General features: G+C 51.5%; 34 protein-coding genes. 14 read left to right on the top strand and 20 right to left on the bottom strand.

Going from position 1 to position 40,730, the window contains the following annotated elements:
• From ACO0K9_RS14310 to ACO0K9_RS14290, 5 genes are all read right to left on the bottom strand, one after another.
• Positions 1 to 211 (bottom strand): DUF4372 domain-containing protein (locus tag ACO0K9_RS14310; RefSeq protein WP_422985260.1); only part of this gene is annotated, 211 nt, incomplete at its 3' end.
• Positions 212 to 304: 93 nt separating this feature from the next.
• Positions 305 to 757 carry a hypothetical protein gene (locus ACO0K9_RS14305; RefSeq protein ID WP_422986005.1) on the bottom strand — a complete coding sequence of 151 codons (453 nt, stop codon included), beginning with the start codon at positions 755 to 757 and terminating at the stop codon, positions 305 to 307.
• A 51-nt stretch (positions 758 to 808) separates the two neighbouring features.
• Positions 809 to 2,458 carry a hypothetical protein gene (locus tag ACO0K9_RS14300; RefSeq protein ID WP_422986003.1) on the bottom strand — a complete coding sequence of 550 codons (1,650 nt, stop codon included), beginning with the start codon at positions 2,456 to 2,458 and terminating at the stop codon, positions 809 to 811.
• A gap of 203 nt (positions 2,459 to 2,661) precedes the next feature.
• Positions 2,662 to 2,784, bottom strand: a complete 123-nt coding sequence (locus tag ACO0K9_RS14295) for a hypothetical protein (RefSeq protein WP_422986001.1) — start codon at positions 2,782 to 2,784, stop codon at positions 2,662 to 2,664.
• A gap of 266 nt (positions 2,785 to 3,050) precedes the next feature.
• Complete coding sequence (locus ACO0K9_RS14290; RefSeq protein WP_422985999.1) at positions 3,051 to 4,037, bottom strand: LysR family transcriptional regulator; 987 nt, start codon at positions 4,035 to 4,037, stop codon at positions 3,051 to 3,053.
• Between the two features lie 106 nt (positions 4,038 to 4,143).
• Here ACO0K9_RS14290 and ACO0K9_RS14285 point away from each other — a divergent pair, with 106 nt between their 5' ends.
• A complete protein-coding gene (locus tag ACO0K9_RS14285) occupies positions 4,144 to 5,436 on the top strand; it encodes an MFS transporter (RefSeq protein WP_422985997.1) in 1,293 nt (430 codons plus the stop codon).
• Positions 5,437 to 5,534: 98 nt separating this feature from the next.
• Here the strand turns inward: ACO0K9_RS14285 and ACO0K9_RS14280 are convergent, their stop codons facing one another.
• Positions 5,535 to 8,027 (bottom strand): glycoside hydrolase family 95 protein, encoded by a 2,493-nt coding sequence (locus ACO0K9_RS14280; RefSeq protein ID WP_422985995.1) that lies wholly within the window; start codon positions 8,025 to 8,027, stop codon positions 5,535 to 5,537.
• Between the two features lie 328 nt (positions 8,028 to 8,355).
• Positions 8,356 to 9,963 carry a GH39 family glycosyl hydrolase gene (locus tag ACO0K9_RS14275; RefSeq protein ID WP_422985993.1) on the bottom strand — a complete coding sequence of 536 codons (1,608 nt, stop codon included), beginning with the start codon at positions 9,961 to 9,963 and terminating at the stop codon, positions 8,356 to 8,358.
• 736 nt (positions 9,964 to 10,699) lie between these two features.
• Between ACO0K9_RS14275 and ACO0K9_RS14270 the strand changes: the two genes are divergently transcribed.
• The 5 genes from ACO0K9_RS14270 to ACO0K9_RS14250 all read left to right on the top strand — a co-directional run bounded on the left by ACO0K9_RS14270 (position 10,700) and on the right by ACO0K9_RS14250 (position 20,103).
• Positions 10,700 to 13,459, top strand: coding sequence for a TonB-dependent receptor (locus ACO0K9_RS14270; RefSeq protein ID WP_422985991.1), 2,760 nt, complete (start codon positions 10,700 to 10,702; stop codon positions 13,457 to 13,459).
• Positions 13,460 to 13,766: 307 nt separating this feature from the next.
• On the top strand, positions 13,767 to 15,275 hold the full coding sequence (locus tag ACO0K9_RS14265) for a tryptophan halogenase family protein (protein WP_422985989.1): 1,509 nt from the start codon (positions 13,767 to 13,769) through the stop codon (positions 15,273 to 15,275).
• Between the two features lie 430 nt (positions 15,276 to 15,705).
• Positions 15,706 to 16,443, top strand: a complete 738-nt coding sequence (locus ACO0K9_RS14260) for a YoaK family protein (protein WP_422985987.1) — start codon at positions 15,706 to 15,708, stop codon at positions 16,441 to 16,443.
• A gap of 85 nt (positions 16,444 to 16,528) precedes the next feature.
• The gene (locus ACO0K9_RS14255; RefSeq protein WP_422985985.1) at positions 16,529 to 18,637 is read left to right on the top strand and encodes a hypothetical protein; all 2,109 of its coding nucleotides are present in this window, start codon (positions 16,529 to 16,531) and stop codon (positions 18,635 to 18,637) included.
• An 8-nt stretch (positions 18,638 to 18,645) separates the two neighbouring features.
• Entirely contained in the window at positions 18,646 to 20,103 is a 1,458-nt protein-coding gene (locus ACO0K9_RS14250) for a M48 family metallopeptidase (protein WP_422985983.1), read from the top strand.
• 6 nt (positions 20,104 to 20,109) lie between these two features.
• Here ACO0K9_RS14250 and ACO0K9_RS14245 read toward each other — a convergent pair whose 3' ends face one another.
• The 4 genes from ACO0K9_RS14245 to ACO0K9_RS14230 form a co-directional block, all read right to left on the bottom strand.
• Complete coding sequence (locus ACO0K9_RS14245) at positions 20,110 to 20,769, bottom strand: amino acid ABC transporter permease (RefSeq protein ID WP_422985981.1); 660 nt, start codon at positions 20,767 to 20,769, stop codon at positions 20,110 to 20,112.
• Between the two features lie 131 nt (positions 20,770 to 20,900).
• Entirely contained in the window at positions 20,901 to 21,707 is an 807-nt protein-coding gene (locus ACO0K9_RS14240) for a cystine ABC transporter substrate-binding protein (RefSeq protein WP_422985979.1), read from the bottom strand.
• Between the two features lie 381 nt (positions 21,708 to 22,088).
• Positions 22,089 to 22,403, bottom strand: coding sequence for a hypothetical protein (locus ACO0K9_RS14235; RefSeq protein WP_422985977.1), 315 nt, complete (start codon positions 22,401 to 22,403; stop codon positions 22,089 to 22,091).
• Between the two features lie 502 nt (positions 22,404 to 22,905).
• A complete protein-coding gene (locus ACO0K9_RS14230) occupies positions 22,906 to 24,588 on the bottom strand; it encodes a peptide chain release factor 3 (RefSeq protein ID WP_422985976.1) in 1,683 nt (560 codons plus the stop codon).
• Positions 24,589 to 24,809: 221 nt separating this feature from the next.
• Between ACO0K9_RS14230 and ACO0K9_RS14225 the strand changes: the two genes are divergently transcribed.
• From ACO0K9_RS14225 to ACO0K9_RS14195, 7 genes are all read left to right on the top strand, one after another.
• Positions 24,810 to 25,520, top strand: a complete 711-nt coding sequence (locus tag ACO0K9_RS14225) for a hypothetical protein (RefSeq protein ID WP_422985974.1) — start codon at positions 24,810 to 24,812, stop codon at positions 25,518 to 25,520.
• Positions 25,521 to 25,620: 100 nt separating this feature from the next.
• Positions 25,621 to 26,376: a hypothetical protein gene (locus ACO0K9_RS14220; RefSeq protein ID WP_422985972.1), complete on the top strand. Its 756-nt coding sequence runs from the start codon at positions 25,621 to 25,623 to the stop codon at positions 26,374 to 26,376.
• 97 nt (positions 26,377 to 26,473) lie between these two features.
• On the top strand, positions 26,474 to 27,487 hold the full coding sequence (locus ACO0K9_RS14215; protein WP_422985970.1) for a S1/P1 nuclease: 1,014 nt from the start codon (positions 26,474 to 26,476) through the stop codon (positions 27,485 to 27,487).
• A gap of 65 nt (positions 27,488 to 27,552) precedes the next feature.
• On the top strand, positions 27,553 to 29,409 hold the full coding sequence (gene sppA, locus ACO0K9_RS14210; RefSeq protein WP_422985968.1) for a signal peptide peptidase SppA: 1,857 nt from the start codon (positions 27,553 to 27,555) through the stop codon (positions 29,407 to 29,409).
• Between the two features lie 201 nt (positions 29,410 to 29,610).
• Positions 29,611 to 31,437 (top strand): CIA30 family protein, encoded by a 1,827-nt coding sequence (locus ACO0K9_RS14205; protein ID WP_422985966.1) that lies wholly within the window; start codon positions 29,611 to 29,613, stop codon positions 31,435 to 31,437.
• A gap of 231 nt (positions 31,438 to 31,668) precedes the next feature.
• Positions 31,669 to 32,799: a sensor histidine kinase gene (locus ACO0K9_RS14200; RefSeq protein WP_422985964.1), complete on the top strand. Its 1,131-nt coding sequence runs from the start codon at positions 31,669 to 31,671 to the stop codon at positions 32,797 to 32,799.
• Positions 32,796 to 33,401 carry a response regulator transcription factor gene (locus ACO0K9_RS14195; RefSeq protein ID WP_422985962.1) on the top strand — a complete coding sequence of 202 codons (606 nt, stop codon included), beginning with the start codon at positions 32,796 to 32,798 and terminating at the stop codon, positions 33,399 to 33,401. The genes ACO0K9_RS14200 and ACO0K9_RS14195 overlap by 4 nt, the downstream gene beginning before the upstream one ends.
• A 105-nt stretch (positions 33,402 to 33,506) precedes the next feature.
• Here the strand turns inward: ACO0K9_RS14195 and ACO0K9_RS14190 are convergent, their stop codons facing one another.
• Together ACO0K9_RS14190 and ACO0K9_RS14185 are read right to left on the bottom strand one after the other, a co-directional pair.
• Entirely contained in the window at positions 33,507 to 34,364 is an 858-nt protein-coding gene (locus ACO0K9_RS14190) for an SDR family oxidoreductase (RefSeq protein WP_422985960.1), read from the bottom strand.
• 64 nt (positions 34,365 to 34,428) lie between these two features.
• Complete coding sequence (locus ACO0K9_RS14185) at positions 34,429 to 34,956, bottom strand: nuclear transport factor 2 family protein (protein WP_422985958.1); 528 nt, start codon at positions 34,954 to 34,956, stop codon at positions 34,429 to 34,431.
• A gap of 86 nt (positions 34,957 to 35,042) precedes the next feature.
• On the opposite strand from ACO0K9_RS14185, the gene ACO0K9_RS14180 reads away from it, so the two are divergent.
• Positions 35,043 to 35,447, top strand: coding sequence for a winged helix-turn-helix transcriptional regulator (locus ACO0K9_RS14180; protein WP_422985956.1), 405 nt, complete (start codon positions 35,043 to 35,045; stop codon positions 35,445 to 35,447).
• Between the two features lie 126 nt (positions 35,448 to 35,573).
• Here the strand turns inward: ACO0K9_RS14180 and ACO0K9_RS14175 are convergent, their stop codons facing one another.
• From ACO0K9_RS14175 to ACO0K9_RS14145, 7 genes are all read right to left on the bottom strand, one after another.
• On the bottom strand, positions 35,574 to 36,131 hold the full coding sequence (locus ACO0K9_RS14175) for a GNAT family N-acetyltransferase (RefSeq protein ID WP_422985954.1): 558 nt from the start codon (positions 36,129 to 36,131) through the stop codon (positions 35,574 to 35,576).
• 106 nt (positions 36,132 to 36,237) lie between these two features.
• Positions 36,238 to 36,609 carry a hypothetical protein gene (locus tag ACO0K9_RS14170; RefSeq protein WP_422985952.1) on the bottom strand — a complete coding sequence of 124 codons (372 nt, stop codon included), beginning with the start codon at positions 36,607 to 36,609 and terminating at the stop codon, positions 36,238 to 36,240.
• Positions 36,610 to 36,783: 174 nt separating this feature from the next.
• Entirely contained in the window at positions 36,784 to 37,383 is a 600-nt protein-coding gene (locus ACO0K9_RS14165; protein WP_422985950.1) for a hypothetical protein, read from the bottom strand.
• The gene (locus tag ACO0K9_RS14160) at positions 37,380 to 37,841 is read right to left on the bottom strand and encodes a hypothetical protein (protein WP_422985948.1); all 462 of its coding nucleotides are present in this window, start codon (positions 37,839 to 37,841) and stop codon (positions 37,380 to 37,382) included. Before ACO0K9_RS14160 ends, ACO0K9_RS14165 begins: the two co-directional genes overlap by 4 nt.
• Positions 37,842 to 37,911: 70 nt before the next feature.
• A complete protein-coding gene (arr, locus tag ACO0K9_RS14155; RefSeq protein ID WP_422985946.1) occupies positions 37,912 to 38,346 on the bottom strand; it encodes an NAD(+)--rifampin ADP-ribosyltransferase in 435 nt (144 codons plus the stop codon).
• A 34-nt stretch (positions 38,347 to 38,380) separates the two neighbouring features.
• Positions 38,381 to 39,481 carry a DUF6765 family protein gene (locus ACO0K9_RS14150; protein WP_422985944.1) on the bottom strand — a complete coding sequence of 367 codons (1,101 nt, stop codon included), beginning with the start codon at positions 39,479 to 39,481 and terminating at the stop codon, positions 38,381 to 38,383.
• A gap of 367 nt (positions 39,482 to 39,848) precedes the next feature.
• Complete coding sequence (locus ACO0K9_RS14145) at positions 39,849 to 40,679, bottom strand: serine hydrolase (protein WP_422985942.1); 831 nt, start codon at positions 40,677 to 40,679, stop codon at positions 39,849 to 39,851.
• Between the last annotated feature and the right edge of the window lie 51 nt (positions 40,680 to 40,730).

The following is a 40,730-nucleotide window of genomic DNA, read 5'->3' as shown; positions in this document are numbered from 1 at the left end:
ACAGCCGATGGGCCTGGGCACGCAAATTGACCTCGATATCGCGCAGCGATTCCCGATAGGTCAATTGCGCAAACGCCATGGCAAAGAACTGATCCAGACAAGAAAAATCCTTGACCTTGTGCTCGCCTCTGTGGGCTGCTACGCATCGTCGAAAGGTGGTCAGCGGCAAATACGTCATGACCTGCGAGAAAACGAGTTTGCCCTGATGCATAGGAGCCTTCGGCGGATATCCGCAAAAAGCTCCAATTCTGCACCTCGACGTTCAAATCGAGACCAGATGAAAACATCATTTTATGCAAACAAATCATTGACTTACGATCCTCTGACATGAAAACGTTGGGACACTAGTGATACCATTTATATATGAAGCTTTCGCGCCAAGCGATTTAAAAAACAATTCATAACCGTCCTCATAATTTCGCGTTTGGCGAAATATGACAGTCTTAGTCCCATAAAGGTCTCTAATTTTCTTTGCGAAATACCTAGCGATGTAGGTGCCATCACCTTTACGCTTATTTTCAGTCTCCGTTGCAATATGTCCGATCACTACAGTTTTTTTATCTAAGCTAAAAACAATCCCTTCTATATAACCGATATTCCTTCCATCCGTTCTCACCCAGACCTTGTCCATAGTGAAGCAATTAAGACTTTTCTCTATCTCCCAATTATGCTTAATTCCAGATAAAAATTGTTCAAAATTTTTTTCTGGTGTCTTACGCCTAGCTATGAATTTTTTCAGACATGAAAATATATGCACATGATTCCTTTACGTTTTGTTGTGGCCTTTAGTTACCTAAAATACTTTAGTCTAATCCCATCGGTCGATCTTATACTCTGTTACCTGCCCTGCACTCGTAACTCGTAGCAGAGGCGAAATCGTGGCTTCCTTGCCGATCAGGAAACCGCAAGCTGTCGCCTCATCTCGCCCCCCAAGCTCAGCGTCTTTTGAGAATGCCTCAATGACTGATCGCACAGCATGGTATTCAGATTTGAGGGTCGATGGGAAAAGTGCATTCCCCGCACCAGGCTTACTATCCTTGGCCCCATTGATGAGTAAAATAGCTCCTGCACCTTGGTGGCTAAATTTGTCTCCAAACCACATACTAGGGCGTAGCGTAATCGCGTTGACTTTGTGAAATTTTCCAGATGACAGACCAAAAGATTCCGCCGTTGATCCACCGTCCCACAAGTACAGCGCGACCGGATTGCGCCGCTCGACGCTGTCCCATTGCAGAATTGGAATTGCGTCTGGATCGCTCGCAGTAGTCAACGCAACATATGGACTCTTCCCCTTCGGGGCATAAAATTCTACAGCGTCGGCTGTTGGCAATACCGTACGGTTAAATTTATCCCAAGTCATCGTAATGGCCGGTCCGCGCATGAACGCAGAAATTGACTGCTGCTCCTTTGGCCTGATGCTCGAAAATATGCCTTTAGATTGCTCTGGCTTCGTCGTCGCTCGCGGCTCCCATAGTTTTTCTAGAATATCATCGAGTCGAGCATAACGCCGCTTGAGTGCGGATGCAGCACCGAGCTTTGCAATGGATTCTTCCGCCGCCTTGATCGCGCCTGTAGTGGGGGCAGCCTTCGGGCGCATATAGGCTAATGGGTGCATTTTTGCATTCCATGCTGCCTGCGCCTGTTCAAATGATTTGCCCGCTGCAATGTCATCAAGTAGAGTTGAAATCATACTGCTGCGTGGGTGACAGAAACCGGACGGCGCAACTGCTACAGCACGATACACAAGGTTGTTACGCAGCGCTGCACTGGCTGCAGTTATGGCGTGTAAGTCAGCCAAAAATTGCGCTTGCCCGACAGCAGCCACGCTGTTTCCAAGTTGATCGTTGTTCAGCAGATTTAAGGCAATGGCTACTGTATCTTTGTTATATTCAGAAAGCGCTTGGCACACGGAGCCATATTCCTCACGCTTCTCGCTGGCTGATTGAAAAGCATTCTTTAGTCCGGTGCCCTTGAAAATTCGCGACTTAACTGGGCGTACGGAAAAATGATGCCATTCAAGTCCAGTATCTTTAACGCGGCTGATGGCAGTTCCATATTGCGCACTGCTCGACAGAAATGGCATTACTATCTTAGAGCGACGAACAAGGCGACTCATGTCCTCCACAGCTCGCTTGTAACGCTCGGGCGCTTCCTCGACATTCCACATGACAGGTACAAGCTCCCCGTCATCGCTAATGGTTGCTAGTTTGCCGAAGCGTTCAATGAACCGCTTGCAGCAGGAACAGGTGTGGCACTGACGATCTTCCGCGTCAGTGAATGCGTTAAGATACGCGTCGTACAGTCCCGTCGAGTCAGTTTCAAAAATCGGCTCGGTAAGTGTATTGAACCGGTCGTTGATACGCTGAATATAGGTTTCGTATTCATCAGAATCCTGGAGTTCTGCTACTTCGATTTCATTTACAATCATATTTTCCTTTGTGTTCCCATGCTTTATCATAAGCCAGGTTTTTCTGACTCGGTCTAGGTAGATATCACATGGGCGACCAGATAATCAGAAATCATATGACTGACTATCCGGCAGAAGTTTGTCGGTTAGTATAATGCACGGTTTTCCCACCACACTTGAATAAACTGCTACCTAAGGATTGCAATAGGTCACCAGTCCCGTGATACTGTTTATAGTCCAGAATCCAGGCCCGCCTAGTCGTGGACATCGACACGGTTGAGGATCTCGCGCAAATCTTCCTTTGTCAGGACAAGCTGACAAATCTTCTTTTCCTGCTCGTCACCATTCAAAGTCATCACGTCTATAGGTTCATCCATACACTATTTGCCGATTATTCAAGGCAAAAGATGTTAATTAAATAATATTACTCAATAATAAACTAATTTGGCACATTTGGATACATTTGCATTAGCCTTGAGGCGTCAACATCAAGCTATGGCAAAACATGGTCTAGCCCGGCATAAAATAAAAAACAACTCTGCGGCGTCTAAGCTGACTCTCTTTTTTAATAATTTGCGGGCAAAGCTTTGCTGTTCAATATGACTGCCACCCGTGCAGATACCAGCCGATATCCGACTACCACTCACCCATGCAACGTAGTCGGCACCGCCGCCCGTATCATTTCGATAAACCGCCGCAAACGTACTGGATAGAAGCGGGCATAGGGGTAGACCAGGTTCACCGGCAGGGCTGAGGCTTGCCATTGCGGGGCCAGTTGTACCAGGCGGCCTGCGGCCAGGTCGTCGGTCAGTATCCAGGTGGAACCTATTCCTACCCCCAGGCCTTCCAGTGTTGCGGTGCGCAAGGCGTAGAGGTTGTCGGTGCTCAGGCGGGGGGTGAAGGACAGGCGCTGGATTTCGCCGGTGTGTACGTGGTGCAGGAATACTTCGTTGCGGTAAAACGTGCGCAAAGATAACCATGGCAAGCCTGCCAGATCAATCGCCTGCTGCGGCACCGGTCTGCCGGCCAGCACGGACGGTGCGGCAACAACGATGCGTGGCACTTCAGCCAGCTTGATGGCCACCAGCGAAGAATCAGTGACTTCGCCGACCTGAATGGCGCAGTCTATGCCGGCAGAGATGAAGTCTTGCAGCGAGATGTCGTCATGCAGCAGCCATTCGACAGATACACGCGGATAGCGCTTGAGGTAATCGGCCAGCGGTTTGATCAGGCGTTCCTGCCCGAAGGCGTGCGGTGCAACTACCCGCAACACGCCTTCTGGTTCTTCATTGGTGCCGCGTATATCCGATTCCAGCGTGGCCCAACTGACCAGCAGGTTTCTGGCATGTTCGTAGCAACGCTCGCCATCCACGGTTAGGCGCATGCTGTGGGTAGAGCGATGTAGCAGGCGCACGCCCAGCAATTGTTCCAGCGACTGCAAGCGGCGGCTGACCGTCGGCTGGGTCGTGCCCAACTGGACGGCAGCAGCAGAAAGATTGCCCGCCTCGACGATGCGGACGAAGGTCTGCATCAGTTCTATGCGGTCACCTGCCCCTGTCATCAGGGCCGCTGTGGCCACATTGGCGGCATTGTCAGCATTATCAGGGCGAGGAATAAGTGGTTTGGTCATACGTAAAATGTATAACAAATCTGCAAGCCATGCTACTACCGTTTTATTTTGCGGCGCAATACACTGGTTTCAATCGTTAAATCCTCAAGAAACCAAGGAGCAAGCCATGTCTTCCGTTCATAATCCGCATGATCAGAGCGTATCAGGCCGGCCTGCCCCTGCTCTGGTTCTGCATACCACTCAGGCAGCGCAATCAGGCAACAATAGCAGTGAAGCACACCAGCAGCCGTCTTCATCGCTGGTGCTGTTGCTGGCCAGTGGCGCCAGTCTGTCGGTGGCATCGCTGTATTACAGCCAGCCCATGCTGGGCATACTAGCTACGGAGATTGGTGTCAGCGACCTGGATATCGGCTTTGTGCCTACCCTGACGCAATTGGGTTATGCATTGGGTATCTTGCTGCTGGCACCGCTAGGTGACAAACATGATCGCCGCAATATCATTCTTACCAAGGCCGGTTTACTGGTGGTGTCGCTGATTGCGGCGGCTTTTGCGCAGTCACTCAGCGTACTGTTAATCGCCAGTCTGGCTATCGGGCTGACCGCCACCATGGCGCAGGATATTGTGCCCGCCGCTGCCACGCTGGCGCATGAATCCCGGCGCGGCAAGGTGGTGGGCACGGTCATGACCGGTCTGTTGATGGGCATCTTGCTGTCACGTGTTATCAGTGGTTTTGTGGCAGAACATTTTGGCTGGCGCACGATGTTTGTGCTGGCTGCTGCTGGTGTCTCATTGATTGCTGCCGCCATCTGGCGCGGGTTGCCGCATTTTGTGCCGACCACCACCTTGAGCTATCGCGCCTTGCTGGGTTCGCTGCTGGGTCTGTTGCGCCGTCACGGCACGCTGCGCCGTGCTGCATTGGCACAGGGTTTTCTGGCAATGGGCTTCGGCGCTTTCTGGTCCACATTGGCAGTGATGCTGCATGCAGAGCCGTTTCATATGGGTAGTGCAGTCGCGGGTGCCTTTGGTCTGGCTGGCGCAGTTGGCGCACTGGCGGCCCCCATGGCTGGCCACCTGGCCGACAAACATGGGCCAGGTGTGGTGACCAAACTTGGTGCGGGTCTGACAGCAGTATCTTTTGCGGCAATGAACCTCAGCCCTTTGCTGTCGCCCGCTGCGCAACTGTGGTTGCTGGGCATAGGCACCGTCGGCTTTGACCTGGGCGTACAAACCACACTGATCGCCCATCAAACCATTGTGTATGGCATAGACCCTGGTGCACGTAGCCGCCTGAATGCGGTGCTGTTTGTCGGTATGTTCATTGGCATGGCGGCAGGTGCCACACTGGGCAGTGCCCTGCTGGCACAATGGGGCTGGACAGGCGTAACCGGCCTGGCGACTGTGACAGCGCTGGCCGCGTTGGCGGTGCGTTTTTGGAAGGTACCTGCAAACCGAGCCTGATTGGTCAGGAGCGAATTTAAGCTCGAATGTCTGCTCGAACATCGGCTCGAATCTCAGCTTAAATATCAGCTCTGCAGTTTTCTTGCAGGGCTGATTTTTTATGCGGCCGCCACCGGTACTTGCAGGCGATGTATACCTTTTGCGTCCAGGCTGACATCCATCCTGGTGCCGCGATAACTGAGGCGCAGCGCTGCGCCTGGTGGCCCCTGCAGGATTGCCGACACCAGCTTGCCAGCATGCCATTGCATATCCACACTCAGCCCGCCGCGTGCGCGCATGCCTTTGACTTCACCTGATGGCCAGGCGGAAGGCAAGGCTGGCAGCAGGAAAACTTCCCCACCCCAGGACTGCAGCAGCATTTCCATGACACCGGCTGCGCCACCAAAATTGCCATCGATTTGAAATGGTGGATGGGCGTCAAACATATTGGGGTAGGTACGTTTGGGGCCGGTCAATGCCTTTAATATGCTGTGTGCGTGGTCACCATCACCCATGCGTGCCCACAGGCAGATACGCCATGCCGTGCCCCAGCCTGTGGCCAGGTCGCCGCGCTGGCGCAGGCTGTTTTTTGCGGCTTGCAACAAATCCGGTGTATCGCGCAGATTGATCTGGCTGCTAGGATAAATGGCATACAGATGGGAAACGTGACGATGATGTTGTTCGGGAGCCTGCGTATCCCAGTCATCCAGCCATTCTTGCAATTGTCCGGCTTTTCCGATCCGGTCGATTGCAATTTGCGGCAAAGCCTTGGCGATGCGCTCAATCACAGCCGGTTGTTGTTTCAGCAGATGTGCCGCTTCCAGTGTGTTTTTAAACAAGTCGTGCACGATCTGCCGATCCATGGCCGGGCCAGCGCACAACGAGGTTCCAAATGGATGCGAATTTTCTGGCGAGAGTGAAGGCGAAGTGACCAAACCACGGCCTTTGGGGTCTTCAATCAAGGTGTCCAGGAAAAACGCTGACGCCCCCAGCATGACCGGAAACAGCCGCGTCAGTACGTCCGCATCACGACTGTAATCGTAATGATCCCATACCGAGTTGCATAACCATGCGCCGCCACAAGGCCACAGGCCCCAGCGCGGGCCATCGTTGGGCGAAGCCGCACGCCACAGGTCCGTATTGTGATGTGTCACCCAGCCGCTGGCGTTATACATAGTCCTGGCAGTTTTGGCCCCCGTCACTGCCAGGTCTTCGACCAGGCGCAGCAATGGTTCAACGCAAGCCCCCAAGCCTGCGGGGTCTGCCGGCCAGTAGTTCATTTGCGTATTGATGTTGATGGTGTATTTGCTGCCCCAAGGCGGGTTGGTGCCTTCGTTCCAGATACCCTGAAGATTCGCTGGTTGTGTACCGGGACGAGATGAAGAAATCATCAGGTAACGTGCATACTGAACATACAGGGCAGACAAGGCAGGGTCTTCTGTGGTTTCGGCAGCAGCAATGCGGATGTCCGTAGGGTGCGCTGCCTGCGCCGTGCTACCCAGGGCTATGGACATGTTGTTGAACAGCGCCTGATGATCGCGAATGTGATTACTCTTGAGCAGCGCATAAGGCTTTGCCGCAGCCTGCTCGGTTTGCTGCCTGACCAACGCCACCGGGTCACCACTGACATCGTGGTAATTGACATAGCTGGTAGCAGCGGCGATCAACAGTGTCACCGTCCGCGCTTCGCTGACTTTCAACACACTGTTTGCCAGACTGGACTTGCCATCGGCCAGCACCTTGATACGCAGGGCATAGCGCAAACCAGGCAAGCCCGGTTTGCCCGATTTGCCATCCGCGCCAGGTTCGTTGCTACCCGTGATCAGGACAGCGTCATTGCCATCAGCGACCATTGTGGTGCCGGTGCTTAACACCCCTGCCGCTTCCGTCTTCAACCATTCAACCGTTGCCGGTTTGCTTAAACCATCTGCACCTTGATAATCAGAAGATGGATATTTCACCTTGCGTGGGCTGCGGTAAGCCAGTTCAATATCCAGCCTGGCTTGTTCTGCCGTCATATGCATGACAATGACCTGGTCTTGCGCCGACACAAACGCTTCGCGCACGAATGCGCCATCCGCTGTTTGGTATGAAGTCGTGTTGATCGCCGTTGCAAGATCAAGCTGGCGTTCATATTGCCTGGGCTGCGTCGCGCCCGTCAACGTCAGCAACACATCACCCAGGCTGCCATAGGGCATCAGCTTCAGAGGGTTGCCCATCATATAGTTACCGGCAAGGTCGGCTGCTTCTTTGTATTTGCCATCGGCGATCAGTTGCCTAACTTCTGGCAAGGCTGCGCGCGCATCCGGGTTGTCTGGCGTATATGGTGCGCCAGCCCATAAGGTATCTTCATTAAGTTGCAGGCGCTCTTGCGCCACGCGGCCAAAGACCATCGCACCCAGGCGGCCATTGCCCAGCGGCAGCGCCTCTTCCCAACAAGATGCTGCTTGCTTGTACCAAAGCGTATTCGTGTTTTTTAATGACTGGGTGTTTTGCGCCATGAGCAGCGCTGGTGTGCCATACAAACCAGCCATGCCCAGCATCAAATTGCGCCGGGTCTGGTTAAAGCTTACCGCCCTGGTGATTTTTTTGACAGTCAGTTTTTTGCGCATGATGAAATCAGCTCCAACGATAAGGGAAGGCAGGTATGTTTGAAATGCGTAGGACATAAAACCGGAATTGCTCTTGATTTTCCATGGGCATTACAACAATAGCGAGTAGTGAAGTCTTTTTTTGAAGTCAATTCTTTGCTGCGCGTCCAAAATAAAGTAATCAGAACAATGACTGGAAAAACTATCGACAGCAGCGCGACGACATAAAGAAGCTGTGCGATAGAGACTTGTGCTGGCTTGTGATCTTGGTGATCCTACATTGGGCTATCGTGCTACCGAAGGTAACTGGCTGCAAAGCCCGAAAAAACAGCTAGCCGACATGCTGACCTCATCGCCTTGGAAAATTAAATTTGTGATGTGCCTGGCAACATTTGGCAGGCAATTTTTTTCCGCTCGGCAGCAGCTTGACCAGGATCACATCATTCTCACGCATGTCAATTTTGATGCTGGCCCTGGTCGATTGGTGAACCTTGACCTGGCGAAGCTCGGGCTTGTCTGTCGTCAAATCCTGCAATGCTTGCAGTTGCGTCGTACTCAGCTTAGCAGGCGAACCCATTTCCAGATATGCGGTGTGGGCATCATTCGATCTGAAACCAGTGCGGTAAATGTAGGCGGTGTAATTTCCTGGTTCCAGGCCACTGACATCCAGCTCCAATGGCGTTACACTTTTGGATGGCAGCACGGTGGTGTAGAAACCGCGGTTGCTCTTGTTCTGCACAGGTTGATGAAAATCCCATGCCAGCACCTGCACAGCCCTGTCTGTGCGGGTGACATAGCTTTGCGGGTCCTGGGTGGCAATTGCGGCTTCGCCCAGTTGATGCAGGTATTTGTAAGCAAAGTAGGCAGGCTTACGTATACCTTCAGGGTTGAGCAAACCAAAACCACCTTGAAACGATGCCGTTGGTGGGCCTGGTTCTTCAAACAGATCGGTGTAAGTCCAATAACTCATGCCCTGCACCGCGCCCTCGGTGGCTCTCAATTTGCTGAGGATATAAGCGGCACTGATGTAAGAATCATGCACCGGATCGCGCGGTGTATAGCTGGTGCTCCACTCAGTAAAAAAGAGTGGCAACTCTGGATACGAAGACGCTTTGATTTGTGCACGTACCTTGTGTATATCCCCTGTTATAGCGTTTGGTGAAACGGATAATTTGGTGTCGCTTGCACCATTCTCATCAAGGAATCCACCATCGACACCGTAGGTATGGGTGGTGACAAAATCAACTGGTGCGCCAGTCTTATGGGTGAACGCCAAAAATTCAGGCACCCAGGCCGCACCGGCGGTGGCTGGTCCGCCTACCCGCAGTTGCGGGTCTATGGCCTTGAGGGCGCGGGCGCTTCTTTCATATAAATCGAAATAGGCTGCCTGATCTGCCTTTTCCCAGAAACCGTCAAGATTCGGTTCATTCCAGACTTCAAAATACCAGCTTCTGACTTCTTCTACGCCATAACGGACTTGCACATGACGTACAAACGCATCCACCAGTGCCATCCACTTTAGCGGGTCGGGATGCGAGGTATTCCCCTTCCAGTAAAAGATCGTCTGCTCAGAGCTTCGCATTGCATGTGGCGTGAAACCCAGCTCTACAAAGGGTTTGATACCCATACCCAATATGCGGTCAAACAGATAATCAATTTTGGTCCAGTTATAGACCGGTTTGCCGTCAGCTTCAGTATATGTGCCCAGGACATCATGAAAAATGCCATGGAAGCGCAAATAGCGAAAACCCAGTTCATCCTTCACAGTCCGCAATTGCGCCAGACTGTCTTCCCTGATCAGCGTACCCGGATAGTCAGAACCAACGGATAAATCAGCAAAGTGATCACGTTGCACAACCGGCGCGTTGACATCAACACTGATGCGACGCACCTCGGCAGCGTGTGAAAAACTGAGCAAAAGCGGCGTCGCCAAAGCGAACAGCAGGGGTTTTAACATGGCGGGAGTCTCGTTTTATTAGAATAAACAGCTTTATTTGAGCTTGCATTCTGCTGCGCCCTGCCGTCTGGCGCAATTACGAAAACCGCCAGTCCGGGGAATGATAACGATGAATACCAGCAAGATTCCACCAACGATCTAACTTGCCGCAGTGCGGCATTTTGAGGCCCCACATTAAGCCGCATTCAGCTTGGTTCTATATTCAACCGGTGTGAAGGTGTCTTGCTTTTAGAAATTCCCTCCCCAAAAAACCAGCTTCAGGCAGGCTCACCAAAGCCATAAGCTGCTGAAAATTGTCGCACAGAAATTCCATCAAAAAAACCAGAATCAATTCCACTTTAAATCCACTTTCCTTATCGAAAATTTGCCGTTCAAGTTCAGGCTGTGGGTTTAAAACATCAGTCCACTTCTATAATTGGCAAATTTAAAAAAATAATTTATTCAATAAAATCATATGCATACACGATATAACCATGACAAAGTAGAAACCAATCAAACATCGCATAGATACCACTTAGATACCGATTGACAACCTGTTTAGCCATCACTAAAGTTCGTCACATCCGGTGTAGTTGTTTCGAGTGGTAGTTAACTCAGAATGAAATTTTATGATGCAGCGGGTGGTACCGAAAATAGTCACTGTCGTCTATGTCAAGTGCGTAAGGTATTTGGGGGAGTAAGCAATTTTTTGTAATGGCCTGAAGTGGTCGGCAGGTCTTAACCGAAGGAGAACTAAATGCAAAATAAATTGAGTCCGATGAGAAGTAATCTAACGCCGATGGCATCCGCAGTTGCACTTCTGGTCATGAGCGTCGCCATGCAAGCGCAGGCACAAGAAACAGCAGCAAAACCAAAAGAACCACAAGAAGTGGTCGTTACTGGTATTCGCGCATCGCTGCAACAGTCCATGAATCAAAAACGTAATGCAGATACTTTCGTTGAAGTCATTACTGCTGAAGACATCGGCAAGATGCCGGATAAAAACGTTGCCGACTCACTGCAACGCGTACCTGGCGTCAGCGTGGCTGCCGCCGGCGGTGGCGAAGGCAGCTTTGGTGAAAATGACCGTGTTGCCCTGCGCGGCACGCCGTTTGGCCTGACCTTGACGACCTTGAACGGCCATTCTGTTTCCAGCGGTGACTGGTTTGCCGATAATATTGTTGGCGGTGGCCGCAGCGTGAGCTTCTCGCTGTTCCCATCTGAACTGATCGGGCGTGTGACAGTACACAAAGGTTCACAAGCCAATCTGCTGGAAGGCGGCGCTGAAGGCGTAGTGGATATTGAAACACGCAAACCGCTGGATTTCAAAAAACAATTCAATGCCCAGGCCAGTATCGGCATGGTCAATTCTGAAAATTCCAGCAAATCCGATCCACAGCTGAGTGGCATGGTCGCATGGAAAAATGATGCGTCCACCATGGGTATCCTGGTGCAGGGTTTCCATCAAAAACGTACGCTCAGCCGTGCCGGGCAAGAGAATCAGATCTGGTGGGACAAGGTTGATGTTGGCAGCCCTATCGACAGCGCCATCAAAGGTGCGGGTACAGCCAATACAGCGACTTCACCAGCATCTGGTGCCATCACCAACTTCCTCGGTGGTACTGCCTGGTTTGAACAACAGCGTACACGTCAGGGCGGTTTGATCGACTTCCAGTTCAAGCCATCGAACGATGTGAACATTGATGTGACCGCCTTCCAGTCACACCTGGATGCACCAAACATCAACCACAACTTCATGCAGTCACTGGGCCGTTTTGTTGGTCCATCCTGGGCGACTACAGGCTTCCCTTCCAGCGCCATCACCGGCACCTTGAGCCAGGGCGTCATCAGCCAGTTAAACGTGGGTAATCCGGCAGGTTGCATCCCTTGCAGCGGCATGTCCAGCGCAGTGCAGGAAATTTTCTCCCGCCCTATCGCAGAAAGCCAGTCACAGTTCTTTAACATCGACGGTTCCGTCCGTGTGAATGACCGCTTCACTTTGAGCGGCAAACTGGGTACCACAAAAGGCCTGGGCAATACCGTCAGCGGCGCCATGGGTATCTGGATGCCATGGACAGGTGGAAGCTACACCATCAATGGTACCGACAAGGCAGTGACGTATGTCACGCCGGGTGCAGACAAGTTCTCTATCGGTGGTTTCAACAATGGCGCGCCTGGTACACCTGGCGCACCGTACACCTACGGTTCCCACGTCACCGCCAACGATAAAGAAGATTATGCACAAATCGACGGCGTGTATAAAACCGACCTCGCCAGCATTCCTACCGTCCGTTTTGGTTTCCGCGCAGCAGAACACAAGCGTGAACTGAGCTCTATCGGTGTCAATGCATTGCCAGGTTTGTCGAATGCAGCCAACCTGCCAATGTCCGGCCTGACGGCTTTCCCTGGCATCTTTAATGACCTGGGTGCAAATGGTGCCGGTTACTGGACTTTCTCTCAGTCTGCAGTGAATGCCTGGCTGTCTCAGTACACCAACTACAGTGGTCACCTGCTGCAAAATGAGTTCACCATCAAGGAACCAACCCAGTCGGCGTATGTGATGGCTGATTTTGGTAGTGAAGGCTTCAGTGGCAATTTTGGTGTCCGTGTTGCCCGTACCAGCGAAGAAGTTACCCGTAACGAAATCGGCCCATCTGGCAACTTTGAGCCGAAAACCTATAAGAACAGCTATGTCGATTTCCTGCCAAGTGCTAACTTCCGTCTGGATGTGACCAAGGATATCGTCGCCCGCTTTGGTGTTTCCCGCACCATGGCACGCCCTGAACTGGGCCAAATGGCTGGTCTGGATTTGCGTGACGTACAAGGTACAGGCAACGGTGGTAACCCTAACCTGAAACCTATCCGTGCCAACACGGTTGATCTGGGCGTGGAATGGTATTTCGCACCGAAATCCATGGTGTCTGCTGATCTTTTCTATTCGGCTCTGGATGGTTACGTGACCTATGGTGCAAGCACAGGCACGTTCTACAACCAGATCCAAAAGAAAAACACTGTGTATGCGATGAGCACGCCGATCAATACACAAGCTGAAGTAAAGGGTCTGGAATTGTCATACATCCAGGCATTGCCAGCCGGCTTTGGTATCAACGCCAACTACACCTACACACTGGGCAAGGAAACCGGTCAGGCTCCTGGTTCCAAGTGTGGCGATGTACTGGCCCCGGATTGTACTTTGATCGGTACTTCTAAAAATGCATATAACCTGGGTGTATTCTATGAAGACAGCAAGTTCAGTGCACGTCTGACATACAGCTATCGTTCCGGCTTCCTGAACGGTACCAGCCGTAACAGCGCTGCCTACCAGAACGATATCGGTACTTTGTCTGCCACCCTGGCTTACCAGATCAGCGACAATTTCTCGATCTCTCTGGATGGCAAGGACTTGAACAATCCCCTGGTCAGCTCAGTCACCAAAACCCCAGGCGCAGCAGATTTGCCGGCATCCCTGTATAAAAATGGCCGTCAAATCTTCCTGACTTTGCACGCCAAGATGTAATTTTTTCCGATCAGGCGGAGGGCCCGGATAGTTTTTGCCCTCTTCCCGATTTTTTAAAGTGATGGTGCGTTTTGCCCCATCACTTTTTTTCATTGACATGCTGAGTTGTCAGAACCTGTTCACGATCTGTAGCGAGCATGCGTCAGCGGGAGTGAAGAGCAGCGTAAAAAGCGGAATGTACTTAAGTACATGAGCATTTTGAGCAGCGCATGAGCCCCGCGTGGTCTCTGATTGCACCCACGCAGTAAGATCGTGAGCAGGTTCTCAGATATGCTTACCATTGTATTTACAGTCTAGGACCATGACCATGCAAGAACCCATCAAAAAAATCATGATCGTCGGGGGTGGCTCTGCCGGATGGATGGCAGCCCTGATTATTGCCAACTCGGTCAAGGACAAGGGTGTGGAAATCACCGTTGTCGAATCACCGACGGTAGGTGTCATAGGTGTCGGCGAAGGTTCCACACCGGTGTTGAAAAAGTTTTTCGATAACCTCGGCATACAGGAAAGCGAATGGATGCCAGAGTGTAATGCCACCTACAAGTCCGGTATCACCTTTGATGGCTGGTCCACCAAACCTGGTCATGAAAGTTATTTCCACCAGTTTGCCACCATGGTGGATAACCTGACGCTGCCGGTCTTTGTGAATAACGTCAAGGCGCGCCTGCAAGGTGCAGACGTGTGCGCCCTGCCAAACAAGTTTTTCCTGTCTTCTGAACTGGCAGACCAACACCTGGCCCCTATCGCTGCCCACCACTTTCCTTTCTTTACCACCTACGGCTATCATTTTGATGCCATGCTGCTGGGCAAATACCTGCACAAGAAAGCCTTGCAAATGGGTGTGCGCCACGTCAGTGCCCACATCACGGATGCGCGACAGGATGCCAGCGGCAATATCGCCGCAGTGCTGCTGGAAGACGGCAGCAGCATGGAAGCAGATTTCTTCGTTGACTGTTCCGGCTTTGCGGCGCTGCTGATAGGCAAAACCCTGAAAACACCTTTTGTCAGCTATGCCGACAATTTATTCAATGACGCCGCGATTGCCATGCCATCGGATATCGGCGAAGCGATCCCCACGCAAACCGTCTCCATCGCCATGAAACATGGCTGGTCGTGGCGCATCCCGCTGCAAAACCGCTTTGGTAATGGCTATGTGTACAGCTCTTCCTTCACCACCGCAGACCAGGCAGAGCATGAGCTACGCAGCAAGCTGGGCTTGCTGGAATCAGACACCCAGGCGCGCCACCTGAAGATGAAACTGGGACGTGTCGAAAAACACTGGAACAAGAATTGTCTTGCGGTTGGCTTGTCTCAGGGTTTTCTGGAACCGCTGGAAGCAACCGCGCTCTACCTGACGCAAATGACTGCCGCCATCTTTTGCCTGTTCCTGGAAAAAGGTGATCTCAGCGAGCAGGCCCAACAAGTCTACAACCAGGAAATCAATGACTATTTTGATGGCCATCGCAATTACATCATTGCCCATTACAAAACCAATACCAGGACCGATACGGACTACTGGAAGGCCAATGCAGCCAACCTGAATGGTATCCCCGACTCGCTCAAACACATCTTTGCCGCCTGGCTGGAAGGGTGTGATCTGGGGGATGAAATCCGCCGGCAGAATATAGAAAAATATTACCCCATAGGTTCCTGGTATGCATTAATGGCAGGCATGGGCCTGTTCCCGGAAGCCGATACAAGCGCGCCGGATACCGGCCAGGACAAAGCAAACCCACTGGGTGATTTCATACAGCGCTGTGCCCTGAATTTCCAGGATCACCGCAGGTTTTTGTCTACGCACAGACCAGCCATGTAAGCTATTAGAACTCATTTCATCAATAGGGTTGAGATGCGTTTGCCTCATAACGCGGGCTGGCAAGGCGGACGAGGCAGTCAATAGCGGGTCTATTGACAACGAGTCCAACGCAGTCCAGCACGCGTTATGAGGCAAACCCTTCGGGAGCTGGCTGCATTTACTCTTTGCGGGCGCATTGCAGCATGAGGTTGTTGCAACGCGCTTGCTAAGGCACCAGCCTTAGCTGCGCGACGACGCCTTGCACTGCATCCCGAATCGCCTTGCTCGCACTCATCCCTATTGATGAAATGAGTTCTAATCACTTAAGGATGGAAGTAACAATGAGATAAAACAACATGCACAAAGGTAGCAAATGCAAACAGACGTGCATTTCTGCCAGTTTTTCGGCTAAACTCAAGTCAAACTGGCAAAAAAACAAACCTTTTCGTGCATGCCCATCAATTACCTTGCAAACCTGACGTCACCCAAGCGCACTCCCCGGTCTAATCTGCACCTGGGAGTGAGTCTTGCATGTGTAGCCGGGGCCTTGAATGCAGGTGGTTTTTTGGCCGTCGGACAATACACTTCCCACATGACCGGCATGCTTTCTTCTGCCGCGGACGACCTGATACTGGGTAAGCTACTACCCGCTTTTGCTGCATTGTTCATGCTGATTGCTTTTGCCTGGGGTGCGGCCTGCACGTCCCTGATCGTCAACTATGCCAGGCGCAACCAGTTTCGCTATATCTATACACCAGTCTTGCTGCTGGAGGCCAGCTTGTTACTGGTCTTCGGCCTGGTTGGTACTGAATTGCAGGAACATGCGGTGATCACCGTCTCTTTCACCACTGTCTTGCTCTGTTATGTGATGGGCTTGCAAAATGCCCTGATCACAAAAATCTCCCATTCTGAGATACGCACTACCCATGTCACGGGCCTGCTCACTGACATCGGCATAGAACTGGGCAAGATGATTTATTGGAACAGGAATAAAGACGAAGTTCACCATGAAAATGAAGTGAGTGCTAATTTACAAAAACTGCATTTGCATGGCTTGCTGGTGTTCTCTTTTTTTTCTGGTGCAGTAACTGGCGCTTATGGCTTCAAGCATTTTGGTTTCATTTCCACATTACCGATCGCCACTGCACTGGTTGTTTTGTCGCTGGCACCACGATTCAGGAAAAACTGATGATCGGTTTTCAATAGACAATAGCAAGAGCACATCCACCACATCGATTCAGCCTATTTTTTAGTAATTTAATCAATTAACCCGTATGTCCATATCTGATCCAGCCAATTTATTTCAGCGTGTGCCAGAGTTGCGCACCTTCAGCGATGATCCGAAAATCAGCCGGGCCATAGAATCTGGTGACCCATTCAAGGTCTATCGTTCTTTAGTGCTGGCTCGCCTGTTCCGCCGCCTGCCACAGCACAAGAATCTGCTCAAGGAATTGACCAGCGAACGACGCCTGTTTGCCAAACCGTTGAAAGGCACACCATCACTGGGGACGATCAACTCAGTCGGCTTCAGTTTTGTTGGTGAATCAGAGCGGGACACCGATGGTAGCCATATTGCCTTGCATGCTTTCGTCATCCTGTTTGGAATACCACTCATCCCTATGGGTTCTTATGTGGTGCTCAGCACAGGCGACAGGCAATGGCAAATCTACGCCCGCGCACCTTTGGGCATCATGGGCTGGCTATATACACGCGGCCTGGCACTGGCTTTGGTCATCATGGTCTTGTCGGGTGCAGCACATAGCTATCATGAAGCCAGCAACCAGGATTTGACGGTACTCAATGGCTTTGATGTACCGGTAAAAGTAAAGATTGGTGATCAGACGCTGACGGTGGCAGCAATGGACCGTGCCACTTTGACTTTGCCAGTAGGTCATTTACTGGGTGAAGCCAGCGCCGACAAGGCTGGCGTCATAGATACGTATGACCAGTCTCTGGAAAGTAACGACCGCCATAACATATGGAATATCGCAGGTGCTGCACCACTGGTAGCAAATACTATCATCTACCGTAAAGTAAAACCCGCCACTCCTGATGAGGGAGGGAGTCAGATTGTGTATTGCGGTAAGCGGCTGCTGGAGTTTTCCGACATCCAGTACCTGTTCACAGAACCGCCGCAAACCTTAAGCATGAGCAAGCACCAGGACACACTCAGCGTGAAGCAATTGACCGTCATCACACAGGCAGGTACGCCAGGCGTGATGTCTTGCCTGAACTATGCATTCTCACATGGTCAGGAAAAAGACATGCTGCCTGCACTGGAAGCCAATGCTGCTCTCAAGGGTTGGGAATCACGCTCCACTGACATTGCCCTGTATGTCGCGAACAGTATCTCTCATGCAGAAGCATTGCGCCTGAACCGTAAAATCTTGAAGCTACACCCGGAAGACGTCATGCTGGAGCGTAGCATCCAGGATTTGCGTGATGACATCGGTGAACATGAAACTATGCTGAAGGAATATGCACAACGTGCCAGCCAGCATGCTGACTCTTCATCTGAACAATATTTGTATGCATCCTTACTCAGCGGTGTCGAAGGTTTACAGGCCATGCAGGACTTGGCACAAAAATTCCCGAAAGATGCCAATATCTTGCGCAGTCTGATCTGGCGAAAGTATGTCCATGGTGACAGCCGTGGCGCTGCGCAGGATTTGCTACAACTGCATACGCTCTCGCCAGAAAATGCCAGCCGCTTATTTGATACAGAGATCAGGCTATTGCTGGCACAACAACGTGCTGGCGAAGCGCTTACATTGCTGGATGCCGCAATCAATAACAGCAAGGGTGTGGAAAGAGCTGCGCGTGCGCTGGAATTCAGTGAAGTTGCCCGGCAAATGGGTAGTGGCGATGCTGACAAATATTTGCGCAGCATGCCTGAAGATGACGATGATAAACTGCTGGACATTTACCGCGCCAGAGCCGGCCTGTCGCCGAATAATGTAGCAAATCGTGAGCTTCCTGCGGTTAAACTTTCAGAAAGCCTGCGCAGCTCGCCACAGCAGACACTGGATTTGATGAAGCGTTTCAGCACGATACAGGTACGCGCACATCTGGGTACAGATCAACTGGCACTGCTCTATGGCGAGGCCAGCCGTATTAACGATCAAGCCACAAAAGATAAACTGCAAGCATTGATGCCTATGCACAAAGCAGATTTGTCGGTTTTTGAGCAATTTGTACGGGGTGAAAAAGTCAATCTGAATGAGGTAGACTTTGAAACCGATGTGCTGGCTGCGGCCTATTTTATCCGTTCACGCAATCCGCAACTGTCATCACAAGAACGGCAAAATCTAAGGCAGTTGGCGGCAAAAACAGATGTGCTGCAAGGTATAGTCAGCACGGCAATCAGGCAATGGCAAAGCTGAGCTTAATTATGAAAACTGATCATCAACGCAAACCACAACAAACCAATTTGACCCGCCGCGCTGGCTTGGTCGTTGCCCTATGGCTGGGTTTCTGGATACTCGCTCTTGGCCTGGTTATTGGTCTGGCCTGGGTACCGCTTACCCAGATCAATCACCGTTCCACGCTACAGTTTTCTGGTATCGTCGCAGGCATCGCCGCCTTGACGCTGGCTTATTCACTGCGTCCACGCAGCAAAGAAAAAAAGAGTACCGCGACCGTCAAGCCTTTGTCACGCCAGACCGCCGCCCCACTGTATGCTTTGGTGGAACGCATCGCCAGGGAACTCAAGGTGGATGCACCCGTCCATATCCATTTGATCGGTGTAGAATCTGCCTTTATCAGCGGCAAAAAAAACTGGCGCGGCAAAATAAAAGAACTTGAAGTCGGCTTGGGCCTGCCCTTGCTGGGCACGTTGTCAGAAGCAGAACTGGGCTCAGTCATCGCCCACGAATTTGGTCACTTCGTCGCTGGCGATTTGTCGCTGGGGCCATGGGTATACCGTACCCGCACAGCCATTGCCTATACCGTCACCGACCTCGATGATTCCCTGTTTTTCCTGGATGTGTTTTTCCGTTACTATGGTAAATGGTTCTTGAGATTATCTGCCGCTGTGTCGCGTGAGCAGGAATTTGCCGCTGATGCTTTGGCTGCAAAAAAATTTGGCCCAGTAGCCACCCGTAGCGCGCTGGAGAAAGTCCATTTGATTTCGCCGATGTGGTCCAGCTATCTCGACTATGAGCTTGGTCCTGCATTAAATCGCGGTGCCCGCATGCCCATCTTTGAAGGCTTTCGCCGCTTTTGCAAACCAGGTGTGAAGCGGGCCGATATTCAAACTGCGATTAACTATGCCGAATCGCATGCCACCTCAGAATTTGATACCCATCCCAGCCTGGAAGAAAGAGTGGCCGCTATCGTTCCTGGTGCGAGACCCAGTTTTCCACCTCTGTCACAATGCCTGCATTTACTGGGCGGGGAAGCAGAAACAGAGAATGCCTGGTATGCCCTGTTTGAAAAAGAAAAATTGCAGCAGTGTGATTGGGACCGCTATGCCACAGAAGTCTTGCAGCAGCAGAATATGCAAAGATTCGCCGGTAGCTGGATGGACCCGCAAACCCTGCCCTTGAATGAACTGGTAAGAATGGCGACTGATCCGAATGGCTTATGGGAAAGACTCAGGCCAGAAGGCATCAGCTTTTTGTCACCGATGGGCAAGCGTTTTTATGTGCTGGAAATCATGGAATCCTGGATCACTGCCTGCCTGACCCATTATGGCTATAAAGCCAGCCTGATACCTGGCCAGACATTGACCATGACCCGCTCTGACACCTGGGTCATTCCATCCGAATTGCTGCAGGCAGCATTGCAGTCCAAACTGACGGTCGCTTATCTGAATGGATTGCAGGGAGAGGCTGCAACGCCAGCTTAATTGCTATCAAACCTGATGGGCTTTTTGCAGGCGTTTTTCCAGCCGTCTTTGTACTACTTCAAAACACAGGCTGAGCGCCCAGTACACGCAGGCTGCGGCAATATACAGGGGCAAGGGGCGAAAACTGGTGGCGATGACTTCCTTGGTGGCCAGCATCAACTCAGTCACCGTAATGACTGATACCAGAGAAGTATCCTTGATCAGACTGATCAGGGTATTGCTCATGGATGGCACGGCAGTACGCATGGCTTGTGGCACCACGACGTAGCGCAGGGTCTGCCCATAGTTCAAACCAAGGCTGAAACTGGCCAGCCACTGGCCACGGCTGACACCCAGGATCGCCCCACGTATACTCTCTGACAGATAGGCACCGGCGTTCAGACTCAGCGCCAGAATACCGGCTGCGGTGGCAGAAAATTCTATGCCTATGCCAGGTAATCCATAGTAGATGACAAAAATCTGCACCAGCAGCGGTGTACCGCGTATCAGGCTGACATAGACGGCTGCCGGAGTACTGATCACGGCAAACGGCAATATACGTGCAACTGCCAGCAAGAATCCCAATATCAGGCCACCAACCATCGCACCCGTCGCAAATAACAAGGTATAGGCAACCCCCTTCATCATGACTGGGGCTGCCATCTGCAGCAATTCTAAAAGTTCCATGGCGGTTTCAAAAAGAAATATCCCCGCCTGTCTGGACGGGGATAGGGATATGAAGTGAGGGGTACCCACTTAATCATACAGCGTATCCGGCAAACATTGCTCTTTGCAAGCAATGTCTGCCCAATTACGGCTTATTGCGCTGAAGGTGCCTTGCTGACATCCTTGCCGAACCATTTATTGGATACCTTGGCGAAACTGCCATCCTTGATGATGTCAGCCAGCGCAGTATTCAGGGCGGCTGCAAATTTTGGGTTGCCCTTCTGGAACGGGATACCGTTCTTGGCCAATTCACCAACAGGTGCACCGGCCTTGATCGGCAAGGCACTCGCTTTCAGCAGATAGGCCACCATCAGGCTGTCATTGAGTGCCGCATCGACACGGCCTGCGGCCAGGTCTTGCAGGTATTCTGGCGCACCCGGATAGCTTTTCACTTCGATACCAGCAACAGCTTTGGCACGTTCTTCATAATTGCTGCCCTGTCCCACGCCGAGCTTTTTACCTTTCAGGTCTTCCAGGCTTTTGAAAACACGCTTGTCATCTTTCTTGACGATGAGCTGGGCACTGGAAACGGTGTAAGGATCAGAGAAATCAAAAGTTTCCTGGCGTTTGGCGGTGATACCAACCTGGTTGACGATGACATCAAATTTACCGGCTGACAGGCCGGCCAGGATACCGCTCCACTCAGAAGTCACGAATTCTGGCTTGACACCCAGTTTGGCTGCCAGCAACTTGGCGACATCGACATCGAAACCGGCCAGTTCATTGGTTTTGGTGTCTTTGAAATTGAATGGAGGATAGGTGCCTTCCAGCGCAATTTTGAGCGTGCCACGGGTCTTGACGGTATCGAGCAAATCGGCTGCAGTAGCAGACAGGGACGCACCAGCCAGAACGACGCCAGCCAGCAAAGTGGATATTGTTTTTTTGGTGGAGAGTTTCATCATATTCCTGAAAAAAGCAGGCAGCCGTGGGTGACGGCGAATGCCAGTAAATCGTGACAGGCCAGACAATAATTATCCGGCGACCTGCCTATGATATGGAGACTGGACTTTCAAGGACAACGAAGTATTTCTTATTTGCATATATCAGGCTTGCGCATATGCATACAAGTTAAATAGACAAGATGCACGTTGCTGACCTTACAGTGGTGCCAGCAGCGTGCAGATATTAGAACCTGTTTACGATCTGTAGCGAGCGTGCGTCAGCGGGGTCAGGGTAACAAAAGCGCAGCGCAAAAAGCGGAATGTACTCTAAGTACATGAGCATTTTGAGCAGCGCATGAGCCCCGATCACGCACGCGCAGTAAGATCGTAAACAGGTTCTTAGAAAGAAGGCAGGTCGTTCAGGCTGTGGCCGGGCACATCATCACTCGCCGAGCTCAGACCACGCGCGCCATCTTCATACAGGATGCCGACGACTTTAGGGCCGAGGATAATGCCATTGCCGTTGCTAAACTTGGGAATGACTTCATCGCCATTGGCAATGGTATCCAGCACTGCCTCGACGTCGACTTCTTGCGGATCATCTACCATGGCGGGCGGCATGACCTGGCCACCCTTGCTCTTGCCCCACCTCACCTTGGCAATACGCTGCCCACTATCGTCATAACGGACGGCTTCAATAAAAAATAATGCCATGATCACGCTCCTCATCAAAGTTGCAACAGAAAATCGGGAAGGGAATGGAATTGCCTGGAAGTATCGTGCGTGTAGCCATACTGTTTCACCAACAGGGTCAAGCTCCACTTTGCGCCTGCAGTATGACAGCCATATGTCATTGCATGGCGCAAAAAATGCAGCCTAAATCACCATGTTAGCAAATTAAAATCTGCATTCAAGTCAATTTTGTAAGAACCTGTTTACGATCTGTAGCGAGCGCGCGTCAGCGGGATGAAGAGCAGCGCAAAAAGCGGAATGTACACTAGTACATGAGCATTTTGAGCAGCACATGAACCCCGATCACGCTCGCGCAGTAAGATCGTAAACAGGTTCTAAGCGCCAATGACAAAGCGGCTGACAGGCACCTTTTGCCCTGTCAGCCGCTTATAGACTCGGTTTGCCTGCGCTTGCGTGTACTTACGCTTGCTTGATTGCTGTTGCTTGTGCTTTAGCCGTCTTTTACGCGTACTTGTCAGTCGACTTAACCCAGCTTGGCCGCATGCTCGCGGGTCGCATGGAAAGTTACGCCAGGCCAACGCTCTTGCGTCAGCTTCAGATTCACACCTGATGTCGCCAGGTAAGCCATGTTGCCCGCCGCGTCATAGGCGATATTGCCACCGGCGCTGGAGCGTTCAAAGTCGGCCAGCATTTTCTTGTCTTCGCAACTGATCCAGCGGGCGCTGCTGATACTGGTGCCTTCAAACACGGCATCCACGCCATATTCATTTTTAAGGCGGCTGGCGACCACTTCAAACTGCAAGACACCGACCGCGCCCAGCACCAGATCACTGCTGACGACAGGTTTGAAAACCTGTACTGCACCTTCTTCACCCAATTGCTGCAAGCCTTTTTGCAATTGCTTGATTTTCAGTGGATTCAAAATACGTGCCGTACGGAAAAAGTCTGGTGCAAAGTAAGGGATGCCGGTGAATTGCAGCAGTTCGCCTTCAGAAAAACTGTCGCCTATCTGCATATTGCCATGATTGGGCAAACCAATGATGTCGCCGGCGTAAGCTTCTTCCACCTGTTCACGCGAAGACGCCATGAAGGTGACGACGGACGACACCTTGATCTCGCGGTTCAGTCGCAAATGCTTGAGCTTCATGCCACGTTCAAAACGGCCAGAACAGACGCGCAAGAAAGCGATACGGTCACGGTGGGCCGGGTCCATATTCGCCTGGATTTTGAAAATGAAGCCAGAGAACGGTGTTTCTTTTGGCTCCACTGAACGGATAGTCGCATCGCGTTCACGCGGTGCCGGTGCCCAGTCCAGCAAGGCATTCAGGATTTCACGCACGCCAAAGTTGTTGATGGCAGAACCGAAAAATACCGGTGTCTGCACGCCAGCCAAAAAGTCTTCCAGACTGAAAGGGTGGGAGGCACCATGGACCAGTTCGACTTCCATCTTCAATTGCTCGATTTCCAGCGGGAACATCTCTACCAGGCGCGGATTATTGATGCCCTTGATGACTTCGAATTCCTGGTCCGCACGTTCACTACCTGGGGTGAACAGCAAGATCTCATCTTTCAGGATGTGATACACACCGCGGAAAGTCTTACCCATGCCGATAGGCCAGGTCACCGGTGCACACTGTATCTTCAATACCGATTCCAGCTCATCCAGCAATTCCAGCGGGTCGCGGGTTTCGCGGTCCATCTTGTTGACGAAGGTGATGATGGGCGTATTGCGCATGCGGCAAACGTTCAGCAATTTAATGGTCTGTTCTTCCACACCCTTGGCAGCATCGATCACCATCAGGGCCGAATCAACTGCCGTCAACACGCGATAGGTATCTTCAGAAAAGTCCTGGTGACCCGGGGTGTCGAGCAGGTTGACCACGTGGTCGCGGTATTCAAACTGCATGACCGATGAAGCAACCGAGATGCCGCGCTGCTTTTCTATCTCCATCCAGTCAGAAGTCGCATGACGACCACTCTTGCGTGCCTTGACCGTACCGGCCAGTTGAATCGCGCCCGAAAACATCAGCAGCTTTTCAGTCAGCGTGGTTTTACCCGCATCCGGATGGGAAATAATACCGAAGGTACGGCGACGTGCCACTTCACGGCTGATCAAGTCTTTCGATGGCGCACTGGCCGTCGATTCTGAGGCTGTCTCAGGGATCTCGTTGGCGGCTTGCGCGCTGTCGTCTGGGGATGGGTTCATGGTGTTCATACTGATGCCGCAAAAATGGAAGAAAAACACGCAAGTTTAGCTGGTATTGAGGGGGAAGTCGAATACCCGACCGGCGACGCGAAACAAGTGGACATAAGTAGCTATGGAAATAAGCAATGAAATCAGCAATAAGCAAGCAATAAAGATTGCCAATCAGGCCACAAGAATGCTATAAGAGCAACAGTTACTACTCATTCAATTTTGCGGCCGACATGAAAACTTTCCATCTGTTCGTCTTCAGCATCCTTACCGCCATCTTGCCAGTCTGTGCCCAGGCTGAGGAAGATATCCTGTGGCAAAAATTTTTCACCCAGATAGAACTCAGCAAAACCTGGGTAGCAGCCACGGTAGACTCCAGCTATACAGAAGAAGAAAAGAACTGGCTCAGCCCCAGTCAGTTTGCCAAGCGGGCCAAGCTGAGCAAATGGGTTAATGGAGAACCGCTGCGTCGTATTGAAAGCCTGCCCAGTGCAACGCCAAGCAGCAAGACACACGTTTCCAGCCCCATCGCCAATCACCCCAATCTGGTGCTGAGTGGCGTCACTTCCCGCCAAAGGGAAGCAGATCAAATAATCGACGGTGACACCTGGGCCGTGTATTCCCTGAAACTGGGGTCAAAAAAACGCCCACAAACAGCCAAAGTCTGGCTACAACCAGGCAGTGGCAAGCCCCTGAAAATGGAATTAAGCTTTTCTGCCAGCATGGAAGGAACCGTGCTGTATCAAAGCAATGAGGCTGGCGTCAGCCTGCCCATACGCTTTGTGCTGGAACACGAAAAACTGGGTATGCCGAAACATTGGCTGATCGTCTTTGAAAACCTGGACTGGATACCCAGGCCAGCCACCGAGCTGACCGGCTTGAATAACTTATATCATTTACAACTGGACAGTTTTCAGGTTCAAAGTTCAGGGCGCAACAAATAAATCTCTTTATTTAATTCCCTTTTGCATAGATTGCTTGCAGTTTTCCATGGCAATGCCATGATAGGCGCTGGGTTGCCATGTCATTACCACCAGCCATCTCATGAAAAAAATTGCCCTGCCTGTCATCTTTGCCAGCACTTTTCTCGCTGCCTTGCCTGCGCGGGCGGGGTCGGGGTATTACCTGGTCAGCCTGTATGAAAATGAAGGTGAAAAGACCATAGACTTCAAATCCTGGTCTTCTTTTGCTGATAACCGGGCAACATCGACTGTACCTGAGCTTGGTGTCAGTTACATGCCCAACAAGACCTGGTACACAGAATTGAGTGCCAACTGGTCAAAACACGGTGCCAGTGCCTGGGAGACCAGCGCCTGGACGTGGCAAAACGACTTCCTGCTCACCCACGGTCAGTATCCGCTCGATCTGGCACTACATACCAACCTGAATAAAAATACCGACAGCAGCAGTGGTGTGGATTTTGAATTCGGCCCTGCCATGCAGACCGATTTTGACAGGCTGCAAGTCAATGCCAATGTGTTTTTCGAACGCACTTACCGCAGTAGCCAGGTCAGCAGCACGCAAATGAAATACCAGTGGCAGGGTAAATATCGCTGGCACCCTGCCCTGGAATTTGGTGTGCTGGGTTTTGGCGAACTGGGTAGCTGGAGCAACTGGTCAGCCGGTGCCAAGCAATCGCACCGCATGGGGCCGGTCATTTCAGGCAGTTTTCGGCCCGGTGATGGCGGCAACGACAGCAGCAACAAAACGGCAGTGCGCTACGATGTGTCCTATGTCAGCGGCAAAATCAACGCCCACCATGCCAGCGTGTTCAGCATGCGCCTGCAATACGCTTTCTGATCTGTACACGAAGTTGCAGTTTGCTATATCCTCGTCATCTTTGTGTATTACCATTGATGCTTTCGCATCCCCCTTCTTAACGCTATCTGATATTCCTATGAAAAAGATACTGATTTCAGCCCTGATGCTGGCCATGGCTGGCCTGCCACAATTGAGTTTCGCCTGGGGTGCCGATGGCCACCAGACCGTGGGAGCCATTGCCGATTCCCTGCTGGCAGGCAGCAGGGCCGGCGCGCAGGTCAAAGCACTATTGGGTGACAACACGCTGGAAAAAGTGGCAGTCTGGGGTGATTGCGTCAAAGGTATTTCCCCAGAAAAAGACTACGCCTACACGTCCACAGGCCGTTATCCAGAGTGCGCGCCGTTTGAAACTGCCGCCGGCATTGCAGCCATGAGCGATTATGTCAAACGCAATGACACCAATTGCAACCCGGCCAGCGGTGAAGAAAACTGCCACAAACAATATCATTATGCTGACGTGGCCTTGCAACATGACCAATACAAAACCGGCTATGTCGGCACCAGCGATCATGACGTGGTGAATGCCATCCGCGCAGCTGTCATGGTCTTGCAAGACAAACCGCAGCCCAAGCCCTTCAATTTCAAGGACAAGCAAGAAGCCCTGACCCTGCTCACGCATTATGTCGGTGACCTGCACCAACCGCTGCATGTCGGCTCCATCTTCCTGAATGCCGAAGGCAAGATCATCAACCCGGATGAAGGCCAGTATGACCGTGGTACCAATACCGTCGGCGGCAATGCCCTGCAATGTCCTTGCGGCAATCTGCATTCGCTGTGGGACGACCTGCCGCAGCAATACAAGCGTGGCCGCATGAATGACACGCTGACCAAAAAAGCCAAAACCCTGACATTGGCCAATGCATCCATTGAAGAACTGCCAGTGCTGTGGGCCAATGATGCCATCCGCGACGCCAGAATTTTGTTTGCTGGCACCCAATTCAGCAAAAGCACACCGAACCAAAAAGGCAATAACTGGTCTATTGCTTTGCCACTTGAATATGAAAAAACCATGGCCAACCTGAAAGATGATGCCCTGGCCCGCGCCGGTGCCCACCTGGCCCAGTTGTTGAAAACCGTCTGGCCTGAATAAGAACCACGGCAATAACGCAATAACGTTTAGTTAGAATCACCTGAGTAAAATAGGACAAACTCACTATGGCTTTCACCCCATTAACCTGGATAGGAAAAGGTTTCAAGTATGCCTGGTCGGCGCTGGATTTCAGCCGCCGGGTCATACTCAACCTGATCCTGCTGATCATCCTGATCATGCTCGTCATCGGCCTGTTTGGCGGTGGACCTAAAAAAATCGAGGACAAGACTGCATTGCTGCTTGACCTGAAAGGCACGCTGGTTGAACAGAATTCTGGCAATGCGCGCGACACCCTGCTGGCAGAAGCCCGTGGTGATGTCCGCAGGACCACGCAATTGCGTGACATCCTGTGGGTGCTGGACCAGGCGGCCAAAGATCCGCAAATCAGCAGTGTAGTCCTGCTGCTCGATGATATGAGCGGCACCGGCCTGACCATGCTGCGCGAAGTCGCTGCTGCGATTGACCGCTTTAAGACCAGCGGCAAAACCGTGGTGGCCTGGGGTTCAAGTTTTGACCAGCGCCAGTATTACCTGGCAGCGCATGCCAATGAAGTCTACCTGCACCCTATGGGGTCGGTGATGATGACGGGCTTTGGACGTTACCAGAATTATTACCGCGATGCGCTGGACAAACTGGGTGTCACCGTCACCGTCTTGAAAGCCGGTGATTACAAGAGCTTTGGTGAGCCCTATGTCGCCAACGCACCTTCGCCCGAAGCGGCAGAGGCTGAAAGCTTTTTGTACACTGCCCTGTGGAAGACCTATACCACCGATGTGGAAAAAGCCCGCAAGCTACCAGACGGCACCATCATGCGCGGCATCAATGACCTGACCCAGTTGCTGGCGGCAGCCGGTGGTGATATCGCCAAACTGGCGCTCAACACCAAACTGGTCGATGGTTTGAAAACCCGTGATGAATTGCGCGAGCTGATGCTCAAGCGCGGCATCAAAGATGAACAGAGCAAGAGCTTCCGTCAGGTGGCGTTCGATGATTATCTGTCGCGCCAGAAGCCCAAAGTGTTTGGCAACGCGGTAGGCGTCATCATTGCCTCTGGCGAAATCAGCGAAGGCATGGCACCACCGGGCTCAATCGGTGGTCTGTCCACTTCCGGCCTGATCCGCAAGGCACGTGAAGATGACGCCATCAAGGCCATCGTCCTGCGCGTTGATTCGCCTGGCGGCAGCGCTTTCGGTTCAGAACTGATACGCCGTGAACTGGAACTGACACGCAAGGCCGGCAAACCGGTCGTGGTATCCATGGGTAACGTCGCTGCATCCGGCGGTTACTGGATATCCATGGCGGCAGATGAAGTGATTGCTGACGAAGCCACGATCACTGGCTCCATTGGTGTCATCGCCATCCTGCCGACTGCCGACAAGGCCATGGACAAACTGGGCGTACACACTGCCGGGTCCCCTACCACCTGGCTGGCTGACCCATTCAACCCTTTGCGCCCTTTGAATCCACGTTTTGCGGAAGTCCTGCAAAGCAGCATCAACCATACCTACGCCGATTTTACCGGCAAGGCAGCTGCAGCACGCAAGACCACGCCAGAGAAAATCAATGCCGTGGCGCAAGGCCGTGTCTGGACAGGCCTGCAAGCCAAGGAACGTGGCCTGGTCGATACCATAGGCAGCTTCTCGGATGCCTTGAAATCGGCATCGACCCGCGCCAAGCTGGGCAATGACTATCGCATCAGCTATATCGAACGCGAGCCCTCCAGGTTTGACCGCATCTTCAGCGTCTTTGGTGCCAAGACCGCCCAGGTATTGCAAGACCAGTTCAAGGTAGCCGTTGTACCTACTGGCCTGCCACCGGCAGCAGCGGCACAAATGCTGTCTGACCTGACCTGGCTTTCAGAAATCAACAAAGAAGGCAAAAGCTTTACTGCACTGACACATTGTCTGTGCAAGGTGCCATAGGTCAAATAAGTCAATCCTGACCGGGCTGGCAGCACCTCTTGCTGCCAGCCATCCTGCCTTTATCTCCGCCGGTATCTCCACCTTCACCTGCTGCCTGCACCAGGCATATGACAAATGTCATGGAAAACTGGTGGCAATTGCTTCTGTCTTATCCCTACTTACATCAGCACAATGGTGACATCCCACAATATGGAGTCGACCATGAACAAAACATTGTTAAGCCTTGCCATCGCATGCAGCCTGACTGCGGCTGGCCAGCCATCCAGCTTTGCAGCCGACAGTTTCCTGATACGCCAGGTAAGGGTTTTTGACGGCGAGAAAATCCTCAAGGACAAAAATGTCCTGATTGCCGATGGCAAGATCAAGGACGTCGATTTCAAAGGCACACCACCGGCAGCTACCCACATCATTGAAGGCAAGGGCCGCACCCTGCTGCCCGGCCTGATCGATGCCCATGTCCATGCCTTCCAGGATCTGGACCTGCCCTTGCTGTTTGGTGTCACCACCCAGATTGACATGTTCAACAATGTGAAACTGGTCGCCAGCATGAACGAAAAAATGCGCAAAGGTGAAAACCATGACCAGGCTGATCTGATCTCTGCCGGTACGCTGGCCACTGCGCCTGGCGGTCATGGCACGGAATATGGCCTGGCCATCCCCACGCTGACCAAACCGGAAGAAGCCCAGGCCTGGGTCGATGCCCGCATTGCCGAAGGTTCACACTTCATTAAAATCGTGCTGGAACATGGGTATGAAAAACATCCCTTCAATAGCCTGGATGTTGCCACCGTCAAGGCCTTGGTCAAGGCGGCCCACCTGCGTCACAAGCTGGCCGTAGTACATATAGGCAGCCTGAAAGAAGCACAGGACGCACTGGACGCTGGTGCAGATGCCCTGGTCCATCTGTTTGCTGGCAAGCAGATCAGCGACCAGGATATGCGGGCGCTGGTAAAGGCAGCCAAAGACAGGCATGCCTTTATCATCCCCACCTTCAGCGTACTGGAAAGTATTGCCGGCATCAAGGAAGAGGATGTACTCAACGATAGCCGCATGACGGCATTGCTGAACAAGGCGCAATTGCAGCCCCTGAACTCGCCTTACCGGGCCAAGGCAGATGCTGACATGCTGAAAGTGCCGGCCATGATGACAGCCGCCATGCACGCCGCTGGCATACCGATACTGGCAGGCACCGATGCCGGCAATGCTGGCACCCAATACGGCGCCAGCCTGCATCATGAACTGGCATCGCTGGTAAAAGCAGGCTTGAGCCCGGCAGCAGCACTGGCATCGGCAACATCCGTCCCGGCACATGCCTTTGGCCTGAAAGATCGCGGACGCATTGCCAAAGGCTACAAGGCTGACCTGTTGCTGGTCAGCGGCGAGCCAGACCAGGACATCAGCGCCAGCCGCAATATTGTCGAGGTGTGGAAAGACGGTGAACGCGCCACCAAACAGCGTGAACAAAAAATCCAGGAAGTGGCACGCCTGAATGCACAAAAGAACCTGATAGTGCAAATGCCTGCGGATGGCCGCATCAGCCTGTTCACCAAAGACAAACTGGCCAGCCCCTTCGGCTTTGGCTGGGCACCATCGAATGATGCCCCCGTGGGTGGCAAATCCACCATCGATATCAAACTGGCAGATGCCGGGCCAAATGGCAGCAATGAGGTGGCAGCGGTCAACGTGGTAGCGACGATCAACCCCGGCTTTGCCTACCCCTGGGCAGGTCTGGCATTCTTCCCGGGTACACAACCCATGGAAGCAGTCGATTTGAGTGCTGCCAACACTTTGAAGTTCAAGGTCAAGGGGGATGGCAAACAATACAGCGTGGGCATCAGTGTACAGGGTAGCTATATCCCTATTTCAGTACACTTTACTGCATCCGAAGAATGGAAGGAAATCAGTATTCCTTTCAGCCAGTTCAAAGGCCTGGACCCCAGCATCATTACCCTGATGGCCTTCAACGCCGGGCCACAACCGGGTGAATACCGGTTTCAGATTGCGGATGTACGCCTTTTAAAGGAATAATGTCATTTATAGGACTTACGCAAAACCGCCCCAGCTGCGTTGCAGCTCCTTGCCGTACTATTCGTACTGTCTTCGTCGCTGCGCCTTGCTGGGACAATTTTGCGTAAGTCCTAAATAAAAGAATATCAGGGCTCAGTTTCTCAACACCACTGAGCCCTTACAGAAAACCCGATAAAACCCGGGAAAACCTGAGAAAGCCTGAGAAAACCTGAGAAAGCCTGAGAAAACCGCTTGAGCACATCTGTCTTCCATCAACTGTCCCCACCATGGGTGCCGCCACGCTATGGCAAGGCACCTTATTTTTGGCTGTTGTCATTCGCTATTTTTGGCATGAAGTATTTGTATGTGGCCCCTTCAATCAGAGAAATATTGCTGTTGGCAGCTAGCCTGACGTTTTTTCTGCCAGTGTATTTTTACAGCTTCTGGAATAATGGCTGGCGCACTTATGCTTGTATTCTTGTAGTGTGCTTCATGGGCATCATTTGGGCGCCGTTCAACTTTGGCAGTTCCACTTTCTGCATTTTTGCTGCCACCATGTGTTCACGCATACCGGATACCCGCAAGGCTTATCAGTTTTTATGGTTTATAGGCTGCATCATTGTCGCTGCCAGTGTGGGCATGAGACTGGAGAAATTTTTTTGGCTACCGGCAATTATCTTCAGTATCCCCAGCGGCCTCGGTGCCATCATCAGTGAACGACTGACGCTCAGCAATGAAAATCTGTTGCGCAAACAGGAAGAAGTGGAACACCTGGCCGCACTGGCTGAACGCGAACGCATCGCCCGCGATTTGCACGACCTGCTGGGCCATACCCTGTCCGTCATCACACTGAAAGCAGAACTGGCAGGCAAATTGTTTGACAAGAACCCGGACGCCAGCAAAAAAGAAATCAGTGATATCGAACATACGGCCCGCCAGGCGCTGGCCGAAGTGCGCGCCGCCGTCATCGGCTATCGTGCCACCGGCCTGCTGCACGAATTGCAATCCGCCAAAAACGCCCTCAGCGCAGCAGCCGTTGAGCTGGAAACTGAGCTGGAAACCGATATAGAAAAAATGTCCCTGCCAGCCGCCATAGAAAACGTCATGGCGCTGGCCGTGCGCGAAGCCGTGACCAATATCATCCGCCATGCCCAGGCCAGCATCTGCAAGATCAGCCTTGCTACCCACAACGGACAGGTAGAATTGTGTATCGCCGATGATGGCGTCGCAAAAAATGGCAGCGATGGCAAACAGGCCATGCACAAAGGCAGCGGCCTGACCGGCATGAGTGAACGCGTGCAGGCCCTTGGTGGCACGCTGGATATCCGTATTGAACAGGGGCTGACCCTGCATCTGTCATTGCCTTTGAAAGAATCAACATGATACGTATCATCATTGCGGAAGACCAGGCACTGGTCTCTGGTGCACTAGCCGCCCTGCTGGGCCTGGAAGATGACCTGGAAGTCATCGCCCTGGCAAAAAATGGACAGGAAGCCTATGCCCTGTGCGAAAAAGAACGCCCCGACATCCTCCTCACCGACATAGAAATGCCAATCATGTCAGGCCTGGAACTGGCGGCGGCCATTGCAGAAAAAAAATGGCCCTGTAAAGTCATCGTGCTGACCACTTTTGCCCGCACCGGTTACTTGCGCCGCGCCATGGCCAGCGGCGTGCGCGGCTACATGCTGAAAGATGCCCCGGCCGACACGCTGGCAGCCGCCATCCGTACCGTGCACGGCGGTGGCCGCGCTATCGCACCAGAACTGGCGCTGGAAAGCTGGGGCGGTGAACAAGACCCGCTGAGTGAACGTGAACGCCAGGTCTTGCGCCTGGCGGGCACCGGCTCCACCAGCACCGATATCGCCAGCATCATGCACCTGTCCGAAGGAACCGTACGCAATTACCTGTCAGAAGCCATCAGCAAACTGCATGCCAAAAACCGCGTAGAAGCATATCGCCTGGCACGGGATCAGGGTTGGCTATAAGTGTCCGGACATGATGACCGTCTACCGTTGTCAACCCCGGGTGACAACCAGAATCAAGCACAGCAATAGTATTGCTCGCTAATTTATGCCAAATCCGCACTGACATCAAGTAGATGACAGATGCGCTTTCAGCACCGCACGCAAGCTCGCCGTTGGCCGCTGGATCAGCTTGCCGAGCTGGCCGCCGCCGTCATACAAGCCGCCTTGTGCAGCACCCGTATCTGATTGCGCCAGGACATAGGCAAAGCCTTCCGGCAGGCCGAATGAGACCAGCATGTCCTTGTATTCAGTTTCGGCAAAATTCACATAAGCGACTGGCTTGCCCGACAGGTCCGCCAAGCTTGCAGCCAGTTCAGCGAGAGTGAATCCCTGGTCACCTGCCAGTTCATAAATCTTGCCGGCCTGGTCACTACCAGTCAGCACCGCTGCGGCTGCGGCTGCGTAATCTGCCCGGGAAGCCGCCGATATTTTTCCTTCACCAGCCGCACCAAATACTTTGCCGGTTTCCAGCGCGGTAGCTACCGCAGAAAAATAGTTTTCTATATACCAGGAATTACGCAAGAACACGAAAGGCAGGCCGCTATCGCGTATCAGTTTTTCGGTTTCAACGTGTTCCTTGGCCAGCACCAGCGGCGATGTATCTGCATGCAAGATACTGGTGTAGGCAAGCAATGTGACACCCGCACTTTTTGCAGCCTGAATCACATTCTTGTGCTGCTCCAACCTTTGCCCGACTTCACTGGATGACACCAGCAACAGCTTTTTCACACCCTGCAGCGCACCTGCCAATGTCTGTGGCTGACTATAATCACCCTGGCGAACCTGCACGCCACTGGCGCGCAAATCATCTGCCTTGCTGACATCCCTGACGATGGCCACGACCTGATTGGCTGGTACCGTACCCAACAAAGCCTGAATCACCAGACGGCCCAACTGCCCACTTGCACCTGTTATTGCGATCATAAAATTCCTTCTGAAAGTTCAATACATCCCATTCCTGTCCGCGAAATGAGTTCCAATTGATTGTTTAATTCTTTAAAGCAGAATCCCAATGCTCATCTGCCTTGCCGTCCACAATCCGCCAGGTATCAAACCAGGTAGTGGTGTACAGCAGCTGGTTGGTGGTCTTGTCCCGAACCGGCAAGGGATACATGACAGTCACCAGATCACCTTCGGCAATCACGGCAACGATGGGTTTCGTCATTTTTTCTGGAATAGGTTTGGGTTGCACCTTTCTGACCTCGACAAAATACTTGATCACGCCATCCAGACCAGACGCCGCATTCGGGTTATGCTGTATATAGCGCCTGGACAAGTACTTGTCTGCCTGTTCCCAATGCCCGGCTTCCAGCAAGTCTTTGACGATGTGATAGACCACCTGCTTGTTTGCATGCAGCCTGGGATCGCTGCTGCTGAACAGCGCATCAGCATGATCCACTGCGAGAACTGGCTCTTGCGCGTAGCTATTGGGCGACAAAGCAATAGACAATACGGACAGGGTGAGCGTAGCACCCAACACCAGGCTTTTCTTGAAGCGATACATCTGTTTTTTCATGGCAAATTCTCTCCTTGTTTCGACATGGCTATCGATAAGGTCTATAATAGAGACTATGTCTAAATATTGTAAGGAGGCAGTTTTTCATGCCAAGGTTACCTGAAGTGAACCGCCAAAAAGGCGTAGGATTAGCGTCTGATTTTGATCCGGCCATGTGCCCGGTCAGGAATGTGCTCGACCATATCAGCACCAAATGGACGCCGCTGATCCTGCTGACCCTGCAATCAGGCGCACTGCGTTTCAGTCAATTGCATAAACAAGTCCCCGACATATCCAAACGCATGCTGACCCAGTCCTTGCGTGACCTGGAAAGAGACGGCCTGTTGAGCCGCAAAGTATTCCCCACCAAACCACCCAGCGTCGAATATGAATTAACCGAACTGGGCGTCTCAGTCATGGTACCCATGGGCGCGCTGGTGGATTGGGCGGAGAATAATTTTGAGAAGATGAAGGTGGCTCGGCTGTCTTTTGATAGCGGAGTACAGCAGTAAAGATTACCAGGCGTCTGTATATTCATCGATATCGTCGCACCGCGCCCGCGCTATGACCAGCTTTGGGCAACGTTATTGATTTCGCCGACAGCGCCAGATCAGGCTGCATCAATGCTCATAGCCGAATCATGCACGCTTCACCCAATCACTGCGCAACAAACCATATATGGCCGAATCAGACACGTTTCCTTCGACAATCCAGCGCTCACGTAACAAGCCTTCCCGGATAAAACCCAGTCTTTCCAGTGTTTTGGCTGATCCCAGATTATGCGGCACGATGTCAGCCTCAACACGGTTGAGATTCATTTCATCGAAACCATAATTCAACAAGGCGACCAATGCCTCATGCATATAGCCCTGCCCCCAGACAGCGACGTCCATTTCATACCCAATTTCAGCACGACGGCACCCGACATCCAGATGAAACAGAATACAACTGCCAAGAAAGAGATTGTCAGTTTTACGTATCAGTCCTAGTCGCGCAAAATCACCTTTGAGCATGGCCGCCTTATCGCGCTCGACCATCGCCGTGGCCTGTACCAACTCGGTCCAGGGTGCGGACGGCATGTAGCGCATGACATCCGGGTTTGAACGTATGCGCAAAATTGCATCAGCATCATCCAGACACAAGGGCCGCAAATGCAGGCGTGGGGTATCGATAGTGACTTGTTCGAAAGATGGCATAATGGATTCTGCGCTATGAATGGTGAGTACAATCAAAAAAACAAAACTGGGGTCAAAGAAATAAATATGCCGGAATGGCACCAACGTCATTCTTAAAACAACAGTTTTACTTCGTCCTTACCGTGTCTTCAAGTACAACGGTTTTATTACTGAAAATAAAAATAACGCCTCCGCCAAAGCCGTTCCATCCATGACGACTAAACAAAAATTCATATGAATTTTTTTTGACGTAAATGATCACATCATAATTTTCAATTTTTTGATATTTGGCCTCTTCTATTAAGGAATCGGTCTTTAGAAGTTTGCTCATTTCCACAAAGGCTAAGTGACTCGCCTTCAACAACTTTGCAGAAATTTTAATATCTGCAGCCACAGGTTCCTTGTGGTCAATTTCGATTTCATTCTGCGAAGCGAAAGCTCTACTTGAAAAAGCTGATTGCAGTATCAGAACACAAAAAAATATTCGAACTATCTGCACGACTTGATTACTCCATTATTAATTGCAGGCAGAGCAAACATAAGAGAAAAAGAGTAGTTGAATTTCACGTTGCATGTCTCGTTTTAGCGCAGATGTGACTGGATAGCTACTGGAATTAAAAATTAAAAAATAATACTAATGACCGATTTCTATCCGACGGCCATATTACAAAATTTATTGAATAGAACACCGTCCATCCATATACATTTTCCAACACAATTTCCCGTTTATACCGATTAAAAAAATTCTTATTACGCCCAGAGGTTCGTCTTCTACTTTGGCCCACAAAAAATTATTGAATTGAAAAAGCTTTCCTTTTCTTTTAATCAGACGATATGAGCTATCCCCCTTCAATGTCGTTTCCTTTACTGAAAAACTGCCGTCTTTCATAAAGGTGTATGCTGCTTCATAGTCTCCATCTCCTACAGTAATATGTTGCGGAGCCGCCCATGTTTTAGTCACCGAAAAACGACTTCTTAAAATTACGTTATCAGATTTCAACCACCCGGCTTTTTCCGGGCTTGCAACATACATCCAATCGCCTTCCTGTTTTTGAATTGAGACTACTTCCCCCATTTCAACGCTATTTGTAGGTTCGACTGGCTGGTCCCTTGGATTTTCAAGAAGAAATACTGTTCTTTGAACTACACCGTCAATTAATTTATGTTCCCTGTTAGTCTCAGTGTGGTTAATTTCATTCTGCGACGCATGAGTGCTACTTGAAAGCCCTGATTGCAGTATCAGAGCACAAAAAAATATTCGAACCAGGGTCATGCGTCAATTCCTTCAGGATTCTTTACTGGTAGAGAAAACCTTTGCTGCTGCCGTAATAAAATAGTCCGGATACAGGGTGTTATAACGAATGAATCGCTGATATCCTCTTCCGCTTGTTCAGTGTCTGACCAATACCAGACCGTGTAAATATGCAGCGCAATATTTTGTTCTAGCAACGCCAGTATTTTTTTCCAGACATCGCTGGATAAAAATGCCTTGTCGTACATTTCCGCGTCACAACAGGACTCCAACAAAGTTTCCATAAGGGTGAAGCGTTCGTCATCGTTCAACTCACCACTTTCATAAGCGGCTAGAAATTCGTCGATTCTCTTGGCGTCTGCAACTTCATATTCCCAGTCCTGCATGTCCCGGGTATTGCGCAGATTAAACCTGAGCGCCAGTGCATCAATGGCGGCTCTGGTGGGGCAACGCCAGCAGTGTTCAAGATTAATCCACATGTATATCTCTGTTTTTGGGTAAGGTATAAATGACCATGCGCTCTTGCAAGGGTTTTAAAAGAAGGCGCCACTAATCATCAATCGCCTCAACCCCAAGCGCCTTGAGTCGCTCAATATTGTCCTTCATGGCTCGCAGTAATTCGGGAGGATGGCCCTGCCAATCTTTCACTTCGCCCACAACACGCAGCGGTTCGCGGGAGCGGTATGATTTGGTTGGATTACCCGGGAATTTTTTGTCCGTCAGATTGGGGTCATCCATGATGGTGCCGGTAGGTTCTACGATGTAGATTCTGCCGGGGCCGTCGCCGAGTGCCAGTTCTGCGCCCCAGGTGGCGGCATCCAGAGTAGCGGTCAGGTAGATATAGCTCGCCTTTTTGCGCTTGCCGTAATTAGAGGCGTAGCCAGGCTCGATGAGGTCGCCCGGTTTCAGGTCAGCCCGTGTGCCATGGTAGAGCCGTTGCAAGCTCAGATCATCGGTGGCCGTCGCTGGTTGGTTCTCTGTCATTTCTCTCTTCTTTTTTAACAGGGGACAGATCTAATTATGCCGCACAAATCCCGTATTTCGGCAAAAGCTCTTGCACCACAAACAGCCTGTGCATTTGTAGCGCGTCATGGAATTTTTTCCAGTCGCTGTCCAGGAAATTGGGATGGTATTTGAAATTTTCATTTCCGGTATCTTCAATTGCTGTAGTTCCCAAGGCTGCATGCTTCCATGAATTCAAGCCTTTGGGCACGTAGTTCAAATCATTTCCCCCAAAGCTGAAGTGCGCTTTCCTGATCGCTGTTAACCATGTCGCATGTCTTATATCGCCATCTTCGTTGACTGTTTCCCGGATCAGTTTATCTATCTTGTCCTTGTCGTCCGCTGTCAGCCCAATTGCGCTCAATGAGGGATCACCTGCCTTGAAACTTTTCAGGGCGATGCACATGTGGTCGGCAGCGGCCAGGAAATCCTTAGGGTTGTCCCTGTTCACGACTTCGCCTGCGCCGTTTGTATAAGTCCAGCTCAGGTAAGGCCGGTCTGGATAACTCAAGACTGCGCCGTGCCCCAAAGGTAAGGTACCTGCAACCAATTCGCCTTTTGCATGATCAAACAAATCGGAAAAATAATTCTTGATGCTATCTCCCATGCTGGCAGATGTCAGGCCTGTATGCCTGCTGCATAATTGTGAAGCCCGATTGATTTCATCTTCAACACCGACAAAGCCTTGATGGGCCCAGGTATCGGCATAGACATGCATGGTAATCCCCAGGCGGTGCAGCGCATTTCTGTCATCTTTTCGTCGAATGCAATCTGCAACCATGTCACGGGCTATATAACTATTCGGCTTACAGATAATTCTTTGTATGAACCCCAGATCATTACCCTGGCCTGCCGGCAGCCCATTATTCCCTGGCAGGAAATGAAATGGTATCCACGCGTGATGATTGGCCAGGTCATTAAAATTCTTGTAGTCCAGCATCTTGTGTGCAGATGCTATGCGGGAATACAGCGCACCGGTATCAAACTCTATATAACCATCATTCGTCGCGTCATCCACATACTGCGCGCTATAGGCAATGATGTGTGCCTCGTCATGCGAGAAATCAGCCAGGCGTGCAACGACATAAGTGACTGCATGATGGAAATCAATTTGCATGATAGTCTCACATAGGATGCTTCAGGAATTAGAAGGTGTTGCAGCTTTAAGCCCAGGCCAACTTCGACTCTGCGGTTTCTGGATCGCGCTGCTTAATAATGAATTTTCACGGGCAATTCATTGTGTTTCACCTTTAGTACAAAGGCAATATTAATTTACAACAATTCACATGCATCAAACGTAATTCAGACGAATCGCCTGTCGTGAAATGGGCATTATTTCTTGTTTTAAGTGCCGGTTCAGGACAAGAACAGCAGGGCGAGGCATGGCACAACCCGCCATGCACAACGGATAAGGAAGACGATGCATGTACGCTGGGAATTATGACAGGATCAAGAATTTGAGCGACTATCGTTTGTCGCCTGCTCTATTTACGATGCCGTCTATGCCTGGCCAGTCTGGGCTTTACTTCTTCTTTGTAGCCTAGCAATTTACCTATATTCAAGGCATCCATCAATCTGGCGGAGCTGGCTCTGGCGTTAAGTAATACCAGAGTGGCCATTTTGCCGGCCAGTTTGACGCGCATGATGAGACAGTTGCCGGCTTCGTTGGTGAAACCGGTTTTGGAGAGCAGGACTTCCCAGCCTTTTTTGCCGACCAGGCGATTGGTATTGTGGAATTCGCGCGTGCGTCCGTTTTGAAAGGAGATGCTGTCTTCACTGTCGGTCGTGATATCAGCGATCTCAGGATAGCGGGCGGCGGCCTGGGCCATTTTTACCAGGTCGGCAGCGGTAGACGTATTTTCTGGTGACAGGCCGGTGGCTTCTTTGATGACTGTGTTGGGCATGCCCAGGGCGATCAGCTTGCTTTTGACGGCGACGATGAAGGCATTATTACCGCCGGGGTAAGTGCGCGCCAGCGAAGCAGCGGCACGGTTATCAGAAGACATCAGCGCCAGTTGCAGCGCATTCCTGCGGGTGATCGAACTACCCACCGGCACGTGTGAGCTACTGTGTTTTAACTGGTCAACATCGTCCGCAGTGATGTCGATTTTCTCATCCATGTTGGGCTTGCTGTCGAGGACGACCATGGCGGTCATCAGCTTCGTCAGCGAGGCGATGGGGACAATGGCTGTGGCATTTTTTTCCAGCAAGACCTGGCCATTGCGCTCATCCACCACAATCGCGTTCTGGGAATTCAACTGCATGGCAGCCAGGCTGCTGCTATAAAACAGTAAGATAGCGATTAGTACACGCATTAACATCTGGGCATTCGGTTACAAAGATCAAACACAAAAACCTTGGGCGGC

The organism is Undibacterium sp. Ji50W (genome assembly GCF_049340445.1).
GTDB lineage: Bacteria > Pseudomonadota > Gammaproteobacteria > Burkholderiales > Burkholderiaceae_D > Undibacterium.
This window is presented reverse-complemented; position numbering and strand designations above follow the sequence as displayed.

Bases quoted from the DNA above. Each gene is read 5' to 3' on its own strand.
- ACO0K9_RS14300 (WP_422986003.1), bottom strand. From the start codon at position 2,458: ATGATAAAGCATGGGAACACAAAGGAAAATATGATTGTAAATGAAATC.
- ACO0K9_RS14295 (WP_422986001.1), bottom strand. From the start codon at position 2,784: ATGGATGAACCTATAGACGTGATGACTTTGAATGGTGACGAGCAGGAA.
- ACO0K9_RS14290 (WP_422985999.1), bottom strand. From the start codon at position 4,037: ATGACCAAACCACTTATTCCTCGCCCTGATAATGCTGACAATGCCGCC.
- ACO0K9_RS14285 (WP_422985997.1), top strand. From the start codon at position 4,144: ATGTCTTCCGTTCATAATCCGCATGATCAGAGCGTATCAGGCCGGCCT.
- ACO0K9_RS14280 (WP_422985995.1), bottom strand. From the start codon at position 8,027: ATGCGCAAAAAACTGACTGTCAAAAAAATCACCAGGGCGGTAAGCTTT.
- ACO0K9_RS14275 (WP_422985993.1), bottom strand. From the start codon at position 9,963: ATGTTAAAACCCCTGCTGTTCGCTTTGGCGACGCCGCTTTTGCTCAGT.
- ACO0K9_RS14270 (WP_422985991.1), top strand. From the start codon at position 10,700: ATGCAAAATAAATTGAGTCCGATGAGAAGTAATCTAACGCCGATGGCA.
- ACO0K9_RS14265 (WP_422985989.1), top strand. From the start codon at position 13,767: ATGCAAGAACCCATCAAAAAAATCATGATCGTCGGGGGTGGCTCTGCC.
- ACO0K9_RS14260 (WP_422985987.1), top strand. From the start codon at position 15,706: ATGCCCATCAATTACCTTGCAAACCTGACGTCACCCAAGCGCACTCCC.
- ACO0K9_RS14255 (WP_422985985.1), top strand. From the start codon at position 16,529: ATGTCCATATCTGATCCAGCCAATTTATTTCAGCGTGTGCCAGAGTTG.
- ACO0K9_RS14250 (WP_422985983.1), top strand. From the start codon at position 18,646: ATGAAAACTGATCATCAACGCAAACCACAACAAACCAATTTGACCCGC.
- ACO0K9_RS14245 (WP_422985981.1), bottom strand. From the start codon at position 20,769: ATGGAACTTTTAGAATTGCTGCAGATGGCAGCCCCAGTCATGATGAAG.
- ACO0K9_RS14240 (WP_422985979.1), bottom strand. From the start codon at position 21,707: ATGAAACTCTCCACCAAAAAAACAATATCCACTTTGCTGGCTGGCGTC.
- ACO0K9_RS14235 (WP_422985977.1), bottom strand. From the start codon at position 22,403: ATGGCATTATTTTTTATTGAAGCCGTCCGTTATGACGATAGTGGGCAG.
- ACO0K9_RS14230 (WP_422985976.1), bottom strand. From the start codon at position 24,588: ATGAACCCATCCCCAGACGACAGCGCGCAAGCCGCCAACGAGATCCCT.
- ACO0K9_RS14225 (WP_422985974.1), top strand. From the start codon at position 24,810: ATGAAAACTTTCCATCTGTTCGTCTTCAGCATCCTTACCGCCATCTTG.
- ACO0K9_RS14220 (WP_422985972.1), top strand. From the start codon at position 25,621: ATGAAAAAAATTGCCCTGCCTGTCATCTTTGCCAGCACTTTTCTCGCT.
- ACO0K9_RS14215 (WP_422985970.1), top strand. From the start codon at position 26,474: ATGAAAAAGATACTGATTTCAGCCCTGATGCTGGCCATGGCTGGCCTG.
- sppA (WP_422985968.1), top strand. From the start codon at position 27,553: ATGGCTTTCACCCCATTAACCTGGATAGGAAAAGGTTTCAAGTATGCC.
- ACO0K9_RS14205 (WP_422985966.1), top strand. From the start codon at position 29,611: ATGAACAAAACATTGTTAAGCCTTGCCATCGCATGCAGCCTGACTGCG.
- ACO0K9_RS14195 (WP_422985962.1), top strand. From the start codon at position 32,796: ATGATACGTATCATCATTGCGGAAGACCAGGCACTGGTCTCTGGTGCA.
- ACO0K9_RS14190 (WP_422985960.1), bottom strand. From the start codon at position 34,364: ATGATCGCAATAACAGGTGCAAGTGGGCAGTTGGGCCGTCTGGTGATT.
- ACO0K9_RS14185 (WP_422985958.1), bottom strand. From the start codon at position 34,956: ATGAAAAAACAGATGTATCGCTTCAAGAAAAGCCTGGTGTTGGGTGCT.
- ACO0K9_RS14180 (WP_422985956.1), top strand. From the start codon at position 35,043: ATGCCAAGGTTACCTGAAGTGAACCGCCAAAAAGGCGTAGGATTAGCG.
- ACO0K9_RS14175 (WP_422985954.1), bottom strand. From the start codon at position 36,131: ATGCCATCTTTCGAACAAGTCACTATCGATACCCCACGCCTGCATTTG.
- ACO0K9_RS14165 (WP_422985950.1), bottom strand. From the start codon at position 37,383: ATGACCCTGGTTCGAATATTTTTTTGTGCTCTGATACTGCAATCAGGG.
- ACO0K9_RS14160 (WP_422985948.1), bottom strand. From the start codon at position 37,841: ATGTGGATTAATCTTGAACACTGCTGGCGTTGCCCCACCAGAGCCGCC.
- arr (WP_422985946.1), bottom strand. From the start codon at position 38,346: ATGACAGAGAACCAACCAGCGACGGCCACCGATGATCTGAGCTTGCAA.
- ACO0K9_RS14150 (WP_422985944.1), bottom strand. From the start codon at position 39,481: ATGCAAATTGATTTCCATCATGCAGTCACTTATGTCGTTGCACGCCTG.
- ACO0K9_RS14145 (WP_422985942.1), bottom strand. From the start codon at position 40,679: ATGCGTGTACTAATCGCTATCTTACTGTTTTATAGCAGCAGCCTGGCT.